The sequence below is a fragment of the Xenorhabdus sp. SGI246 genome (genome assembly GCF_040838225.1).
Lineage (GTDB): Bacteria > Pseudomonadota > Gammaproteobacteria > Enterobacterales > Enterobacteriaceae > Xenorhabdus > Xenorhabdus indica.
Genome location: NZ_JBFPEZ010000064.1, coordinates 1 through 54,633 on the forward strand (window position 1 = coordinate 1; position 54,633 = coordinate 54,633).

At 42.0% G+C, this 54,633-nt stretch carries 49 protein-coding genes; 24 read left to right on the plus strand and 25 right to left on the minus strand.

The features are described from left to right. Window positions 1-130: 130 nt before the first annotated feature. Both ABLA85_RS14735 and ABLA85_RS14740 read right to left on the minus strand, forming a co-directional pair. A complete protein-coding gene (locus tag ABLA85_RS14735) occupies window positions 131-1,345 on the minus strand; it encodes a glycosyltransferase (RefSeq protein ID WP_367965158.1) in 1,215 nt (404 codons plus the stop codon). After that, window positions 1,342-2,538, minus strand: coding sequence for an O-antigen polymerase (locus ABLA85_RS14740; protein WP_367965159.1), 1,197 nt, complete (start codon window positions 2,536-2,538; stop codon window positions 1,342-1,344). Before ABLA85_RS14740 ends, ABLA85_RS14735 begins: the two co-directional genes overlap by 4 nt. 573 nt (window positions 2,539-3,111) lie before the next feature. On the opposite strand from ABLA85_RS14740, the gene ABLA85_RS14745 reads away from it, so the two are divergent. Then, window positions 3,112-3,369, plus strand: a complete 258-nt coding sequence (locus tag ABLA85_RS14745) for a hypothetical protein (RefSeq protein ID WP_367965160.1) — start codon at window positions 3,112-3,114, stop codon at window positions 3,367-3,369. A 42-nt stretch (window positions 3,370-3,411) separates the two neighbouring features. Then, the gene (locus ABLA85_RS14750; RefSeq protein ID WP_367965161.1) at window positions 3,412-3,558 is read left to right on the plus strand and encodes a hypothetical protein; all 147 of its coding nucleotides are present in this window, start codon (window positions 3,412-3,414) and stop codon (window positions 3,556-3,558) included. Between the two features lie 307 nt (window positions 3,559-3,865). Here ABLA85_RS14750 and ABLA85_RS14755 read toward each other — a convergent pair whose 3' ends face one another. The 6 genes from ABLA85_RS14755 to cpxR form a co-directional block, all read right to left on the minus strand. After that, a complete protein-coding gene (locus ABLA85_RS14755; RefSeq protein ID WP_367965162.1) occupies window positions 3,866-4,945 on the minus strand; it encodes a DegT/DnrJ/EryC1/StrS family aminotransferase in 1,080 nt (359 codons plus the stop codon). A 21-nt stretch (window positions 4,946-4,966) separates the two neighbouring features. Beyond that, on the minus strand, window positions 4,967-5,557 hold the full coding sequence (locus tag ABLA85_RS14760) for an acyltransferase (RefSeq protein ID WP_367965163.1): 591 nt from the start codon (window positions 5,555-5,557) through the stop codon (window positions 4,967-4,969). Window positions 5,558-5,572: 15 nt separating this feature from the next. Beyond that, a complete protein-coding gene (locus ABLA85_RS14765; RefSeq protein WP_367965164.1) occupies window positions 5,573-6,622 on the minus strand; it encodes a Gfo/Idh/MocA family protein in 1,050 nt (349 codons plus the stop codon). 13 nt (window positions 6,623-6,635) lie between these two features. After that, window positions 6,636-7,946, minus strand: coding sequence for a nucleotide sugar dehydrogenase (locus ABLA85_RS14770; RefSeq protein ID WP_367965165.1), 1,311 nt, complete (start codon window positions 7,944-7,946; stop codon window positions 6,636-6,638). Window positions 7,947-8,331: 385 nt separating this feature from the next. Next, window positions 8,332-9,702, minus strand: a complete 1,371-nt coding sequence (cpxA, locus tag ABLA85_RS14775) for an envelope stress sensor histidine kinase CpxA (RefSeq protein WP_367965166.1) — start codon at window positions 9,700-9,702, stop codon at window positions 8,332-8,334. Beyond that, entirely contained in the window at window positions 9,699-10,391 is a 693-nt protein-coding gene (gene cpxR / locus ABLA85_RS14780; protein WP_367965167.1) for an envelope stress response regulator transcription factor CpxR, read from the minus strand. The genes cpxA and cpxR overlap by 4 nt, the downstream gene beginning before the upstream one ends. Window positions 10,392-10,544: 153 nt before the next feature. On the opposite strand from cpxR, the gene ABLA85_RS14785 reads away from it, so the two are divergent. From ABLA85_RS14785 to ABLA85_RS14805, 5 genes are all read left to right on the plus strand, one after another. Continuing rightward, on the plus strand, window positions 10,545-11,030 hold the full coding sequence (locus ABLA85_RS14785) for a Spy/CpxP family protein refolding chaperone (protein WP_367965168.1): 486 nt from the start codon (window positions 10,545-10,547) through the stop codon (window positions 11,028-11,030). Between the two features lie 362 nt (window positions 11,031-11,392). Then, a complete protein-coding gene (locus ABLA85_RS14790; protein WP_367965169.1) occupies window positions 11,393-12,034 on the plus strand; it encodes a lysophospholipid acyltransferase family protein in 642 nt (213 codons plus the stop codon). Then, window positions 12,031-12,975 (plus strand): phosphatidate cytidylyltransferase, encoded by a 945-nt coding sequence (locus ABLA85_RS14795; RefSeq protein WP_367965170.1) that lies wholly within the window; start codon window positions 12,031-12,033, stop codon window positions 12,973-12,975. The genes ABLA85_RS14790 and ABLA85_RS14795 overlap by 4 nt, the downstream gene beginning before the upstream one ends. Before the next feature lie 419 nt (window positions 12,976-13,394). Continuing rightward, entirely contained in the window at window positions 13,395-14,372 is a 978-nt protein-coding gene (gene pfkA, locus ABLA85_RS14800) for a 6-phosphofructokinase (protein WP_047682675.1), read from the plus strand. A 265-nt stretch (window positions 14,373-14,637) separates the two neighbouring features. Then, window positions 14,638-15,621 (plus strand): sulfate ABC transporter substrate-binding protein, encoded by a 984-nt coding sequence (locus tag ABLA85_RS14805; protein ID WP_367965199.1) that lies wholly within the window; start codon window positions 14,638-14,640, stop codon window positions 15,619-15,621. An 84-nt stretch (window positions 15,622-15,705) separates the two neighbouring features. Here the strand turns inward: ABLA85_RS14805 and tpiA are convergent, their stop codons facing one another. Together tpiA and ABLA85_RS14815 are read right to left on the minus strand one after the other, a co-directional pair. Continuing rightward, window positions 15,706-16,473: a triose-phosphate isomerase gene (gene tpiA / locus ABLA85_RS14810; RefSeq protein WP_367965171.1), complete on the minus strand. Its 768-nt coding sequence runs from the start codon at window positions 16,471-16,473 to the stop codon at window positions 15,706-15,708. A 132-nt stretch (window positions 16,474-16,605) separates the two neighbouring features. Then, a complete protein-coding gene (locus ABLA85_RS14815; RefSeq protein WP_367965172.1) occupies window positions 16,606-17,226 on the minus strand; it encodes a DUF1454 family protein in 621 nt (206 codons plus the stop codon). 79 nt (window positions 17,227-17,305) lie between these two features. Here ABLA85_RS14815 and ABLA85_RS14820 point away from each other — a divergent pair, with 79 nt between their 5' ends. Further along, a complete protein-coding gene (locus ABLA85_RS14820; RefSeq protein WP_367965173.1) occupies window positions 17,306-17,752 on the plus strand; it encodes a DUF805 domain-containing protein in 447 nt (148 codons plus the stop codon). A 123-nt stretch (window positions 17,753-17,875) separates the two neighbouring features. On the opposite strand, the gene fpr is transcribed toward ABLA85_RS14820, so the two are convergent. Next, window positions 17,876-18,622 (minus strand): ferredoxin--NADP(+) reductase, encoded by a 747-nt coding sequence (gene fpr / locus ABLA85_RS14825; RefSeq protein WP_367965174.1) that lies wholly within the window; start codon window positions 18,620-18,622, stop codon window positions 17,876-17,878. Window positions 18,623-19,015: 393 nt separating this feature from the next. On the opposite strand from fpr, the gene emrD reads away from it, so the two are divergent. Continuing rightward, window positions 19,016-20,203: a multidrug efflux MFS transporter EmrD gene (gene emrD, locus ABLA85_RS14830; protein WP_367965175.1), complete on the plus strand. Its 1,188-nt coding sequence runs from the start codon at window positions 19,016-19,018 to the stop codon at window positions 20,201-20,203. 136 nt (window positions 20,204-20,339) lie between these two features. On the opposite strand, the gene glpK is transcribed toward emrD, so the two are convergent. Both glpK and ABLA85_RS14840 read right to left on the minus strand, forming a co-directional pair. Next, entirely contained in the window at window positions 20,340-21,863 is a 1,524-nt protein-coding gene (glpK, locus tag ABLA85_RS14835) for a glycerol kinase GlpK (RefSeq protein WP_367965176.1), read from the minus strand. Between the two features lie 70 nt (window positions 21,864-21,933). Next, complete coding sequence (locus tag ABLA85_RS14840) at window positions 21,934-22,731, minus strand: MIP/aquaporin family protein (RefSeq protein ID WP_367965177.1); 798 nt, start codon at window positions 22,729-22,731, stop codon at window positions 21,934-21,936. A gap of 323 nt (window positions 22,732-23,054) precedes the next feature. Here ABLA85_RS14840 and zapB point away from each other — a divergent pair, with 323 nt between their 5' ends. Continuing rightward, complete coding sequence (zapB, locus tag ABLA85_RS14845) at window positions 23,055-23,297, plus strand: cell division protein ZapB (RefSeq protein WP_367965178.1); 243 nt, start codon at window positions 23,055-23,057, stop codon at window positions 23,295-23,297. Between the two features lie 93 nt (window positions 23,298-23,390). Here zapB and rraA read toward each other — a convergent pair whose 3' ends face one another. The 7 genes from rraA to priA all read right to left on the minus strand — a co-directional run bounded on the left by rraA (window position 23,391) and on the right by priA (window position 31,487). Further along, on the minus strand, window positions 23,391-23,900 hold the full coding sequence (gene rraA / locus ABLA85_RS14850) for a ribonuclease E activity regulator RraA (RefSeq protein ID WP_367965179.1): 510 nt from the start codon (window positions 23,898-23,900) through the stop codon (window positions 23,391-23,393). Window positions 23,901-24,008: 108 nt separating this feature from the next. Continuing rightward, window positions 24,009-24,926, minus strand: a complete 918-nt coding sequence (locus tag ABLA85_RS14855) for a 1,4-dihydroxy-2-naphthoate polyprenyltransferase (RefSeq protein ID WP_367965180.1) — start codon at window positions 24,924-24,926, stop codon at window positions 24,009-24,011. Between the two features lie 109 nt (window positions 24,927-25,035). Beyond that, a complete protein-coding gene (gene hslU, locus ABLA85_RS14860) occupies window positions 25,036-26,367 on the minus strand; it encodes an HslU--HslV peptidase ATPase subunit (RefSeq protein WP_340621437.1) in 1,332 nt (443 codons plus the stop codon). Between the two features lie 11 nt (window positions 26,368-26,378). Next, window positions 26,379-26,909 (minus strand): ATP-dependent protease subunit HslV, encoded by a 531-nt coding sequence (gene hslV, locus ABLA85_RS14865; RefSeq protein WP_047682640.1) that lies wholly within the window; start codon window positions 26,907-26,909, stop codon window positions 26,379-26,381. A gap of 125 nt (window positions 26,910-27,034) precedes the next feature. Continuing rightward, window positions 27,035-27,883 (minus strand): cell division protein FtsN, encoded by an 849-nt coding sequence (gene ftsN, locus ABLA85_RS14870; RefSeq protein WP_367965181.1) that lies wholly within the window; start codon window positions 27,881-27,883, stop codon window positions 27,035-27,037. A gap of 74 nt (window positions 27,884-27,957) precedes the next feature. Next, a complete protein-coding gene (gene cytR / locus ABLA85_RS14875; RefSeq protein ID WP_367965182.1) occupies window positions 27,958-28,983 on the minus strand; it encodes a DNA-binding transcriptional regulator CytR in 1,026 nt (341 codons plus the stop codon). A 305-nt stretch (window positions 28,984-29,288) separates the two neighbouring features. Continuing rightward, window positions 29,289-31,487 (minus strand): primosomal protein N', encoded by a 2,199-nt coding sequence (gene priA, locus ABLA85_RS14880; protein ID WP_367965183.1) that lies wholly within the window; start codon window positions 31,485-31,487, stop codon window positions 29,289-29,291. 222 nt (window positions 31,488-31,709) lie between these two features. Here priA and rpmE point away from each other — a divergent pair, with 222 nt between their 5' ends. Then, the gene (gene rpmE / locus ABLA85_RS14885) at window positions 31,710-31,925 is read left to right on the plus strand and encodes a 50S ribosomal protein L31 (RefSeq protein ID WP_367965200.1); all 216 of its coding nucleotides are present in this window, start codon (window positions 31,710-31,712) and stop codon (window positions 31,923-31,925) included. A 112-nt stretch (window positions 31,926-32,037) separates the two neighbouring features. Here rpmE and metJ read toward each other — a convergent pair whose 3' ends face one another. After that, window positions 32,038-32,355, minus strand: coding sequence for a met regulon transcriptional regulator MetJ (gene metJ / locus ABLA85_RS14890; RefSeq protein ID WP_367965184.1), 318 nt, complete (start codon window positions 32,353-32,355; stop codon window positions 32,038-32,040). 290 nt (window positions 32,356-32,645) lie between these two features. Between metJ and metB the strand changes: the two genes are divergently transcribed. The 3 genes from metB to ppc all read left to right on the plus strand — a co-directional run bounded on the left by metB (window position 32,646) and on the right by ppc (window position 39,052). Beyond that, entirely contained in the window at window positions 32,646-33,806 is a 1,161-nt protein-coding gene (metB, locus tag ABLA85_RS14895; RefSeq protein WP_367965185.1) for a cystathionine gamma-synthase, read from the plus strand. A gap of 2 nt (window positions 33,807-33,808) precedes the next feature. After that, window positions 33,809-36,244, plus strand: coding sequence for a bifunctional aspartate kinase/homoserine dehydrogenase II (locus tag ABLA85_RS14900; RefSeq protein WP_367965186.1), 2,436 nt, complete (start codon window positions 33,809-33,811; stop codon window positions 36,242-36,244). A 171-nt stretch (window positions 36,245-36,415) separates the two neighbouring features. Further along, complete coding sequence (gene ppc / locus ABLA85_RS14905) at window positions 36,416-39,052, plus strand: phosphoenolpyruvate carboxylase (RefSeq protein ID WP_367965187.1); 2,637 nt, start codon at window positions 36,416-36,418, stop codon at window positions 39,050-39,052. 143 nt (window positions 39,053-39,195) lie between these two features. On the opposite strand, the gene metF is transcribed toward ppc, so the two are convergent. After that, window positions 39,196-40,083, minus strand: coding sequence for a methylenetetrahydrofolate reductase (gene metF, locus ABLA85_RS14910; protein WP_047682619.1), 888 nt, complete (start codon window positions 40,081-40,083; stop codon window positions 39,196-39,198). Window positions 40,084-40,488: 405 nt separating this feature from the next. Between metF and ABLA85_RS14915 the strand changes: the two genes are divergently transcribed. Further along, window positions 40,489-40,788 carry a helix-turn-helix domain-containing protein gene (locus ABLA85_RS14915; RefSeq protein ID WP_038259688.1) on the plus strand — a complete coding sequence of 100 codons (300 nt, stop codon included), beginning with the start codon at window positions 40,489-40,491 and terminating at the stop codon, window positions 40,786-40,788. A 38-nt stretch (window positions 40,789-40,826) separates the two neighbouring features. Here ABLA85_RS14915 and argE read toward each other — a convergent pair whose 3' ends face one another. Continuing rightward, window positions 40,827-41,984, minus strand: coding sequence for an acetylornithine deacetylase (gene argE, locus ABLA85_RS14920; RefSeq protein WP_367965188.1), 1,158 nt, complete (start codon window positions 41,982-41,984; stop codon window positions 40,827-40,829). 146 nt (window positions 41,985-42,130) lie between these two features. On the opposite strand from argE, the gene argC reads away from it, so the two are divergent. The 5 genes from argC to oxyR all read left to right on the plus strand — a co-directional run bounded on the left by argC (window position 42,131) and on the right by oxyR (window position 47,758). Then, complete coding sequence (gene argC / locus ABLA85_RS14925) at window positions 42,131-43,135, plus strand: N-acetyl-gamma-glutamyl-phosphate reductase (RefSeq protein WP_367965189.1); 1,005 nt, start codon at window positions 42,131-42,133, stop codon at window positions 43,133-43,135. A gap of 39 nt (window positions 43,136-43,174) precedes the next feature. Further along, window positions 43,175-43,948 carry an acetylglutamate kinase gene (gene argB, locus ABLA85_RS14930; RefSeq protein WP_367965190.1) on the plus strand — a complete coding sequence of 258 codons (774 nt, stop codon included), beginning with the start codon at window positions 43,175-43,177 and terminating at the stop codon, window positions 43,946-43,948. Between the two features lie 64 nt (window positions 43,949-44,012). Further along, window positions 44,013-45,239 (plus strand): argininosuccinate synthase, encoded by a 1,227-nt coding sequence (locus ABLA85_RS14935; RefSeq protein ID WP_367965191.1) that lies wholly within the window; start codon window positions 44,013-44,015, stop codon window positions 45,237-45,239. Window positions 45,240-45,273: 34 nt separating this feature from the next. Beyond that, window positions 45,274-46,653 (plus strand): argininosuccinate lyase, encoded by a 1,380-nt coding sequence (gene argH, locus ABLA85_RS14940; protein WP_367965192.1) that lies wholly within the window; start codon window positions 45,274-45,276, stop codon window positions 46,651-46,653. A gap of 187 nt (window positions 46,654-46,840) precedes the next feature. Further along, window positions 46,841-47,758: a DNA-binding transcriptional regulator OxyR gene (oxyR, locus tag ABLA85_RS14945; RefSeq protein WP_367965193.1), complete on the plus strand. Its 918-nt coding sequence runs from the start codon at window positions 46,841-46,843 to the stop codon at window positions 47,756-47,758. Here the strand turns inward: oxyR and sthA are convergent. Then, a complete protein-coding gene (gene sthA / locus ABLA85_RS14950) occupies window positions 47,750-49,147 on the minus strand; it encodes a Si-specific NAD(P)(+) transhydrogenase (protein WP_367965194.1) in 1,398 nt (465 codons plus the stop codon). The two genes, oxyR and sthA, sit on opposite strands and share 9 nt — an antisense overlap. 209 nt (window positions 49,148-49,356) lie before the next feature. Here sthA and fabR point away from each other — a divergent pair, with 209 nt between their 5' ends. Together fabR and ABLA85_RS14960 are read left to right on the plus strand one after the other, a co-directional pair. Continuing rightward, window positions 49,357-50,082, plus strand: a complete 726-nt coding sequence (fabR, locus tag ABLA85_RS14955; protein ID WP_367965195.1) for an HTH-type transcriptional repressor FabR — start codon at window positions 49,357-49,359, stop codon at window positions 50,080-50,082. A 24-nt stretch (window positions 50,083-50,106) separates the two neighbouring features. Then, a complete protein-coding gene (locus ABLA85_RS14960; protein WP_367965196.1) occupies window positions 50,107-50,481 on the plus strand; it encodes a YijD family membrane protein in 375 nt (124 codons plus the stop codon). 97 nt (window positions 50,482-50,578) lie between these two features. Here the strand turns inward: ABLA85_RS14960 and trmA are convergent, their stop codons facing one another. Continuing rightward, complete coding sequence (trmA, locus tag ABLA85_RS14965; protein WP_367965201.1) at window positions 50,579-51,697, minus strand: tRNA (uridine(54)-C5)-methyltransferase TrmA; 1,119 nt, start codon at window positions 51,695-51,697, stop codon at window positions 50,579-50,581. 183 nt (window positions 51,698-51,880) lie between these two features. On the opposite strand from trmA, the gene btuB reads away from it, so the two are divergent. Together btuB and murI are read left to right on the plus strand one after the other, a co-directional pair. Then, the gene (gene btuB / locus ABLA85_RS14970) at window positions 51,881-53,695 is read left to right on the plus strand and encodes a TonB-dependent vitamin B12 receptor BtuB (RefSeq protein ID WP_367965197.1); all 1,815 of its coding nucleotides are present in this window, start codon (window positions 51,881-51,883) and stop codon (window positions 53,693-53,695) included. Further along, window positions 53,640-54,503 (plus strand): glutamate racemase, encoded by an 864-nt coding sequence (gene murI / locus ABLA85_RS14975; protein WP_367965198.1) that lies wholly within the window; start codon window positions 53,640-53,642, stop codon window positions 54,501-54,503. Before btuB ends, murI begins: the two co-directional genes overlap by 56 nt. Window positions 54,504-54,633: the final 130 nt, after the last annotated feature.

Sequence of the window (54,633 nt, forward strand, 5' to 3'; positions counted from 1 at the left end):
ATTAAGGGACACAGCCTAGTATTGCAAAAAGGAGGGTGACCTTAGATTTCCTTTGGCGAGAAAGATGCTTACTATAGCAATTGACCGCCTTTTTCAGAAATTGCACTTACTCATGCGAATCCAAGAAAAATTACAATCTATGCTTGTTTATAAGATTTAATATCTTTTTATTGTTTCTTTTACGATTAAATAAACAATTAATTGTTTTAATGCTGTTATCACTAATTTTCTTTCTTAAGTCTATATTCTGTATTAGTGCTATAATCCCATTAGCTAATGCTTCACTATCTGCAGGGTTAACTAAAATACCATTATAGTTATCATTGATTAGCTCATTAATTGACCCGGTGTTTGTTGATATACACGCAATTCCTCTGCTCATTGATTCCATTAATGATACAGGTATCCCTTCATGTAATCCATTTCCTAAATCCAGACTAGGTAAACAACAAAATTGATATATATTACTACCTAGTAACTTTTGCACATAGTCATGAGTTAGTTGTCCTTTAAAGTGTATTTGTTGTTCAATATCTAAACCTTTAACTAGTTTTAATAAAGATTCTTTCAACTCACCATCACCAATTATATCGATGTGAACAATATTATTTCTTTTCTTTAATAAGGATATAGCATTGAATAAATAATGATGTCCTTTCACTGGAATTAGGCTGGCTATACAAACTCCTCTTGTATATGGTTCAGTGAAGGAGGAATTAATATTATTGTTACTATCTATATCAACTCCTATATAGATAGTTTTAATCTTAAAATGGTGTTTTTTTAATATATTGGAATGAAGTAGTTGTTGTGATTTTTTTGAAATAAATCTAATAAATGCTGCATTTTCAAATTTCTGTATAAAATTGTTATTGTCAACAATATCCCATCTATGACCTGTAATTCCATATGGGACCCTTGATAAAAAACTTAACATCATAGCTAATTGAGCAGGAGCTGATATCCAGTGTGCATAAATAAAACATGGATTAGTTTCTTTTATTTTATTGTAGAGAAATATTGATTTTGGAATAAGTGCAAGGTTCCTGATGCTGTGTTTGTAATTTTTTACAAGGCATAATTTTAATAGATTCAATAAAATAACAGGATATTTTATTGAGAATAAAAGGCTAGAGAAAAGATATTTTATAGTTAATAATGGTGAATGAAGGTAATATATGTTTTCATTAATTTTTTTCTCTTGTTCGTTTTTTAAGTGACCTCGTGGATAAGTTGGAATAACGTGAACTTTATAATTATCGGATAAATCCTCTATTTCTGATGTAATGAAGCTTTCTCCATTTCCAAAAGGGTAGGAAGATGTGATAAATAAAATAGATTTCATGATAATCCTTTTTTTATATGTTTTATCACTATGGCAATAATGTAGCCTAAAAATAACCAAATAATTGATGATTTTGGTGTAGCTACAAAAAGTGAAATTGAATCTCCAGATAATAATAGAATCATTGATGATACATATATAGAGAAGATGAAACTAGTTAGGGTTGATGGTGGGTATTTTATTAAATAAGATATATTTTTCCAAAAGAATCCCCAAAGTCCGGCCCAAATAAAAATACCTATAATACCAAAGTTAACAAATCCCTCTGAAAGAAAGAAAAATTGTCTGCCTATATTAGGTGATGCATACTTATCATAAAAAGTTCGATAGTACCAATTTGATAAGCCATAATCTTTTGATGGAAAAATAAATCGAGGGATCCACTGAATGATGACACCAAGAAGAGAACTGCCATAATAATAATCACTAGGTTCTAGTTTATTCATTAAAACTGGTAGTGTTTCAAAAGGAACAACGAATTGACCTTCTGTTAAGGTGTAATACATTGATGATGAATCATGGTTAGCTTGTTTTAAGCTAATACTGAAGCTCTCATATAAATCCTGATAACTTTTATAATTAGAATTTCGGATATGCCCTAGTATGTTTAATAAGACAAATGAAATTAATATAAATGGCAGTATCTTCTTAAATGAAATAAATTTAAATTTTATAAAGTAAAATATTGCGTAAGTCATTCCTAGGATAATGATTTGAGAGCGTCTGCCTAAAATAATATTTATAGTAATTATACTCAGTAGTATTATTATTGAAGATTTTTTTCTTCCAGAAGATAATAATAGAAAACTTCCCACATATGCTATATATAGTGAAATTTCTAAGGTTGGATTACTAGCAAAAATCTTAGTAACACCATACCCTTTTAATAAAATTGAACTGATACCACCAATATTATCTGATATAATGAGAAAGATAACAAATCCCAGTATTACTAATATTTTTCCTGCTATATTTAGTGGTAGGTTTAAGGAATCTAACCTCATTCCTAATTTTATTAATTTTTTTGTTATAAAAATAGGCTTAGATATTCTGTAAAAAAAATAGAAAACCCATAAAGAGATAGTTGTCAACATTACCGAGTAAGGAAATATATCTTCTATATCATAGAACATGTATGTGACATTACCAGAAATTGGCAAATTTAAAATATATCTTATATTTAATGGACTCACATATATGAATACCATGATAAGGAAAACGTATAAAGGATCAAACCATACTCTTTTAATTGCTAATTTATCTATTATAAATATTAATATTGTTGATATGACAAAAAAGATATAGCTAGTTAGTATCACTGAGTTTTACTCCTAAATATTCTAATTGATTTATAATACAATATAAACATTAATATTAGATCACCTAATACCCAACTAAAGGATACTGATTGTAGTGATACTGACTTAAACTCAAAAAGAATGATAAGAGTAATAATTACAAAAAATGCTTTTAACATATAGCATTTCATATTATAAGAAAAAAAACCTTTTGATATTAATAATCCAGTTAATATAGTGTTTATAAATAATGGAGTGGCGGAGAAAAGAAGTATTCGTGAGCTTTGTATTATGAATAGAAGATTTTCACCTAATATTTTTTCTATTATTGTAGGTAATAAAAATATAGCTGTAAGAATACTGATTAATAGTATACAGAGAGATAATTTTAATAATTTTCTTATATTAACTATTACTATACTGATATCTTTTTGCTTTGACCATTGATTAACAAAAATAGGAGCAATCATGGAAAATGGCAGAGAAAATATTTGGTATGAGTACGCAGATAAATTAAATCCACCTATAGCTTTATTATTCATTCCATATTTATTCATTAACCAGTATGTAGTTACAGGAATTAGTCCAGACGAAATACTTTGCAACAAAACATTGTTACCATTCTTTAGAAGTGTTTTCCATGGAACAGTGTCCTTTGATTTTATATTTATTTTTTTTACTAGAATTATTATTAATATAAATGATAGTAACCCCGCTGATAAATAAGAAATGTGAAAAGAGAAAAAATTAATTTTGTATAAAATATATATGGTGGAAAATAATAAAATTGAAGGTGCTGCTGTTATTAATGAAAATAATTTATTATCGTTAATAGTAAGAAAAATTCCTCTTATAAGACTATGGCCTATGAGAAAACAAATTCCTGCGCTTAAAAATATTGATGAATGTAAATAACATAACTGGCTTGAGTTATTGAGCCATAAATATGTTGTGAGGAATACAAATGGAAAAACTAAAAAAGGATAATAAATACTGAATGTTTTAAGTTTATAAGGGTTAATCCTTAATACATTAATGCCATAAATAAAACTTTGAGGTAAGCCAAAGCAAAATATGACTACAAGTAAATCAACCCAAGATTTAATGATCGCAAATCGACCTTGTGTCTGAATTCCATATTCTCTTGTTATAAATAAAGTTGTGAGTAATAATGATATAGTTCCTAAAGACTGTATTGCTATTGATGATGATATTTTTTTAATCATACCCTTTTTATATTTTTTCCGATCATAAGAATTTCTGTAAGGGATAAATAAGGGTGCATAGGTAAACTAATAACTTCTTGTGCAATTTGATCTCCAACAGGAAGAATTACATTACTAGCAACTGCCGGTTGTTTATTCAAAGGTAGAGGGTAATGGATAGCAGTAGGGATACCCTTTCCTTTTAATTTTGCCTGCAATTCATCCCGATTTTTAATACGAATAGTATATTGAGCATAGGCTGATATATTATGTGGTTCTATGTATGGAATTGTTATAATCCCAATTTCGTTTAAAGCTTTATCATAGTTTTTAGCAACAATTTGACGCAGTTTCATTTCTTCATCAAATATTTCAAGTTTTGGTAATAGAATAGCAGCTTGTAATGTGTCCAATCGGCTATTAACACCTATTCTTATATGATGATATCTTCTGTCTTGTCCATGACGGGCAATTTGACGGATGATTTTTGCTAATTCTTCGTCATTTGTGAATATAGCTCCACCATCACCGTAACAACCTAATGGTTTACTTGGGAAGAAGCTTGTGCATGAAATAGTTGTTAAGTTACAAGAGTGTTTTCCTTTATATGTGGCACCAAAACTCTGAGCTGCATCTTCTATAACTGGGATATTATATTTTTCTGCTATTGCATTTATTTCATCAAAATCAGCACATTGACCATATAAAGAAACAGGAATAATTGCTTTGGTCTTAGGAGTTATTGTGGCTTCTAAAAGTGCAGGATCTAAATTATAACTTGTTGGTTTTACATCAACATAAACGGGAATACCACCTAATAGAGCTACTGTTTCAGCAGTTGCAATATAAGTAAACCCTGGAGTGATGACTTCATCACCGGGTTTGATACCAATAGCCATTAAGGCTATTTGTAAAGCATCGGTTCCGTTTGCACATGTGATACAATATTTCGCACCCGTATATTCAACGAGTTTTTCTTCCAGTTCTGAAACCTCCGGCCCTAGAATGTATTTTCCATGAGCTAATACTTTTTGTATATTTTCATCGATTTTATCTTTAATTTTAAGTTGCTGAGCTGCTAGATCAGTGAATTGCATTTCTATTTTTTCCGTAATAAATTATTTAATTTTTGTGACACGATCATTATCTAATTGATAGATATGTCCTGTATGAGGGCAAGTTGCGATCGCTTTCCCATGTAGTGGTAGATCTAGCCGTTCACCGTATTCACTCATCCAACCTATTTGTTTTGCAGGCACACCAACCATAAGAGCATAATCAGGAACAGTTTTGTTAACAACAGCTCCTGCACCGATAAAAGCATAGGAACCAATTGTTGTTCCACAAACTATTGTACAGTTAGCGCCTAATGTTGCTCCTTTTTTTACTAAGGTATTTTTATATTCATTTTTTCTTTCAATGAAAGAACGGGGATTATAGACATTAGTAAAAACCATACTTGGACCACAAAAAACACCATCTTCTAAATAAACATTATCATAGATGGAGACATTGTTTTGTATTTTGCAGTGGTTACCAATAATTACTTTGTTGCCGACGAATACATTTTGTCCCAAAGAGCAACCATCTCCAATTTCAGCTCCAGAACAAACATGTGTAAAATGCCAAATACGGCTGTTTTTGCCAATTTTGGCACCATCATCAACAATTGCACTTGAATGGATCATGACTTTTTCTATATTTGACATAGTAACTTGTCTTAATTAGTACACTAGAGGCAATGATACTGTTTTGTTATCTCTGGCAGAGAGATAAGCAGCGATTAATAATTCAAGAGATTTTAATCCTTCTCGTCCATCGGTCATTGGTGTTGATTCTCCTCTCATAACATCGATAACATTTTTATAGTAGAGAGGGTGTCCAAAGCCGTATACTGATGTTGTTTCATAATTAGCATTTTTTACTTGCTGGTCATAATCTTTTTCGTCAGCAAAATTCCATTCCTGGATTTCGTTAACAGCTAAACCTCCAACTCTAACACTTCCTTTTTCTCCTAATATAGTGATAGAGCCTTCTAAATTTTTAGGATAAGTACACATAGTCACAGCCATTGAGCCTAATGCACCGTTTCTCCATCTAATATTTAGTACACCCGTATCTTCGGCTTCAATATCTAAGTGTGTAGACATCATTGCTTGAATATCTTTAACTGGGCCAATCAGCCACTCCAATAAATCAACATAATGACTGGCCTGATTCATAAATGCGCCACCATCAAATTCCCATGTACCACGCCATGCCGCTTGATCATAGTAATCTTGAGGACGAGTCCAAAATACATTGAGATGTACCATGTTGATTTGACCAAAACGTTTTTCTTCTACTGCGCGTTTTAGTAATTGTAGAGTTGCATTTAAGCGATTTTGTTTGACCACGAACAAGTGCTTGCCAGCTTTATCCGCAGCTTTGACCATTTTTTCTCCGTCACAAAGACGAGTTGCCATGGGTTTTTCAGTAATTACATGGAAACCTTTTTCTAGGCAAGTAATGGCTTGTTCAGGGTGTAATCCTGAAGGTGTAGTTAAGATAATAATATCAGCTGAAATATTATCTAACATATTATGTAAATTATTAAATCCCTGAACTCCAGTTTTCTCTACAGCAGTATCAAGAGCAGAGGTGTCTGTATCACAAATAGCGACTAATTCGGCATTATCTGTATGTACATTTAAAGAGTCAAAATGATTTTTAGAAATTCTTCCACATCCAACCAGTGCAAATTTTATTTTTCTATCTTTAATAACACCAATCATATTTAATTCCAAATTAAGCTTTTATTACATTATTATGGTTAGGTGAGTATTTTCCACGGGTATCAACTATTAATTTTGCATTGTTAATTATTAATTCATAGTCAAATTTATCATGGTCTGTAGCTAAAATTATACAATCGAATTCTTTTAGATCATGGGAAGTTATTGATTGACTTGTTAGATCGAAATGATGTTCGCGCATTTTGGGAAAGAAGGGAACATGAGGATCTGAATATTCTACTAATGCACCTAATTCCCTTAGTTTTTCCATTATATGGACTGATGGGCTTTCCCTCATGTCATCAACATTTTTCTTATATGCAATTCCTAATACAAGAACACGGCTTCCTTTTATGGATTTATTGGCCTTATTCAATGCTAAGACTGTTTTGGTAACAACGTAATCTGGCATTGATGAATTAACTTCACCGGAAAGCTCAATAAAACGAGTATTAATACCGTACTCTCTGGCTTTCCATGTCAAATAGAAAGGATCGATAGGTATGCAATGACCGCCTAACCCAGGGCCTGGATAATAAGGTACAAAGCCAAATGGTTTTGTTGCAGCAGCTCTAATAACTTCATGTATATCAATGCCCATTTTATCTGCAACTAGCTTCATCTCATTGACGAGGCCTATATTAACGGCTCTATGTATATTCTCTAGTAGCTTAGTCATTTCTGCTGCTTTTGTAGAACTAACCGGAACAATTTTATCAATAGCGGGTTGATAAACAGCAATGCCTGCTTTTAGGCAGTTTTCTGTATGTCCACCAATGACTTTTGGAATTGTTCTGGTTTCGAAATCAGGATTACCTGGATCTTCGCGTTCTGGTGAATAAACAAGGAATACATCTTTACCAACTTTTAAACCATTTTCTTCCACTCTTGGTAATAATTCTTCCTCTGTTGTACCTGGATAAGTTGTACTTTCTAGAGAAAGCACCTGGCCTTGTCTCAAGAATGGTTTCACCATATCTGTCGTATTTATGACGAAACTCATATCTGGTTCTCTGTACTTATTTAATGGCGTTGGGACACAGAGTATAATGGCATCACATTCTGAAATTCTTGAAAAATCTGTTGTTGCTTCGAAGCCTGTTTCGATAGCGTTTTGAATTTTAAAAGAAGAAATATGCTCAATATAGCTTAACCCCTGATTTAGTTTATTTGTTTTGTCTTTATCTATGTCAAAACCAATAACTTTAAAACCAATATCATTGTACCGTAGCATTAAAGGTAATCCAACATACCCTAATCCAACAATAGCTATATTTGCATTTTTATTATTAAATTTGTGAATTAATTGATTCAGAAATGACATGTTATAGGCCTTCAATATACTGTACAAAAATAATCTAGAAAAATGTTCTTATATTAATAAGAAGAATTTTTTTAGATTTAGATTGTGTGAATATTAATCAACAAGACAGGGGGATAATCATGGAGGCACACTCTGAACCTTATGTTAATTGAGTATAAAGCTACCGCACTAGGTTACGGCTCCCAGAGTGCCTATCACTAATCGTGGATTGGTTATCTGTTTGATATAAAAATGTTTTTCTATAAATGTAAATAACTATATGAGTAATTTACATTAATCCGCGACGAGAGTAGACTCTCAATGCCTCAAGGTCAAGCATAATAGTCTTTTTTTTTAAATTATTACATACTGTTATTAACTAAATTTCGGTCAGGGCGCCATCTACCTACCGCCCATGCAACGGCAGCCAAATCACCAACCGTAGCCCCCCTAAAGAGCTATCTTCTGCTTTAACCCAACCTCGATGCTGTTCTACCGCAGTTTGTACTATCGCTAACCCCAACCCAGTTCCGCCTGATTCTCTATCCCTCGCTTCATCTGTCCGGTAAAATGGTCGGAAGATATGTTCACGGTCTTCAGGGCTGACTCCGGGGCCATCATCATCAACTGTAATCGTTACGCCATGATTATCAGCTTTAAATGCAACAGCGATATGGCTGCTGGAATAGCGAAGGGCGTTACGGACGATGTTTTCTAGTGCACTACCAAGTACTGCTGGGTTGCAGTAAATAGTCCATGAACCAGGGGGAGAAACGATATCCAGCGTTTTGTTCATCTGCTCGACTTCAAATTTGGCATTCTCCAATATGTCATTCCATATCTCGCTGGCTTTGACATTTTCACGCAGTAGTTCATTTTTATGCTGGTTGCGGGAAAGTATTAATAGGTCATTAATCATGCCATCCAGACGCTGAGTTTCTGTTTCAATGCGTTCCAGTTCTTTACTTTCTCCATGACGGCGGCGTAGTAATGCTGTCGCAAGTTGTAAACGGGTAAGGGGAGTGCGTAATTCGTGCGAAATATCGGATATCAGCCGTTGTTGGGCAGTTACCATTCTTTCTAATGCACTGATCATCTGGTTGAAGCTGCTGCCCGCAGCCAAAAATTCTTGTGGGCCTGATTCCAGTTCGGGATGTTGTCTTAGGTTACCTTTTGCCACTTCATCTGCCGCGTTTTTTAATTTACGGGCAGGTTTTGCTAAACTCCATGCCAGCCATAGGAGTAGTGGTGCACTTATTAACATGGTTGCCGCAGGCAGCAGGAAAGGGCGATCAAACATCAAATTAATAAAATCTGATTGTGGGCTGCCTGCCGGGCGAAGCTGGTAGAGATGATAGTAATCTCCACCATCACGTATTGAAAATGGCCCAAGTATTTCTATGCGACCATATTTTTTCTTTTTAGGATGGTCTGTATTGTCAGATTGGCCGAGGAAATTGCGAACAACCTGCATAAAATTTTTCTCATGGCCAACGACACGCCCTTCAGTAGTAGCAAGATATAAGAATTGATCTGGTGGTGTCCATTGGGCAATGGCACGATCTAGCCTGAGCCACCAGAATAGATCATTGGGTGGATAACGAGTTAATTCTTCTCCAATATGTTTGGCTATCTGGTTGCCTTGCTGATATTCACTGTCTAATAGTGGGGTTAATTGCCTTGAATCCAGTTTGGGCGCCATTAGCGCGACCATCAAAACGAGCGCCAGCGTTAGCCAGAAAATGGCAAATATGCGGGCTGTTAGGCTATTGATCATTTCGCTGAAACCATTAAATATCCGCGTCCACGTAACGTTTTAAACCAAGGTAATGCATCAGTCCGGTTGGGTAATTTACGACGAAGGTTAGAAATATGCATGTCTATGGCTCTGTCAAAAGGTGTTAGTCGTTTTCCTAATACTTCTTGACTTAAATGTTCACGGGAAACCACTTGCCCTAAATGTTGAGCCAATAAGTAGAGAAGTGTGAATTCTGTTCCAGTTAAATCCAGAATATTGCCATCAAAGCTGGCTTCCTGGCGCCCTGGGTTGAGTTGCAGTTTATCGACTTCGAGCACAGGTGTACCGTTATCAGCTTGTTGTTCGTTCCAGTTGGAACGACGTAAAATCGCACGTATACGGGCTACCAGTTCACGATCGTTAAAAGGCTTAGGTAAGTAATCATCTGCCCCCAATTCTAGCCCCAGAACGCGGTCTAAATCGCTTCCTCGAGCCGTTAACATAATAACGGGAGTTTGGTGGTATTGACGTAGCTCCTTCAATGTCTCGATGCCGTTTTTACGTGGCATCATGATATCCAGTAGTAACAAGTCAATCGAAGAATCGATAAATTGTAATGCCTGCTCACCATCATGGGCGATCACTACACTGAATCCTTCCATTTCTAGTAATTCTTTTAATAAAGATGTTAGTTCGCGGTCATCATCAACTAATAATATCTTATGCATTCATTCTTCCTCCAAGAGCAAAATACGATAACAAATTTTGCTATTCCATGACTTTACGTACTTTTACATGCTCTGACGCTAGTTTGCAGCCATAAGGCTATATTACCTGCACTGAATCGAATAGTGCTATTCGATAAAGCGAGGGATTATTAAATGCGTAAAATAGCAACATTAGCTTTAGCGTCAATGTCTGTGTTTGGAACGGCAATGGCCTTAGCTGAAATTGCTGATGCGTATAATGTCTCCGAGGCTGATTCCTCACTGTTTTGTCTGCCATACGATAAGGGTGATTCTGGTTATTACCAACGTAACTATAACTATAGTTGTGTCTTTGGGGGAATTACATTAACTGAACAACAACGACAGCAGATGTGGGATTTGGTGAAAAAACGGCATCTGCATGAGCAAGTTAGGGCGGATATACAGGCAGAACGTTGGAAGATGTATGATCTTCTGACTGCAAAGAATTTTGATGAAGCTGCGGTAAGATCTCAGCTTGAAAAAGTAGCAAAGCAGAATATTGATCTCAGTGTAGAGATAGCGCGTATTCGTCATCAAATGTATCAATTGCTGACATCGGAGCAAGAACAACAGCTCCGAAAGTGTTATAAGGCGCGAATTATTCGGGAATTGAACTGATTCTGCTATACCTATATGACGTGAAGTAACATCAATAACAATTTTCCTTGCCATAGACACCATCCCTGTCTTTCAGCCCCCTTGAGGGGCTTTTTTTTTGTCTTCACATAGGGTATATCATAAGTTGTTTTCCTACTGATAATTTATGAGAAATAGCTTGCGGATTACTGGATTTAATTGAATTTATTAGCTGTTTACACATCATGTATAGGCTATCTGAAGCCTTGTCATATCTGAATAGGCCATAGGCCTGTTGTTATCTCAAACAATCTTGATTATCTTACCTTCTTGCAAGCCATTAATTAAACAAATCTTACCACTGTTACTCTATATAAAAATAAATAGGGATAGGGATACCCTGTATGAAAAAAACTCATAAAATTAGCTTCCTGTCAAAATGCATGGGGGCGATGTTATCGGGCCTATGTCGTATCTTGACTGGTGTGCGGGTGCGATGGATAGGTTGTCAGCCTTCGACTAAAAGTCGTATTTATTATGCTAATCACACCAGCCACCTTGACGGATTAGTAATTTGGTCCGGGCTCCCTTCTGCATTGCGTCATCTGGTTCATCCCGTTGCGGCCCGTGATTATTGGGATAAAACCCGTCTACGTCGTTATCTGATGCATAAGATATTTTGTGCGGTTTTAATCGAACGTCAGGGTGAGCATACTCACAAAGAAGAAGTTCTTGCGCCGTTGACGGGGATTCTGGAGCGAAAAGAATCTTTAATTTTCTTTCCAGAAGGGACTCGCGGAGATGGTGAACAAATCAATCCATTCAAAAGTGGCCTGTATTATTTGGCTCGTAAGTATCCTGATGCTGAACTCATTCCGGTTTATCTGGAAAATTTAAATCGCGTTTTACCAAAGGGAAAGATATTGCTGGTGCCAATGATTTGTTCGGCCAGATTTGGTCAGCCATTGGATAAATTGACTGAGAATGAAAGTAAAGCCGCATTCTTGCAACGTGCCCAGGCTGCATTGGAGGAGTTAGTGTTATGATGGGAGTAGGCCATAATTTGATATTGTTGTTTGGCGGCATATTTGGTGCATTAATTATTGCTAGCGTGATTGGTGGGGTTTTGTCATTCCGTTATGCGGGAGAAAAGCGTAATGCGAGTATCGATAACCTGAATGCCCGCATTCGGGGCTGGTGGATGATGTGTATCGTCTGTGTCCTGGCTGTGGTTGTTGGGCCTGTCGGGTCAGTTATATTATTTGCTGTTATGTCTTTTTTTGCCCTGCGCGAATTTATCACTTTAACTCCGACTCGCCGTGGTGACCATGAGGCTTTATTCTGGTGCTTCTTCTGTTTTATACCTGTGCAGTATGTTTTGGTGGGCATGCAATGGTATGAGTTGTTTTCGATATTTATTCCTGTTTACGTATTTTTGTTTTTACCTGCCCGCATTGCTTTGGTTGGTGATACTACTCGTTTTCTGGAACGCACCGCAAAAATTCAGTGGGGTATGTTGGTAACTGTATTTGCCCTTAGCCATGCGCCCGCTTTGTTGATGTTGGATATTCCTGGGTATGAAGGTCAAAATATTGAGTTATTGTTGTTCCTGATGATTGTGGTGCAGATGTCTGATGTTTGGCAGTATGTGTTCGGGAAATTATTTGGTAAGCGTCCCATTGTGCCTAAATTAAGCCCCAAAAAAACAGTTGAAGGGTTTATTGGCGGCATCTTGGCTTCGGTATTGCTAGGGATGTCACTGTATTGGGTGACACCATTTTCTCCGTGGGAAGCCGGACTGATATCATTGGCTATTACACTGATGGGGTTTATCGGCGGGTTATGTATGTCTGCAATCAAGCGTGACAGCGGAGTGAAAGACTTTGGTGAAATTATTGAAGGTCACGGCGGCATGCTGGATAGAATCGATTCTCTTTGTTTCTCTGCTCCTATCTTTTTCCATCTAACACGCTATTTTTATACCTGAAATAGACCATCCTGAATAATCCTAAGGGCTGTCGCTGATAAATATAAATTTTGATTGATGGTCCAGTATTGCTGCATTGGCTGTGACAGTACTGGGTTGTGTATTGTTGATTGAAAAAATTTTTGCGTAATAAGTGTTTCAGTGCCGATATTATTTATTTACCAAGATCCTTGCCTATTGTGCCAGTGGCACGTAAAAATTGTTGGGATTGATGGGAGAATTTATTCATAATCAAAAAATCGTCAAAAAGTAAACAAAATATTAATGCAGACTGAGTATTTTTCCGTATCATGGGCACTGTTGAATCAATTCAGCTAATGAAGTGACAATCAGGTTTGGCAAAATCTGCTGTAAATCTTCCTGTCAGAGAAGGCTGTCAGCAGATTGGCAAATATTACATCTATAAGTCAGAGGTCATCATGATCAACAAGATTAAAAGAATCGGAGTCTTAACGAGTGGCGGAGATGCGCCGGGTATGAACGCCGCTATTCGTGGAGTTGTTCGTGCCGCTTTAACCGAAGGGTTAGAAGTTTATGGTATTTATGATGGCTATCTGGGGTTGTATGAAAACAGGATGAAGAAGCTCGATCGCTTTAGCGTTTCCGATATGATTAATCGTGGCGGAACATTTTTAGGGTCAGCGCGTTTTCCTGAGTTTAGAGATGATAAGGTGCGGGAAATTGCTATTGAAAACATGCGCAAAAGTGAAATTGATGCGCTGGTGGTTATCGGTGGTGATGGCTCTTATCTGGGAGCGAAAAAGCTGACTGAGGCAGGTTTCCCATGTATCGGTCTGCCCGGTACGATCGACAACGATGTGGCGGGAACCGATTATACAATCGGCTATTTTACGGCACTGGAGACGGTTGTTGAAGCGATTGACCGTCTGCGCGATACTTCAACTTCCCACAAACGTATCTCTATTGTTGAGGTAATGGGACGTTATTGTGGTGATCTAACACTATCCGCAGCGATTGCCGGTGGATGTGAGTTTATTGTCCTGCCTGAACGTGAAATTCCTTTTGATCGTGAAGAACTGTTAGCAGAAATTAAAGCTGGTATCCAGAAAGGTAAGCGTCATGCCATTGTCGCTATTACTGAACATGTTTGTGATGTAGATGAGTTGGCAAAATATATTGAAACAGAAACACGCCATGAAACTCGTGCAACGGTATTAGGCCATATTCAGCGTGGCGGTGCGCCGGTGGCTTATGACCGCATTCTGGCATCCCGCATGGGGGCTTATTCTGTCCAGTTGCTACTGGAAGGTCATGGTGGCCGCTGCGTTGGTATCCAGAATGAGAAACTTATCCATCATGACATTATTGATGCGGTGCAAAATATGCAGCGTCTCTTTAAGAAAGATTGGTTGGAAACAGCGAAAAAACTCTACTGATTCCGGCGACTCCTCTTCCCTATTAATAAGTTCATTCTCCAGATACAGCCATATGATGTTTATATGGCTGTTCTTTTTTGTTCGTCATATTCCTGTTGTGAATAAGTGGAAATTTTAAATTATTTCTGCGTCAGAACGCTTTCTGTCAGTTTTTATGGAGAAAATCATAAATAATTTAGGAGAGCATTTTACGATGGTTACGCAATGGGAGGTTACGCAATGGAAGATAATGAACGGGAGCACGACAAGGTTTTCTGCTCTGATAATGTTATTGCTGGTCATGTTGACAGGGGGAAAAGTATGGGCGAAAGATGTGCAACTCTTGAATGTTTCTTATGATCCGACGCGTGAGTTGTATCAGCAATATAATCAGGCATTCAGTCAATATTGGCAGCAGAAAACCGGAGAACGGGTAACGATCCGGCAATCGCATGGTGGTTCAGGCAAGCAGGCAACTTCAGTGATCAATGGCCTTCAAGCCGATGTCGTGACATTGGCGTTGGCATATGATGTGGATGCGATTGCAGAACGTGGCAGTATCGCTAAAAACTGGCTCCAGCGTTTACCGGATAATTCCGCGCCTTACACATCAACGATTGTTTTTTTGGTGAGAAAGGGGAACCCCAAACAGATTAAAGATTGGTCAGATTTGATCCGTCCTGATGTTTCTGTTGTCACACCAAATCCCAAAACATCCGGTGGTGCACGTTGGAACTATCTGGCTGCCTGGGGATATAGTTTGGTGCACAACAATCAGGATCAAGCTAAGGCAAAAGCATTTGTAAAGGCGCTGTATAAAAATGTTGAAGTATTGGATTCTGGTGCTCGTGGAGCAACCAATACTTTTGTTGAACGCGGGATCGGCGATGTACTGATTGCATGGGAAAATGAAGCATTGCTGGCGATTAATGCTTTAGATAAGGAAGGTGAAGGAAAATTCGAAATTATCACGCCAAGCATTTCTATTCTGGCAGAGCCAACAGTGGCTGTTGTCGATAAAGTCGTTGATAAACGAGGTATACGCGAATTGGCAACTGAATATCTGAAATACCTTTATTCCCCGATTGGGCAGGAAATTGCTGCAAAAAATTATTATCGACCCCGTGATAAAGCCATTGCAGAAAAATACCGTACTATTTTCCCTGAGTTGAAATTATTTACAATTGATGAGGTATTTGGTGGCTGGAAAAAAGCACAGAAGGAACATTTTACTACTGGTGGCATATTTGATGAGATTATTCGGCGCTAATAATGGCTAGAAGAAATAAGAATTAGAAAAATAACCGCGACCAGATAACTTGGTGGCGGTTATTTTGTCATTGTTTGAGGTGTATTATGCTTTTTTCGCTTCCGCAGCCGCTTTCACGATAACAGCAAAAGCATCAGCTTTCAGTGATGCACCACCAACCAGAGCACCGTCGATATCTGGTTGGGTAAACAATTCAGCCGCATTGCCGGCGTTAACAGAGCCGCCGTATTGGATGATAACTTGCTCAGCAATGACTGCATCTTGTTTAGCGATGTGGTCACGAATGAATTTATGGACAGCCTGGGCTTGCGCAGGTGTTGCTGATTTGCCGGTGCCGATTGCCCAAACGGGCTCGTAAGCAATGACTGCACCTTCGAAGGTCTCTGCGCCCAATGTGTTAAGAACAGCATCGATTTGGCGTGCACATACTGCTTCTGTCTGGCCCGCTTCGTTTTCCTGTTCGGTTTCACCAATACACAGAACCGGGATAAGGCCTTGTTCTTTCAGGACAGCAAATTTTTTTGCTATGAATTCATCGCTTTCTTTGTGGTAAGTGCGGCGTTCAGAGTGGCCGATGATAATATATTTTGCGCCCACATCTTTCAGCATTTCTGCGGATGTTTCGCCTGTGAATGCACCAGAAAGGTTAACGCCAACATCTTGTGCACCCAGAGCGATACGGCTGCCGGCCAGTGCACTTTTTGCCAGAGAAACATACACAGTTGGTGGTGCGATAGCGACGTCACAGCCATCAATGTTGCTCAATTCTTTACGCAGGCCTGCGATCAGGTCGTTAACCATGTGGGTACTGCCATTGAGTTTCCAGTTACCCATAACTAATGGATGTCGCATATTTTTCCCTCCAACCAGAAAATAATTAAATTGCGAACTGAATTAATATTCTTCAATGAATGGCTTCATGCCATTTAAGTGGAAGGCCGACAGTATAAAGATCATCGGCCAGAATAGCTCTGCGCTATGTCACTAATTTTCATTTGCTGGTACGTCAGATAGTGATAGCTTAATCGGTTCAATAGCGAAGGTCATTATATTTTCGCTGCTGTTTACGATGATATAGCGTATTGCCCCCATTTTTCGGCTGTAAAATGGCTGCTTTTCTGCCGTTTTGAGGAGTTTCTCCGTTTTCTCTTTAATTTGTTCTGGGGAAAGTGTTGGTTCAAATTGGCCGATCAAGGCAACGATATACTGTTTGGTCAGCAAAAGGTTCTGTTCTTTTTCCTGCCCATTTTGGGATGGCAATAAAGTAATTTGCAGGCTTTTAATTTTCTCGCTGCCTCTCTCCAGCACGGCTGAAGAGTAGATTTTTTCGTTGATCTTACTGGCGGCGCGGATAAAAGGCAGTGAGATATCTTTGCTCGCAATGACTTTATATTCATGCAGAAGAATTTCAGGGTGTTTTTTATTGTATTTTTCCCGGAATGTCGGGATGGTATCTTCAAAAGCCGGGGAATCTGGTAAGAGATACATGAGTTGCGGGTGTGTATCTGATGTGACAGAAGGCTCACCCGCAGCAGTTGAGCATGGTAAACCGATGCTAAAAGCGATTAATATTGTCACCAGAAGTTTATTTATGTCTGTTTTCATGTTGTTACTCGCCGAGTGTCAAGCGCGGAAATAAAGTGTAAATAGCAGAAAAACAGCATCCACAATTGGAAAAGAGTACATGACATTACAACAATGGGGATTCTCATTCAAAGGTCGCATTGGACGACGGGAATTTTGGGTCGGAATCGGTATCTGTTTCGCCCTGATTTTTATACTCCTGACTCTGCATGGAATGAATGTTCTCCCCATGAATTATGCCGCGGTAAGTACGGTCTTGATATTGTATCCGACAACCGCTATTTTTTCGAAACGCTTGCATGACCGTAATAAACGTGGTGGCTGGACGTTGCTGCTGGCATTGGCCTGGGTATTGCTTTCCCTTGATTGGAGCGCAATGGCACCGATATGGCAATGGGGTATTGGTCGTTTTATTCCGACACTGATTTTTGTCATGATTATGCTGGATTGCGGTGTATTTCGTGGAACAGAAGGGCCAAATCGTTTTGGCAAATCGGCAGAAAGGGTTGATCACATTTCTGCTGACAATCCGCTACAAAAACGTTGATTAACTGTATATACCGAATAGATTTATATACCCAACAGATTTCAAGATACCGCCAATAATGCGGTGTCTTGAAAGATGAAGATCTTTGAAGAGGTTATAAGAAGTAAAAGTTATAGTTGATCGTTACCAGTATTGTTCGCTGGTAACATGGCCCGGTTTACGGCGCAGGTGTTTTTCCATGCCGCGTTGTTCTTTCAGTAGTTGCCGGGTATCTCTGACCATCTGAGGATTTCCGCACAGCATCACGTGGCTGTTTTCTGCCTGCATAGGTAAACCGACGGCTGCTTCCATTTCACCATTTTCAATGAGTGCCGGGATCCGCCCCATCAATGAATTCTGGCATTTTTCCCGACTAACGATAGTTTGGATCCGCAGTTTTCCCTGGAAAGATTTCTCTAATTGCTGCATGAGTGGTAAGTAACTTAAATCCTGCTCCAGCCTGACGGCATGCACCAGAACGATATTTTCAAATCGTTCCAAATCACTCCCCTGCTGAAGAATGGAAAGATAAGGCCCGATGGCTGTCCCGGTCGAGAGCATCCACAGGTTTTGGCAGTCAGGAATTTCGTCAAGGATAAAAAAACCTGCCGCTTGTTCTGTGACTAGCAATTCATCACCTTTCTGCAAGGCAGCAAGTCGCGGACTGAGCTTTCCTTCCGGCACGGTGACTAAATAAAACTCAAGATTGTCGTTATTGGGAGAATTAACGTAAGAATAAGCCCGTTGGATGCGCTCCCCTTCAACTTCGAGAGCAAGTTTTGCAAATTGGCCAGCAGTGAATTTTTCTATTGGTGCACATAGCTTGATACTGAATAGTGAGTCTGTCCAATTGATTATATCTGTGACTTTTCCTGTAACCCAGTTTGCCATTGCATTTAGCCTCTCTACACGATACTGAGTGAGTAACAATACGGAGTGAAATAAATGGAGTAAATAGGCGCTCCTTTGACGAGATTTTACGCGATTGAGTGAAATAGCCTTATCGATTACGTGTCACCGTCTTATTGACTATATTTTTGCTATTTTTATGGGGGATATGTACATTTTTATTGACATTTATGGGGAATGTGACTGCCATTTTTTCCATGTGTGAAATTGTATACTGCTAAGAAAAAATATAAATTGACCGGGAAAATTCAATCTAATGAAGTCAGTACGTCAGGTTTGTTTATTAATAACCTGGGGCTTTGTTATTGCTGTTATTCCTTAAAATGAAACCGGGTACATGTGTATTTTGTTTAAATAACATTGTATGTGAATGCGATGAGAAAAATAGTACATTTCAATTTATTGCTGATGTTAATTGCGTTGGTCGCTGTCGGGCAAATGACCCAGACAATTTATGTTCCAGTTATTGCAGATATGGCGAATTACTTCGGGAAACCTGCGGGTGAAGTACAGCGTGTCATGGCGGCATACTTATTCTCTTATGGACTCTCACAGCTCTTTTATGGGCCATTATCGGATAAAATTGGTCGTCGTCCCGTTATTTTGACAGGAATGTCAATTTTTCTGGTGGCCACAACTTGTGCACTGTTTTCCTCCAGTTTATTGGTGCTGGTAATAGCCAGTGTATTTCAAGGCTTGGGTACGGGGGTCGGAGGAGTAATGGTGCGCACTATGCCAAGAGATTTATACACGGGGACAGAATTACGTTATGCCAATAGTCTGTTGAATATGGCGATATTGGTCAGCCCTTTATTAGCACCGATGGTAGGCGGTATCGTGGGCCATTATTTTGGTTGGCGTGCTTGCTATTTGTTTTTATTGCTGTTGGGGGCAACTGTAACTTTGTTTTTATTCCGGCATTTGCCGGAAACCCGCCCGGAGCAAACAAAACAGAGCACGATGCTAATCTCTTTTCACCAATTGTTATCCAATGGTGTTTTTGTTTCTTACCTGATGATGTTGGTTGGTAGTCTGGCGGGTGTGGCTGTTTTTGAGTCCAGCAGCGGGGTTTTGATGGGGGCTGTTTTAGGATTGGACAGTTTGACTGTCAGTATTCTGTTTATTCTGCCTATCCCTGCTGCATTTCTGGGCTCATGGTATGCAGGACGTGAGAACAAAACATTTTATCAATTGATGTGGAATTCCGTCATCTGTTGTTTGATAGCAGGCGCGTTGATGTGGTTGCCAGGATGGTTGGGGATTATCAATATCTGGACGCTGTTGTTCCCGGCTGCATTGTTCTTTTTTGGCGCTGGTATGCTGTTCCCGCTGGCAACGACGGGGGCTATGGAGCCATTTCCTTATCTGGCTGGTGCAGCGGGGGCGCTGGTGGGTGGATTACAGAATATAGGGTCTGGCGTGGCTACATGGTTATCGGCGATGTTGCCACAAAATAGCCAGTTCAGCGTTGGTATGCTGATGTTCTTTATGGCTCTGCTTATTCTATTGTGTTGGCTGCCAATTTCTCAGCGGATCCAGCATCAGGAACATACAGTCGGATAAAGACGGGCAATACAGTAGTAGGCAAAAATATCGAAGTGAGAAAGCTCTGACATTACAGTACTTCTAACATGGCAGTACTGCTCTGTCAGAGCATTATGTTTCAATGCGGGGGTTTTTCACCTTAATGGCTTGTTTTTCAAGCGCGATCTTCCCATTCTTGAGCGCGGGCAACCGCTTTTTTCCAACCGTTGTATCTGTGATTACGTTCTGTAGTTTCAATACTTGGACGGAATTCTTTTTCGATAGTTGCCTTACTCTTCACTTCGTCAAGATCTTTCCAGAAACCGACAGCTAAACCAGCAAGGAAGGCGGCACCTAATGCTGTGCTTTCGCGTATTTCAGGGCGCTCGACACGTGTTCCGAGAATGTCAGACTGGAATTGCATCAAGAAATTATTGGCAACCGCACCACCGTCTACACGCAGTGCTTGCAGGCGTGTACCAGAATCGGCTTGCATTGCATCCAGTACATCACGGGTTTGGTAAGCGATGGATTCGAGTGTGGCACGAATAATATGGTTACTGTTTGCACCACGAGTCAGGCCGAAAATGGCGCCACGGGCGTAAGGATCCCAATAAGGGGCTCCAAGACCGGTAAAGGCCGGAACAACATAAACACCATTACTGTCTTTTACTTTTTTGGCGAAGTATTCGGAGTCTGCCGCATCTGCAATAAGTTTCAGTTCATCACGCAGCCACTGAATAGACGCTCCACCTACAAATACGGCGCCTTCCAGCGCATAGTTGACTTCACCTCGTGGCCCACAGGCGATGGTGGTCAGCAGCCCATGATTGGAACGCACGGCATCAGTTCCTGTATTCATCAGCAGGAAGCAGCCTGTGCCATAAGTATTTTTTGCCATGCCAGGCTGGACACATAACTGGCCATAGAGCGCAGCCTGTTGATCCCCTGCAATTCCTGCAATAGGAATACGAGTACCGCCTTTACCACCGATGTTGGTTTGACCATAAATTTCAGAAGATGCGGCAACTTTTGGCAACATAACGCGAGGAATACCCAACTCATCAAGGATTTTCTGATCCCAGTCGAGATTATGGATATTGAATAGCATAGTACGGGAAGCGTTGGTGTAATCGGTGACATGCACGCGACCTTGTGTCATTTTCCAAACCAACCAGGTATCCACTGTGCCGAATAACAGTTCGCCATTTTCAGCACGCAGGCGGACCCCCTCGATATTATCCAAGATCCATTTTATTTTTGTACCGGAAAAATAGGGATCAATCACCAGGCCAGTGTTATGACGGATATATTCTTCCAAACCTTCTTTTTTCTTCAGTTTGGTACAAATATCTGCTGTCCGGCGACATTGCCATACAATGGCATTGTAAACAGGTTTACCTGTTTCTTTTTCCCAGATGATAGTTGTTTCTCGTTGATTAGTGATACCAATACTGGCAATTTGATCTGTGCGGATATCTGCTTTTGCCAGCACTTCGACCAATGTTGAGCTTTGGCTGGCCCAGATCTCCATTGGATCGTGCTCTACCCAGCCTGGCTTAGGATATATTTGTGGAAATTCACGTTGTGAAATACAGATAATATTAGCGTCGTGATCAAGTATTACTGCCCGTGAACTGGTTGTCCCCTGATCCAAAGCAACGATATATTTTTTATCCGTCATATTTTCTGTTGTCATAACTATAACCTGGTCTTATTCAATAATTTTTTTATTTTTTATCTGTTATCATCTGTCAAGGGCAGCAAAACTAAGCTCCATGGGGTAAATGGCGGGTAATCAGTTTGCGGTAACCAAATGCACCCAGAATTGCACCAACAATGGGGGCGACCAACGGAACAAGGAAATAAGGGATGTCCCGGCCACCAGTCAGAGCAATATTTCCCCATCCGGCTAAATAAGCAACTAACTTAGGGCCGAAATCACGGGCAGGATTCAGGGCAAATCCGGTCAGGGGGCCAAAAGATCCACCGATAACAGCAATTAAAATACCGATAATCAGTGGTGCCAAAGGACCACGTGGAATGCCATTGCCATCATCTGTTAGTGCCAGGATCAGGCAAAGCAAAACAGCCGCGATGATAACTTCAACAATAAATGCATGGAATACAGAAAGTTGTGATGCAGGGTAAGTGGAAAATACTCCAGCCGTGAAAAGACTTTCTTGTGATCCCCGAACAATGTTGTGAACTTGCTCATAATCAAGGAAAAGGTTGTAATACATCATATAGACGATAGCTGCGGCGACAAAACCGCCTAACATTTGGGCAATGATGTAAGGGAGTACTTTTTTTCTGTCAAAACTGGCAAATAGGCATAGCGCAATGGTTACTGCTGGATTCAGGTGTGCACCAGAAATTCCGGCAGTAAGGTAAACAGCCAGGGCAACACCAAAGCCCCAGATAATGCTGATTTCCCATAGACCCAGTTGTGCTCCTGCAAGACGGGCAGCAGCAACACAGCCTAAGCCGAAGAAAACAAGCAATGCAGTACCCAGAAATTCTGAAGTGCATTGACCTGATAATGTTGGAGTGGTGGTCTGACTCATTTCTATATCCTATAAAAAGTACAGAGAGGAGATTAATTATTAGTCCTTTCTTGCTGCGTTCTGATTACGCAGAGAAAGGCGATGTGAATTTATCGTTAATGAGCGGAAACGAGAAATAGCGAAATTGAAATCTGCGTGTTGCGTCAACAAAATGAGCGAACTCGCATTTAATTGTGGTTTTATTGGTCGCTAAAATGTGATCTTATATCCATTTAGGATTAGTCACTATATTTCTCGTTATGCCACACATTAGAAGTATGAAACTAGACAGTCGTTAACAGGCTAAATACAATCAAGGCATTGCTTATAAGAGGGGCTAGAGAATGTCATTTGAAGTTTTTGAAAAGCTAGAATCTAAAGTTCAGCAGGCAATTGATACCATCACTTTGCTGCAAATGGAAATTGAAGAATTAAAAGAAAAGAACACAGTGTTATCTCAGGATGTCCAAAATGTGACAGATAGCCGTGATTCTCTGGTACGTGAAAATGAACAGCTCAAACAAGAACAATCAGCATGGCAAGATCGCTTACGTACCTTGTTGGGTAAGATGGAAGATGTTCAGTAAGGTATCCGATAGTTTTGCGAAAAAAGGGCGGATGACTGCGCCCTTTTTTATGTATCTTGGAGATTGATGATAGGGTATAGGTTTATCCGGATATTACATTTCATCATTATCGCTATCGTCATCCATCACCAGCGGAACTTCTGATAGGATAATCCCTGTATTATCTGCATAAAGATAATCACCGGAAAAGAAAGTTACGCCACCAAAATTCACCCTGATATCACTTTCTCCGATGCCTTCGCTGTTGGAGCCGGCAGGAATAGCGGCCATTGCCTGAATGCCAATATCGAGTTCAGCAAGGTGATCTACCTGACGCACAGCACCGTAGACGACGATACCTTCCCATTCATTATTGACAGCAAGTTGAGCCAATTCGGCATCGACAAGAGCCTTGCGTACCGATCCACCACCATCGACGAGCAAAATGTGTCCACGTCCGTGTTCTTCCAATAAATCATAAAGCAATCCATTGTCTTCAAAGCATTTCACTGTGATGATTTGACCACCAAATGAAGTACGCCCACCAAAGTTGGAGAATAATGGCTCTACCACGTTTACATCTTCTTGATAGATATCACAAAGTTCGGAAGTATCATATTTCATGGGATTTACGTCTGGTTTATGCAAGGAACGAACAGTATATCCTTTTAAGGCCAGTGTTGGCAAAATCATCAATCTTAAAACGTGTGTATAAAATTGATATGTACTCGCCTAATTAAGTATCAATCCAATGGAAAACAGGATGTTAGCCAATAATGCAGCCTTGACCATTTGTACCAGCTTGGGGCGCATACCTTTGGCTGTTGGATCGCGCAGTACCTGTAACATATGCTGCAATAATAAGGGGAAAGCCAGCAGGAACAACCAATTATACCAGTTGTTTAGATATAAGAGGGTAAAGATGACAAAGCAGAGCATAGCACCTGTAAGCAGTGTTGCATGGTAGTAACGGGCTTTTTTTCCACCTAGTCTGACTGCCAGTGTATTTTTACCGTTTTGGCGATCTGTTTCGATATCACGCAAGTTATTAATATTCAACACCGCCACGGAGAGTAAACCACAGGCTGTTGCGGGCAGAACAGTGTCCAGAGAAAAAGTATTGGCTTGCAGATAGTAAGTACCAAGTACACTGAGCCAACCAAAGAAAATAAGGACGGAAAGGTCACCCAATCCCATATAACCATACGGTTTAGCGCCTACCGTATAAGTAATCGCAGCGATGATCGCCAGCAGCCCCAAACCCAGAAAACCGATAATATCGCTTGGGCTATGACAGGCAACGATGATGAGAGAAATTCCTGAGAGACAAGAGAGCAACACGGTAATTTTCAATGCGGTTTTCATTTGTTGCGCGGTGATCAAGCCCTTTTGCATGCCGCGCATTGGGCCGATGCGTTTTTCGGTATCACTGCCTTTGGTGACATCACCATAATCATTGGCAAGATTGGACAGAATTTGTAGCAAGGAGGCGGTTAATAAGGCCAGCAACGCCACCGACCATTTGAAATGACCCGCCCATGATGCAAGGGCAGAGCCGGTCATAATGGCTGCTACAGCAAGTGGAAGAGTTTTGAGGCGTAAGCTTTCCAGCCATGCCTGTATCTGATTACCCGTTGTTATTGAACTCATATTGCTATCAAACATTTCAGTGTAATAGATTTTGGTTTAAGAAAAAGAGAAATGGGAGGTAAGCCTCCCATTCCATTTTTTACTACTGTTGAATCAGGCTATAAACCGATTATAAGATAAAACGGCTCAGATCTTCATCAGCTACCAGTTCATCTAAGTGTGTTTTGACATAGTCAGCATTGATTTCAACAGATTGACCCTGACATTCGCTGGCTTCGAAAGAGATGTCTTCCATCATGCGTTCAAGCACAGTGTGCAAACGGCGGGCACCAATATTTTCGGTAGTCTCATTAACCTGCCATGCAGCTTCTGCAATTCTACGAATACCGTCAGCGGTGAACTCAATATTCATGCCTTCGGTGGCCATCAATGCCTTGTATTGTTCTGTCAGTGAAGCATTCGGCTCAGTCAGGATGCGCTCAAAGTCTTCAGTTGTTAGTGCCTGTAATTCAACACGGATAGGCAGACGTCCTTGTAACTCTGGGATCAAATCAGAAGGGCTGGCAACCTGGAATGCGCCTGAAGCGATAAATAGAATGTGGTCAGTTTTTACCATGCCGTGTTTGGTGGAGACAGTACAGCCTTCAACCAATGGTAATAAGTCACGTTGAACGCCTTCGCGGGAAACATCCGGGCCGGAGCTTTGACCACGTTTACAAATTTTATCGATTTCATCAATAAAGACGATACCGTGCTGTTCAACGGCATCAATCGCTTGCTGTTTCAACTCTTCAGGGTTAACCAGTTTCGCAGCTTCTTCTTCTACCAGGAGTTTGAACGCATCTTTGATCTTCAGCTTACGACTTTTTTGACGCTGGCCAGCCAGGTTTTGGAACATGGACTGTAATTGATTGGTCATCTCTTCCATTCCCGGAGGTGCCATGATTTCAACACCAACAGGAGCCGCTGCAACTTCGATCTCGATTTCTTTGTCATCTAGCTGGCCTTCACGCAGTTTCTTGCGGAATGTCTGGCGGGTTGAGGACTGCTCTGGTTGAACTTCAGGTTGCCCCCAGTTATTTTTTGCTGGTGGCAACAGAACGTCCAGAATACGCTCTTCAGCCAGTTCTTCGGCGCGGTGGCGGTTTTTTTCAATGGATTGCAGGCGAACCATTTTCACGGCAGCGTCAGTCAGATCACGAATAATGGAGTCAACTTCTTTACCGACATAACCGACTTCAGTGAATTTTGTTGCTTCAACTTTGATAAAAGGCGCATTAGCCAGTTTTGCCAAACGACGGGCGATTTCGGTTTTACCAACACCGGTTGGGCCAATCATCAGAATATTTTTCGGAGTTACTTCGTAACGCAGTGATTCATCCAACTGCATACGACGCCAGCGGTTACGCAGTGCAATGGCAACAGCACGCTTTGCTTTATCCTGACCGATGATATGATTGTCAAGTTCGCTGACAATTTCGCGAGGAGTCATTTCAGACATACTATCTATCCTTACGCTTTTGAGGGTAATTCTTCGAAGTTATGATTTTGGTTGGTGTAGATGCAGATATCGCCAGCGATAGTCAGGGCGCGTTCTGCGATTTCCCGGGCGCTGAGTTCGGTGGTTTCCAGCATTGCGCGGGCTGCTGCTTGTGCATATGAGCCACCGGAGCCAATAGCGATAAGATCATTTTCTGGCTGAATCACATCACCATTACCTGTAATAATCAGAGATGTATTTTCATCTGCAACGGCAAGCAGGGCTTCCAGTTTGCGGAGCATTCTGTCTGTCCGCCAATCTTTAGCGAGTTCAACTGCTGCTTTAGTCAAATGCCCTTGATGCATTTCGAGCTTACGTTCAAACAGCTCAAATAGGGTGAAGGCATCTGCAGTACCGCCGGCAAAACCCGCTATGACTTTGTCATTGTAAAGGCGGCGTACTTTACGGACATTGCCTTTCATAACGGTATGACCCATTGTTGCTTGTCCATCACCACCGATGACAACTTGGCCATTACGGCGAACACTTACGATTGTAGTCACGAGTTAGCCCCTGGTTAAAAAATAGAAGATGGCACACGGTACTTTGGCTGACAATGCCACGATTATTTATCAAAAGTACCGTATGTTCGTTATTAGAGATCAAGATGGGGGAATTTTTTGATTTTTCAACCCCCAGCAGGGCGGAGAATACAGTTGGAAATCCCCGTATTGGCAATACGATTGCGCATTTTTTCCGCACTATCTTTGTTCTTATACGGTCCTACTACAACCCGATTCCAACTGTCTTTTGTTGTAATCTTACTCTCAATACCGACCAACGCGAGGCTGGCACGGACAGACTCTGCCTGCTCTATAGTACGGAATGAGCCACATTGTAGCATTAATCTGGCTTCATTTAGCGCCGTCTTTGGCTTGCTGGACTCATTGGGTGTTTGAGACCGAGGTATTTGCGCCTGAGGTGATTGAAATTGCACCGATGACTTATTCTCCTGTTGAATCACAGGATTTTGCTGTGGAATATATTCTGGAGATGGTTTTTGTACTGGTGGATTCACAAGAACGCGTGAGCGAGGAACTGGCTCACTGTTATAGGGTACTTCAGCCAATTGTGTTGGAGGCTGGCGCATATCTGCCTGCATTTGTTCAAGTAACTGGCGCTGTTCTGGCGTCAGTTCCGTTGGGCTGTTGTTCTGTTGATTAGGGGTTGAAGAGGGTTCCTGCATTGATGGCAGACCAACAGGTCGATTTTCCAGCTCCTTGATATAACTCCAGCGTTCTTCTGGTTTTGGTGGCAGACCATGGCCTTTAGGCTGGTGAGTGATTGGTGGTGTATTTTGTACACTTTCATTTTTAGTATGTACGATGAAATAAAGTCCACCAATGAATGTGACCACCAAAGCGACGGCGATAGCTAATGTCATTTTAGGTAGTCCCTGGGCCTGATTTTTTTTCTTACCAGTACCTTTCCGACGGGGATTGGAATGCCCGCGACTCACATAATCTCGTTGTGCCACTGTGTTTAATTCGCTGAGTTATTTAAAAAATTAAGGAGTAGATACCTAATGTTACTGAACATGTAGTTATTTGCCTAGCTTTTAGGCGAACAAGTACTCTCACGAATAAGCAATTCTGCATCTAATAATCGTGAGCCTTTCGAAACCATACGGCCCTGGAGCTGTTCTAGCAACAAAAGCATTGAGTTATGCCCAATTTCATAACATGGCTGTGCCACAGTTGTCAGAGGCGGTTCGCTGTATTGCGCCATGTTGATATTATCAAAACCAACAATGGACAGGTCTTCTGGTAATTTTAATCCCATTTTTTTAGCTTGCCACATTGCACCAATTGCCATGACATCACTATGGCAGAAAATAGCGCTAGGAGGTTCCGGCAGGCTAAGCAGAATTTCTGCTGATTCAGCGCCACTTTCATGGGTGAAATCACCTCTGACTATATATTCATCACGGATAGGAACGCCGGTACGACGTAATGCCTGAATATAACCCTGAAGCCGATATTGGCACAGTGGCATTGTATCTGGTCCGGTTATACAGGCGATGCGTTTATGCCCGATTTTTTGTAAGTGATGGGTGGCATTGAAAGCGGAGGTCAGATTATCGATATGGACAGTAGGAAGCCCTAGTTCAGGTGCAAATTCATTAGCCATCACCATGGGAGGCATATTTTTCTGTTCTTCTTTAGAGACATCGAAAGGAACATTTGAGCCCAGTAAGATCATGCCATCAATGCGTTTGGTAATGAGCAGATTGATAAAAGCATGTTCTTGCTGTTGTTGGTGTTTGCAATCACCAATCAGAACCAGATAGCCATGTTTTGCCGCAGTCTCTTCAATGCCGCGGATACTTTCATTGAAGAAAGGATCGCTGATATTGGGAACGATAACCAGGATGGCTCTGGACTCATTTCTCCTCAAATTCTTGGCGAGATTATGTGGATAGTAACCCACTTCCAGTACAGCATTTTCGACTTTCTGGCGGGTGTGCGCAGAAACTTTATCAGGATTCATAAGTGTTCTTGATACTGTTGCGGTAGAAACCCCCGCTACTTTGGCGACATCTTTCATTGTCGCTAATGCGCAATTCTTTTTTTCCATAGTTCACTCCTCATGTTCTACAGGTAGCGAAACGACTGTTATCCGAAATGAAAGTAAAAAAATCGAAAGTAAAAAAACGCCAGTTATTCCTGTGGGGAAGCACTGGCGGCTCGTTTTCTACAGACTTATTAATAAATTCATTTTAAACCGATTAACAGTTCAACCCGTTACTTTGTTTACATAAAAAATGTGATATACATCATTTCTTAGAGCTACTTCGCAAATTAAGGAAATAATTGCCACTGTTTTTTCATAGGCTTCTGTTCAATTTGGAGTTTTTACTGCAATAATCAATTGTTTTTTTATCAACCTTCTGTGGGATCAACATCAATATTCCATTTTACTTTACGTGCTTGTGGCAACGCTGTGATATGTGGGTAGAGCTCTGCCATCATTTTTTGTAGAAAAATGCGCGAAGGGTGTTGCACCAGTAATTGCCAACGATATCGGCCACCCCGTTTGGCCTGTAATGCGGGAACTGGTCCCATAATCCATACATGTTCATCATATTGTGGATGATGTTCAAACAGTTGGCGCATTTGTTGCAAAAAAGCAGGAGCCTGCTGATTATCGTGATCTTCCGACCGTAGCATGATATGGCTGACAAAAGGGGGCAGAAGTACTTGTCGGCGCTCTTCCATTGCCTGCTGAGCAAATGCGTCATAGCCTTTCTCCAGCAACACCTGTAAAAGTGGATGTTCTGGATGGTGAGTCTGAAGTACAACTTCTCCACGTTTGCCTGCTCGTCCTGCTCGACCAGAGACTTGAGTATACAATTGCGCAAACCGTTCAGCCGCGCGGAAATCCGCAGAAAACAGGGCTCCATCGACATCCAATAAAGCGACTAGTGTGACATCAGGAAAATGGTGACCTTTTGCCAACATTTGAGTGCCGATCAAAATACGAGCACCACCCTGATGAATATCCGCGAGTTGTTGTTCCAGAGCGCCTTTGCGGCTGGTGGTGTCCCTGTCGATACGGGTAACCGGAACGTTGGGAAACAGTTGAGTGATACCCTCTTCAAGTTGCTCAGTACCTAGCCCTACAGGGATTAGATGTGTCGTTCCACATTGGGGGCATTGACGAGGAATGGGTCGCTGGCTATCACAATGATGACAGCGCAGATAGCGATGATTCTGATGCAGGGTATAGTAGTGATCACAACGCTGGCATTCTGCTATCCAGCCACATTCATGGCACAGCAGGGCAGGGGAATAACCACGGCGGTTCAGAAATAGGATGACCTGATTATCTGCTTGCAAATGTTCACTAATGCGGTTAACGAGAGGTTGAGATAAACCGACGGTCAGCGGCAATCCTTTCATATCCAGCAGGTGTTGGGTTGCTGGCAGGGCATGACCGGCTCGTTTCGTCAAAGTAAGTTGTTTGTATTTTCCATGTCTTACATTAAATAGTGTTTCTAGCGCGGGTGTTGCTGTTCCCAGAATGATAGGAATTTTCTCTTTTTTGGCGCGGAAGACCGCCAGATCACGAGCGTGATAGCGCCAGCCATCTTGTTGTTTATAAGAATTATCATGCTCTTCATCAATGATGATGACACCTAAGTGAGCGAAGGGAGTGAACAGTGCTGAACGAGTACCGATGACAATGGCGTTTTCCCCTCGTTTTGCTCTTAACCATACCGATAACCGTTCACTGTCATTTAAGGCTGAATGCAGAACATCAACGGGCGCGTTGAATCGCTCTCTGAACCTGCGGATAGTTTGGGGAGTTAAACCAATTTCGGGAACTAAGATCAGTGCTTGTTTTCCCTGTGTCAAAATGTTTTCCAGAACACTCAGGTATACTTCGGTTTTACCTGAGCCAGTGATGCCGGCAAGTAACCAGGGAGAAAAAGTATGATCTTCTGCGCGAACGGCTCCAATTGCGGTGGCTTGCTCTGTATTGAGTTTTAGCCGTTCCCCGATGATGCGAAAATGTTCATGCCAATTTTCAGTTTCCGGTTGTACCGGATGTAAATCAATTAATCCCTTTTTTTTCAGTGATTGCAGTGCATTTTCACTCAATTCTAATTCAGAGACTTGATGACGATAAATGGATGTTTGGCGCAATTTAGCTAAAGCTTGTTGCTGTTTGGTGAAGCGTTTAAGTTGTTCAAGAGGCAAATCATGGCCTGCTTCTGTCACTTGCCATTGCCAGAGAGGGGAGAATTCTGCGGGTTTACCTTGTCGCAGTAAAACAGGCATGGCATGAAAAAGGACTTCGCCAAGCGGATAGTGATAATAGCAGGCAGACCACAGGAGCAACTGCCAAAGATCCTCAGAAAAAAGCGGGGATTCATCAAGCAGATCGGTAATTGGTTTGAGTTGCTCAAGGGGAAAATCGCTGTTGTCTGTAATCCCTGTAACTACACCTATTGCATTGCGTTTGCCAAATGGCACACGTACCCGGACCCCATGGGCGGGGATCGGCAATCTTTCAGGTAACAGATAATCAAAAGAGCGAGCTAAAGGGACAGGTAAAGCAACCTGAACAACGGTCATAAGGCGATTTCCGAATGATTATTAATGGCAAGACTAAAGCAACATATAATGACAAAGAGTATCATAGCAAATCAGTGGATTTCATTGCGCAATAAAACGATATTCTGTATGATCCGCCGCCTTTGGTATGAAAATTACCGAACTTATTTTAATCAACACGACGTGTGGTGTCTGGCGGCGATAGGGCTGGATAGCGACGCGGCCTTAACAGAGGTTTTCCCCATGAAACAAGGTATTCATCCTAAATACGAAGAAATTACTGCATCTTGCTCTTGCGGTAATGTTATCAAAATCAAATCTACCGTAGGTCACGACCTGAACCTGGACGTTTGTGGTTCATGCCATCCGTTCTACACCGGTAAACAGCGTGATGTTGCGACTGGTGGTCGTGTTGATCGCTTTAACAAACGTTTCAGCGTTCCAGGTATCAAGAAGTAATTCTTGCTTCCAACAAAAATGCCCGATAGAAAATATCGGGCATTTTTGTTATATCTGATTGATTTCAAGTCGCAGTACAGCATACAAACAACGACTTGAGATAAAGGAGATATCAATATTCCCAAGTTTCGGGATCGATCCCATGTTCACGCATTATGGCTTTTGCAGTTTCAGGGATTTCATCATGACGTTCTTTACGTAAATCATTATCGTCAGGTAACGGTTGCCCAGTGAACGCATGGAGAAATGCTTCACACAGCAATTCGCTATTTGTTGCATGACGCAGATTATTTACCTGACGACGAGTACGCTCATCCGTCAGTATTTTCAATACCTTTAATGGAATTGAAACCGTAATTTTTTTGACCTGTTCACTTTTTTTGCCATGTTCAGCATAAGGGCTGACATACTCACCATTCCACTCAGCCATGAGATACCTTAAATAGTTTTAAATCAAGCAACTGAAATCAGAAACAAAAGGAATTATTTCTGAGCTATGTTCATGTCGATAATTCGGCATTTTAGCATATTTCCCCTATCGACTATATCGCTATGGTTAATCAATTCACAAAATATGCCCTAATCTGGCATAAAAAATGGGGGTAATGATTGGGTTGTGTTATTAAACCGTAAATTATTTTGGATGTCTAGATGTATTGACGTCTATCTTTCTGGGGGGTATTCTTTTGTGACTCCGAAAACAAGAAATGGGTAAAGATTATGGGGTGTAAACAAGCTACGGTCGCAGTACAAAGCGGTACAAATATTGATGAACAATATGGTTGTGTTGTCCCGCCTATCTATCTTTCCAGCACATACAATTTCACAGGGTTTAATGAACCGAGAGCACATGATTACTCACGGCGTGGTAATCCTGGTCGTGATGTTGTCCAGCAAGTTTTGGCTGAACTGGAGGGCGGAGCAGGTGCTGTGATGACCAGCAGTGGTATGTCAGCCATCCATCTGTTGTGCACCGTTTTCTTGCAACCGGGAGATTTATTGGTAGCACCCCATGATTGTTATGGCGGAAGTTACCGCCTGTTTGATAGCTTAAGCCGCCGTGGCGCTTATGATGTTATTTTCGTTGATCAGGCGGATGATTCGGCACTGAAACAGGCAATTGCGCAAAAGCCTAAATTGGTCTTGATTGAAACACCAAGTAATCCATTGCTGCGTATTGTGGATATTGGGTACATCTGTGGTCTGGCTCGTGAAGCAGGTGCATTGACGGTAGTTGATAACACGTTTTTAAGCCCTGTGCTGCAAAAGCCATTGGATTTAGGTGCAGATTTAGTTGTTCACTCCTGCACAAAATACCTGAATGGGCATTCTGATTTGATTGCTGGTGCAATTATTGCCAAAGATCCCACCCTGGCTGAGGATTTGGCATGGTGGGCGAACAATATCGGTGTGACCGGGGGGGCTTTCGACAGTTACTTGTTGTTGCGGGGAATTCGTACGTTGTCTGCGCGGGTACTTCTACAGCAAAGCAACACGGCTGCCATTGTGGAATATTTACAGCAACAACCACAAGTGAAAAAACTCTACTATCCAGCACTGAAAGATCATCCAGGGCATGAAATAGCTCTTCAACAACAAACAGGTTTTGGTGCGATGTTGAGTTTTGAACTTGATGGTGATGAACAAACAATGCGTCGCTTTTTATCTGCATTAAAATTATTTACTCTGGCGGAATCGTTGGGTGGTGTGGAGTCGTTGATTTCTCATACAGCTACGATGACACATGCTGGTATGTCGGCAGAAGCAAGGAAACAGGCAGGGATTACGGATTCACTTCTTCGTGTCTCTGTAGGAATAGAAGATAGTCAGGATTTAATTGCTGATTTGGATAATGCATTTCAGGCAGCGGCAACGAGGTAATCATGATTGAACTGGCAACAGCAGGGGCGGAATCTGGCCGCCAGTTACATAAATTTGGCGGTAGCAGCCTTGCGGATGTGAAATGTTATAAGCGGGTTGCGGATATTATGGCGAATTATAGCCAGCCGGGTGACTTGATGGTGGTATCAGCAGCAGGCAGTACGACTAATCAACTGATTGATTGGCTGAAATTGAGTCAGAGTGACCGTATTTCAGCTCATCAAGTTCAGCAATCCTTACGGCGCTACCAGCAAGAGTTGATCCGCGGATTATTGCCAGAAACCGTTGCTGAAACTCTTATCGCACATTTTATTGCTGATTTAGAAAGGTTGAGTGCGCTGTTGGATAAACCAATTAGTGACATTACCTATGCTGAAGTTGTTGGTCATGGCGAAATATGGTCCGCTCGCTTGATGGCCGCTTTGCTTGAATCACAAGGTATTCCTAGCACCTGGCTGGATGCGCGCCAATTCCTGCGCGCAGAGCGGGCAGCACAGCCACAAGTTGATGTCAATCTTTCTCAGCCTTTGCTAAGTCAGTTATTAGTCCAGAATTCCAATAAGCGCTTAGTAGTGACAGGTTTTATTTCCAGTAATCAAAAGGGTGAAACCGTACTATTGGGGCGCAATGGCAGTGATTATTCTGCAACACAGGTTGGTGCATTAGCTGGCGCTAAAAAAGTGACAATCTGGAGTGATGTAGCCGGGGTTTACAGTGCAGATCCGCGCAAAGTTAAGGATGCGTGTCTTCTGCCACTATTGCGTCTGGATGAGGCCAGCGAACTGGCTCGCCTGGCGGCTCCTGTACTTCATACCCGTACATTACAGCCAGTTTCCGTCAGTGATATCGATTTGCAATTACGTTGTAGTTATCAGCCTGAGCAAGGCTCTACTCGTATTGAACGAGTTTTGGCGACAGGAACAGGAGCTAAAATTGTCACCAGCCACGATGATGTTTGCCTGATTGAGTTGCATTTTTCTTCTGCCCATAACTTTAAACAAACTTATAAAGATATCGATTCGTTGTTAAAGCGTGCTCAAATCCGTCCCTTAGCGACGGGGTTGCATGCTGACTGTAATCTGATCCAGCTTTGTTATACCTCTGAAGTTGTTAATAGTGCCCTTGATGTTTTGCAGGATGCATCTTTGCCAGGAAAACTTTCCTTGCGTGAAGGATTATCATTGGTGGCTTTGGTGGGAGCAGGTGTATGCAAAAATCCGCTACATAGCCACCGTTTTTATCAACAATTGAAAGACCAACCTGTTGAATTTATCTGGCATGCAGAAGATGGCATTAGTCTGGTTGCTGTATTGCGTTTGAACCAGACATCACACTTGATTCAGGGGTTGCATCAGAGCTTGTTCCGGGCAGAAAAACGTATTGGGTTGGTTCTGTTTGGTAAAGGAAATATCGGGTCACGTTGGCTGGAATTGTTTACACGTGAACAGAAAAATATCTCTGCTCGCAGTGATTTTGAATTCATTTTAGCGGGAATTGTCGATAGCCGCCGGAGCCTGCTGAACTATCAGGGCATTGACGCAAGTCGGGCATTGGCATTCTTTAATGATGAAGCCACCATACATGAAGGTGACGAACTGTTTTTATGGATGCGTGCACATCCTTATGATGATTTAGTGGTGTTGGATATAACGGCAAGTGAAGAATTGGCGAATAACTACATAGATTTTGCCAGCTATGGTTTTCATGTGATTAGTGCCAATAAAGCCGCTGGCTCATCTAACAGTAACACTTACCGCATGATCCGGGATGCTTTTGCAAAAACAGGCCGTCATTGGTTATACAATGCCACCGTTGGTGCCGGGTTGCCAATTAACTATTCCGTCAGGGACTTGCGAGAAAGTGGGGATACTATCCTGTCTATCAGCGGCATTTTCTCCGGTACTTTATCGTGGTTATTCCTGCAATTTGATGGCACAGTGCCTTTCAGTGATCTGGTAGAACAGGCATGGCAACAAGGGTTGACGGAGCCTGATCCTCGTATTGACCTTTCCGGTCAGGATGTGATGCGCAAATTGGTTATCCTGGCTCGTGAGGCAGGTTATGAGATAGACGCGGATCAGGTACGGGTAGAGTCACTTGTGCCGGCAGAAGCCAATATTGGTTCTATTGAAGAGTTTTTCGAAAACAGTTCTGCTATTAATGAGCAGATGCTGAAACGGTTAGGAGCTGCGCGTGAAATGGGAATGGTACTGCGTTATGTTGCGCGTTTTGATGCTAAAGGTAAGGCGAAAGTTGGGGTGGAAGCTGTGCGCTTAGAACATCCTTTAGCTTCGTTATTACCGGGGGATAATGTCTTCGCCATAGAAAGCCGTTGGTATCGTGACAATCCATTAGTTATCCGTGGTCCGGGAGCCGGGCGAGATGTGACTGCCGGGGCAATCCAATCAGATCTGAACCGTTTATCACAACTCTTATAAAATACAACGTATTCGGTCGGGATATTACGTTTTCTGTCCCGACTAATCCTCCCAATTTGTTTGTTTTCTAATATGACCAAATTGTTCGTTTTCTGGTATGAATAGTGTGATTGAAATAATGTGTTAGAAACAAACAAAACACGCATACAGCAACACAAGGTCAGGAATCACATGAATCAGCAATATTCCGCAATGCGCAGTAATGTCAGTATGCTTGGTAAGATACTGGGAGACACGATCAAAGAGGTTCAGGGAAAAGATATTCTTGATAAAGTTGAAACAATAAGGAAGTTATCTAAATCATCTCGTGCAGGAAACGAAGCTAATCGCCAGCAACTTTTATCAACACTACAGAATTTATCTAATGATGAATTGCTGCCCGTTGCCAGAGCGTTTAACCAGTTCCTTAATCTGGCCAACGTTGCTGAACAATATCACAGTATTTCGCCGCATGGGGAAGCTGCCAGCAATCCTGTGGCATTAGCTGCACTATTTGATCGATTGAAAAGTAAAAATTTTCATAATGATGATTTGGTTAAGGCTGTTAATGAGCTTTCCATTGAGTTGGTGCTGACAGCACATCCAACAGAGATTGCTCGCCGTACTCTGATCCATAAACTGGTTGAAGTGAATGCATGTCTGGCGCAGCTCGATCATGATGATTTAGCAGATTATGAGCGTAATAATATTACGCGTCGTTTACGTCAGCTTATTGCTCAGTCATGGCATACCGATGAAATCCGCAAAATTCGGCCTACACCGATTGATGAAGCTAAATGGGGTTTTGCGGTGGTGGAAAATAGCTTGTGGGAAGGTGTTCCTGCATTTTTGCGTGAATTTAATGAGCAAGTAGAAGAATCTATTGGTTACCGTCTGCCAGCAGAAGCTGCTCCTGTCCGTTTTACTTCCTGGATGGGGGGAGATCGGGATGGAAATCCTAATGTTACAGCAGAAATCACCCGCCATGTGTTGTTGCTCAGTCGCTGGAAAGCGGCGGATCTGTTCCTGAAAGATATTCAGATTTTGGTATCAGAACTTTCCATGTCGGAATGTACGCCAGAACTGCGTCAGATAGCAGGAGGCGGTGATGTTATAGAGCCTTACCGTGAAATTGCTAAGCAGTTGCGGGCACAATTAAATAGTACTCTGGCATATCTGGAAAAACGCTTGAAAGGTGAGCAAGTTATTCCCCCTGCGGATTTATTGCTGCATAACGAACAATTGTGGCAACCACTCTATGCTTGTTATCAATCGTTGAAAGCCTGTGGTATGGAAATTATCGCTAATGGTCCATTACTGGATTCTTTGCGCCGTGTTCGTTGTTTTGGCCTGTCATTGGTGCGTATTGATATCCGGCAGGAAAGTACTCGTCATACTGATGCCATTGCAGAACTGACCCAATATCTGGAAATGGGGGATTATGCGAGCTGGTCAGAAACAGAAAAACAGGCATTTTTACTGCGTGAATTGAACTCCAAACGTCCGTTGATCCCCCATGATTGGCAACCAAGTGCTGAGACGCAAGAAGTTCTAGAAACCTGTAAAGTGATTGCAGAAACACCACAAGATGCGATTGCGGCATATGTCATTTCCATGGCAAAAATGCCTTCAGACGTACTGGCAGTGAAGTTATTGCTGAAAGCAGCAGGCTGCCCGTTATCATTACCTGTTGCGCCATTGTTCGAAACCCTTGATGACTTGAATAATGCAGAACGAGTGATCCAGCAATTGCTCCGTATCGAGTGGTATCGTGAACTGATTCAGGATAAGCAAATGGTCATGATTGGCTATTCTGACTCGGCAAAAGATGCGGGTGTAATGGCTGCATCTTGGGCTCAATACCGGGCTCAGGATGCGCTTATCAGATTGTGTGAAAAAGAGGGTGTGAAGTTAACACTGTTTCACGGACGGGGAGGCACAATTGGTCGTGGTGGTGCTCCGGCGCATTCGGCATTACTTTCTCAACCGCCGGGAAGCCTGAAAGGGGGATTGCGTGTAACAGAACAGGGCGAAATGATCCGCTTTAAGTTTGGCTTACCGCAGGTGACAATCAGCAGCCTGGCTATGTACGCCAGTGCCATTCTCGAAGCTAACTTACTACCGCCACCGGAACCCAAAGCTGAATGGAAACAAGTCATGGATACACTCTCTGATGTTTCCTGCAACATGTACCGTGATTACGTTCGTGAGCAGCCGGAGTTTGTGCCTTATTTCCGTTCGGCGACACCTGAGCCGGAATTGGCGAAATTACCGTTGGGTTCGCGCCCTGCTAAACGTCGTCCTACAGGCGGTGTTGAAAGCTTGCGGGCAATCCCGTGGATCTTCGCGTGGACACAAAACCGCCTGATGCTTCCGGCATGGCTGGGAGCGGGTGCAGCACTGCAACATGTAATAGATACGGGAAAACAGGATATTTTGTCAGAAATGTCTCGTGACTGGCCTTTCTTCACGACTCGTATTGCCATGTTGGAGATGGTTTTTGCCAAAGCGGACTTATGGCTGGCAGAATATTATGATCAACGTTTGGTTGATAAGAAACTGTGGTCATTGGGGATTAAACTTCGCAATCAACTTGTCGCGGACATAGAAACGGTTCTGACTATCTCACAGGATGAGCAGTTGATGGCGGATTTGCCGTGGATAGCCGAATCTATCGCATTACGTAATGTGTATACCGATCCCTTGAACGTCCTACAGGCAGAATTATTACAACGCTCCCGTCAGCAGGAACAACCTGACCCTCGTGTGGAACAGGCGTTGATGGTAACAATAGCAGGTGTTGCGGCAGGAATGCGTAACACCGGTTAGCTTTTCGTTTGCTTGATAATGAAAGGCCGAATGGGAAACTGTTCGGCTTTTATTATCGGTGGGTATGGTAATGAATTATCAAACTGGGTGGTATATAACCACGCCGAACTACTATCTAGTCCGGCTTTTTTTAAGGGTAAAAATCAACAAGGACGAACACCTAACGTATGGCAAATAGCGTAACTCAATTCCGCGCGATTCAGTGTATAAAAATGAAAATCCTTCACTCCTTCACGACTCAGAATTTTCACCATATCCATTGCAATAGACGCGCCAACTAAATTGCGGCTTTCAGGGTCATCATCCAAGCCCTCGAACATTCTGGTCATCCAGCTTGGGATGCGAACATTCGTGATGGCGGCAAATCGCTGTAACTGACGGAAATTCGAAACAGGCAAAATCCCCGGCACAATTTCCACATCAATCCCGGTCGATACACAGCGATCACGAAAACGCAAATAACTTTCCACATCAAAAAAGAATTGGGTAATAGCGCGATTTGCTCCCGCATCAATTTTTCTTTTCAGGTTAATGAGGTCAGACTGTGCGCTTTTTGCCTCTGGATGCACTTCCGGATAAGCCGCGACGGAAATATCAAAATCTGCCTCTTTCTTTAAGAGCTCTACTAAATCAGTGCCATACATTTCTGGTTTGCAGCTACCATTGGGTAAATCGCCACGCAAAGCCACAATATGACGAATACCGTTTTTCCAGTAATCGCGAGCGATATCACGTAATTCTTCACGGCTGGCATCAATGCAAGTTAAATGCGGAGCTGCATCAAGACCCGTTTTGTCCTTGATTCCTTTGATAATGCTATGAGTACGGTTACGTTCGCCGGAATTGGCGCCGTAAGTCACGGAAACAAAATTGGGTTTCAGTTTGCTCAGTCGGTCAATAGATTTCCATAGAGTTTGTTCCATTTCAGTGGTTCTGGGGGGAAAGAATTCAAAGGAAACACGGATCTGGCCTTCAAGTTCAGCCAGATTCTGATTTAGTGCCTCTTGATGATTTGCATGAAAAAAACTCATATCCTGCGCCCTCCTGAACAAACGGAACCTATATCCGTCCACGTTTAGATGTTTAAGTGTTTATATGTCTATCCATTTAGATGTCCAAATAGAATGAGCGAAGCAGGATTTTTAGTCAATTAGGAAATGGCTTATTTCCGATGAGGAATATTCAAAGTGATCAGGAAAGAAATTCATGTTGGAAAAACATGTTTATGAAAAATGCGTTACCCTTACTAACGGGCATGGATTATTTTTTGTACAAAATGGTTGGGTTTTATAGACTATAGTCTATGATGTTTTTGTAGGCTACAGTCTATGGTTAATCTTGGAAATTATAACTGTATCAACGATTGTTCTATAAAGAGATGATTGAGATTGTTGATGAACAATTCAGAATTCATCTAGAGGATCTGGAGAGATGATATGGCTACGTTAAAAGAACTGATGGAAAAGCGCAGTCCCGAAAGCCAAGAGAGAATTAAAGAAAAAGCAGCAGAATTGCTGCTTGAAACACAACTTTATCAAATTCGTGAAGCGTTAGAGCTTTCGCAAACTCAGGTCGCAAAAAATTTAGGTATTGCACAGTCATCGGTTGCTGCGATCGAGCAACGGGGAAATGAATTAAAAATTTCCACACTCAAAAAGTACATTGAGTCTATGGGGGGAGAAATGACTCTTGGTGTTAAATTACCCAATGGTAATTCAATGAATTTTTCTATTTAAAATTAAGTGGGACCGTGGTCCCACTCAGAGAATAGGTTTTAAACCTCACTCAAACAAAAATGCGCCACAATCTGAGAAATCAATTTTTTCGTCGGTTCAATCATCGACACGTCTAAATACTCATCAGGTTGATGAGCCTGTTCAATTGAACCCGGTCCCAAAACCAACGTTGGGCATAACGCCTGAATAAAAGGAGCTTCGGTGCAGTAATTGACAGTTTCTGCTTTTGTTCCCAGCAGTTTTTCGATGACACCCACCAGCTTGTGATTAGTCGGACACTCATAACCCGGAATGGGAGGATGAAGCGCCGTAACATTCAGACGTCCCGGCCAGCGCTGTTTGACAGGCTCCAGTACCTCATTTAGTGCTTCATTCAAATCCTGCAAAGTGAGTCCGGGGAGCGGGCGGATATCCATATGCAGTTCGCAACAGGCACAGATACGGTTTACTGCATCTCCACCGTGGATATGACCAAAATTCATCGTGGGATAGGGGATAGCGAAAGCCGGATTGTGGTAACGCTCTTGCAAAGTATTACGTAGTTTCATCAACTGAGTAATGGATTCGTGCATCAAGTCAATGGCATTGACACCTCGGGCAGGATCGCTGGAGTGCCCGGATTTACCTTCAATGCGGATAGCATGGGCAACATGCCCTTTGTGGGCGCGGATAGGTTGCAATGACGTAGGCTCGCCAATGATGGCAAAATCAGGCCGGAGAGTTGAATTGGCAGCAAAATAGCGAGCTCCCGCCATTGATGTTTCTTCATCTGCGGTAGCCAGAATATAAAGAGGATGAGACAGTTTGCTGGTATCGATATTTCGCAATGCATCAATAACAAAGGCAAAGAAGCCTTTCATATCAGCAGTGCCTAGCCCATATAATTTGTCGTCGCGTTCGATCAGCGTGAATGGATCTTGAGTCCAGCGCCCGTCGTCAAATGGTACAGTATCTGTGTGACCACATAATAGTAAACCTCCGGAACCGCTTCCCAATGTTGCCAGCATATTGAATTTGCGACGGGTTTCTGGAACAGGCTGGATCTCAATTTCAAAACCAATCTCTTTCAGCCAACCTGCCAGTAGATTGATAACCATTTCATTGCTTTGATCCAATTCTTCATCGACTGCACTGATAGAAGGTGCAGCAATAAGCTGGTGATATAACTCAATAAATGTTGGTAATTTAATATTCACTGTTGACAGCCCTTATTCAAGATAGTATCAATATTAATGCAATATTATTGAATATAAATTCAATTGTATATTTGGGTTACTACATTGGATTAAGACATACATCGGGTTAATACATACATTGGGTTAATACAAGGTGAATAAATCCCATGCTTAATACGCTGATAGTTGGTGCCAGTGGTTATACCGGAGCAGAGTTAGCAGCATATCTGCAACGTCATCCTTATGTCCATCTTTCCGGTCTGATGGTTTCTTCTCAAAGTACTGATGCAGGGAAATGTTTTTCAGAGCTTTATCCACAATATAAAGGGTTCCTGGATTTACCCTTACAGCCACTGATGGATGTTGCCGAAGCTGCGGATGGTATTGATGTCGTTTTTCTTGCTACGGCTCATGAAGTCAGCCATGACATTGCACCGATATTTTTGCAAGCAGGTTGTATCGTATTTGATTTATCTGGTGCTTATCGCGTACAAAATACGCAATTTTATTCAAAATACTATGGATTTCAGCATAAAAATACAAACTGGCTTGAGCAGGCGGTATATGGATTGGTGGAATGGCAGGCGGAAGAAATTAAGACTGCCCGGCTTATTGCGGTTCCGGGCTGTTATCCCACGGTTTCACAGCTTTCGCTGAAACCTTTGTTGGAAGAAGATTTGCTGGATACAGAACAGTGGCCTGTGATTAATGCTGTCAGCGGTGTAAGTGGTGCCGGGCGTAAGGCTTCATTGAATAACAGTTTCTGTGAAGTCAGTTTACAGCCTTATGGGGTTTTTAGTCACCGTCATCAACCTGAAATTACGGCACATTTAGGTACAGAAGTCATCTTCACACCCCATTTAGGCAATTTTGCGCGGGGGATCCTTGCCACAATTACCTGTAAGCTGAAATCAGGTGTGACAGAGGAACAAATCTGGCAGGCATATCGGCAGGCTTATCACAATAAGCCACTGATCCGGTTATATGAAAAAGGTGTCCCTGCGTTGAAAGCCGTTGTGGGGTTACCATTTTGTGATATTGGTTTTGCTGTACAAGGGCAGCACCTGATCATTGTCGGGGCTGAGGACAATTTGCTGAAAGGTGCAGCAGCACAGGCTGTTCAGTGTATGAATATCCGGTTCGGATTCGAAGAAACTCAGGCATTGCTTTAATTCAACAATCTCATTTTATACCGACAGAGGATAAATTTGATGGAGCCGTTAGTTATCAAGTTGGGTGGTGTGTTATTAGATAGTCACGAAGCGCTGGTGCGGTTATTTTCTACATTACAGTCATATCGAAAAACGCATAAGCGCCCACTGGTAATTGTACACGGAGGGGGTTGTTTGGTTGATGACCTGATGCAGAAATTACAGTTACCGATTATGAAGAAACAAGGTCTGCGTGTAACGCCAGCAGATCAGATCGACATTATTACCGGGACACTGGCAGGTACAGCCAATAAAACTTTGCTTGCCTGGGCGACGAAGTACCGTTTGCCTGCCGTTGGCCTGTGTTTAGGGGATGGCGGTGTTGTGAAAGTTTCTCAGCTTGATGAGGAGCTTGGTCATACTGGCAAAGCTTATCCCGGTAATCCGGATTTACTGAAACTTTTACTGGATCTCGGTTACATCCCTATTATCAGTTCTATTGGTATTACTGAAAAGGGCGAGTTAATGAATGTCAATGCAGATCAGGCTGCCACAGCTATTGCGCAGGTGTTGCATGCGGATCTGGTTTTGTTGTCGGATGTCAGTGGTATTCTGGATGGAAAGGGGCAAAGAATTGCTGAAGTGACGGAAGGAAAAATAAAGCAGCTTATTGAGCAAGGAGTTATTACCGACGGCATGATTGTGAAAGTTCATGCAGCATTGGAAGCCGCAAAAACATTAGGGCATCCGGTAGATATTGCTAGTTGGCGTTATGCTGATCAACTGATTGCGCTATTTAATGGTATACCCGTTGGCACTCGCATTCTGGCATAACAAGATAGAACAGATTTGATTTAGCGTTCAACTGAGATGAATAAAAAAGTAAAAGGCTATCTCTATGACAATTACCTCAACGAAAAGCAGTATTAAAAAAATTGTTCTGGCATATTCTGGCGGTTTGGATACCTCTGCCATCATTCCGTGGTTAAAAGAAAACTATGGCAATTGTGAAGTTATCGCATTTGTTGCGGATGTTGGCCAAAGTCGTGAAGACTTGGAGGGTATAGAACAAAAAGCATTACTTTCTGGCGCTTCAGAATGTCATGTTGTCGATCTACGTGAAGAATTTATCAAGCAGTATGTTTATCCGGTGCTGAAAACAGGGGCATTGTACGAAGGCAGTTATTTGCTCGGCACTTCAATGGCACGCCCTATCATTGCTAAAGCACAGGTTGAATTAGCACTGAAAGTGGGAGCTGATGCTCTTGCTCATGGTGCAACAGGTAAAGGGAATGATCAGGTTCGTTTTGAGAGTACTTATACCGCGTTGGCTCCACATCTGAAAGTAGTTGCCCCATGGCGGGAATGGGATTTGCGTTCCCGTGAAGCTTTACTGGATTATCTGAAAGTTCGTGATATTCCCACAACCGCTACGCTGGAAAAAATCTACAGTCGTGATGAAAACGCATGGCACATTTCGACCGAAGGTGGCGTATTGGAAAACACGTGGAATGCGGCCAATAAAGATTGTTGGGTATGGACTGCAGATCCAGAAGATTCACCTGATGAACCGGAATATGTTTCTGTCACTGTTGAAAAAGGGGAAGTAGTTGGAGTGAATGGTAAGGCATTGTCACCATATCAATGCCTTAGCGAGTTGAATACACTGGGGGCTAAATACGGTATCGGCCGGATCGATATTGTGGAAAACCGTTTGGTGGGAATGAAATCCCGTGGTTGCTATGAAACTCCGGGAGGAACCATCATGATGGCTGCACTGCGTGGTATTGAACAGCTAGTGCTGGATCGCGATAGTTTCAAATGGCGCCAGCAATTGGGGCTTGAGATGTCCTATGTTGTCTATGATGGTCGTTGGTTTGTACCATTGCGCCAGTCTATTCAGGCTGCGGCGGAAACACTTGCTGAGAATGTCAGTGGTGAAGTGATCTTGAAACTGTATAAAGGGCAGGTAACAGCAATACAGAAACAATCGCCTCATAGCCTCTATTCTGAAGAATTCGCCACTTTCGGAGAAGATGAAGTTTATGATCATAGGCATGCGGAAGGGTTTATTCGCCTCCATTCGCTTTCTTCCCGTATCCGTGCGTTGAACAGTAAAAAATAATTTCCGGGCAATCAGAGAAAAAAGGTACGTAATTATGGCACTTTGGGGTGGACGTTTCAGTCAGGAAGCCGATCAGCGGTTCAGGCAATTTAATGATTCTCTGCGTTTTGACTATCGCTTGGCGGAGCAGGATATTATCGGCTCTGTTGCGTGGTCAAAGGCATTGGTTACAGCCGGTGTTTTGACGCCAGAAGAACAACAAAAGCTGGATTTGGCGCTGAATGAGTTACTGGATGAAGTACGGGCTAACCCCAAGGCTATTTTGCAAAGTGATGCGGAGGATATTCATAGCTGGGTGGAAGGGCAACTAATTGCAAAAGTGGGGGATCTGGGCAAAAAACTGCATACAGGACGCAGCCGTAACGATCAGGTTGCTACAGATCTGAAACTATGGTGCAAGGATCAGATAGCGGATATTCAGCAAGCGCTTCTAGAGTTACAACAAGCACTGGTGATTACCGCTGAAAATAATCAGGATGCAGTAATGCCGGGCTATACCCATTTGCAACGGGCGCAACCAGTTACTTTCGCACATTGGTGTCTTGCTTATGCAGAAATGCTTAGTCGTGATGAGACTCGTTTGCAAGATACTCTGAAACGGTTGGATGTCAGCCCATTGGGGTGCGGTGCGCTGGCGGGAACGGCGTACAATATTGATCGAGAACAATTAGCTTCATGGCTTGGTTTTGCTTCTGCAACCCGTAATAGTTTGGATAGTGTTTCAGACCGTGACCATGTTCTGGAATTGTTATCCGATGCCAGTATCAGCATGATCCATCTTTCACGTTTTGCTGAAGACCTGATTTTCTTCAACAGTGGAGAAGCTGGCTTTATAGAGTTGTCGGATCGGGTAACTTCTGGCTCATCCCTGATGCCCCAAAAGAAAAATCCTGATGCTTTGGAATTGATCCGTGGTAAATGTGGTCGGGTACAAGGTGCATTAACAAGTATGATGATGACGCTAAAAGGCCTTCCCCTTGCTTATAATAAAGACATGCAGGAAGACAAAGAGGGCCTGTTTGATGCATTGGATACATGGCGGGATTGCCTGCATATGGCTGTGTTGGTATTGGATGGTATCCAGATAAAGCGTGATCGTTGTAAGGAAGCTGCACAACAGGGCTATGCCAATGCTACTGAACTGGCAGATTATCTGGTGGCAAAAGGCGTTCCGTTTCGTGAAGCGCATCACATTGTTGGTGAGGCCGTGGTTGTTGCGATAAAGAAAGGTAAAGCGTTGGACGAACTGTCATTATCTGAACTGCAACAATTTAGTGAAACTATTTCGCTAGATGTATATGACATTTTATCGTTACAGTCTTGTCTGGATAAGCGTTTGGCAAAAGGTGGTGTAGCACAGAAACAGGTGGAATTGGCTATTGCTGAGGCGAAGCAGAGGTTACATATCAATTAATTTTCTCTGACTGGACAGCCTGTTTATTATGACAGGCTGGTTTGTCACTCTGTTGTAATAACTTTTGTTTTTTTAATTTTTCAATAAAAAACACCAGAGTTCACAAGCATTTGATAGTTCTATGACCTCGTGCATATAATGTCTTACTAAACAATTCTATCATTGATATAAGACAATGAGGTTGGGAATGAATATCCGCGATCTGGAATATCTTGTGGCTCTTGCTGAGTATCGGCATTTCCGGCGAGCCGCTGATTCTTGCCATGTTAGTCAACCAACACTCAGTGGACAGATACGTAAACTTGAAGATGAATTGGGTGTGATGCTGCTGGAACGCACAAGCCGTAAAGTCCTGTTTACACAACAAGGTATGTTGCTGGTGGAGCAAGCTAAGACGGTATTACGGGAAGTAAAAGTCTTACAAGAAATGGCTGCTCTGCAAGGTGAAAGCATGTCCGGGCCACTGCATATCGGTCTTATTCCTACAATCGGCCCTTATCTTCTGCCATTGATTATTCCTGAGTTACATAAATTGTTTCCCAAACTGGAAATGTATCTGCATGAAGCTCAAACTCAGAATTTGTTGGCACAACTTGATAGTGGAAAACTTGACTGCGCTATTTTGGCTTCGTTGAGAGAAACAGAAGCATTCATCGAATTGCCCCTCTTTGAAGAATCAATGAAACTTGCAGTCTATGAAGAACACAAATGGGCGAACCGGACTGAGGTCAAAATGGGAGATCTTGCCGGTGAAAAATTATTGATGTTGGAAGATGGTCATTGCCTGCGTGACCAAGCAATGGGGTTTTGCTTTCAGGCAGGCGCTAAAGAAGATACTCATTTCAGAGCAACCAGTTTGGAAACCTTGCGTAATATGGTTGCGGCGGGAAGTGGCATCACTTTATTGCCAGCTCTGTCTGTTCCTAAAGAGAGAAAACGGGATGGTATTTGTTATCTGGAGTGCCATAATCCCGTGCCAGAGCGTTCTATCATTTTGGTTTATCGTCCCGGCTCACCTCTGCGTGGTCGCTATGAGCAATTGGCAGAGGCGATTCGTGTCAGAATGGGAAATTATTTTGAAGTCAACGGAACAGCATCAAAATAATCGATTTAGACCGTTGAGAGCTGCAACACGGTATGCTTCAGCCATCGTGGGATAGTTGAAGGTAGTATTAACGAAATATTCGATATTATTACCTTCACCTTTTTGCTCCATAATCGCTTGACCAATATGAATAATCTCTGCGGCTCGTTCGCCAAAACAGTGAATACCCAGTATCTGTTTTGTCTCGCGGTGGAATAGTATCTTGATACTCCCTACATTCATTCCTGCAATCTGCGCTCTGGCCAGGTGTTTGAATTGGGCTCGTCCGACTTCATAGGGGATTTTCATCGCCGTCAATTGTTGCTCAGTTTTACCCACTGAACTAATTTCCGGTATGGTGTAGATGCCTGTTGGGATATCTTCCACCAGGTGTATTTCAGCATCTCCAGTCATGATGGCTTTTGCTGCAATGCGTCCTTGATCGTAGGCAGCGGAAGCAAGACTTGGGTAACCAATCACGTCACCAACTGCATAAATATTTTCATTGCTGGTTTGGTAGACTCGGTTCACTTTCAATAAACCACGGTTATCTGTTTTCAGCCCGACATTTTCCAATCCGAGTTTGTCTGTATTACCAGTTCGGCCATTAGCGTGCAGTAAACAGTCTGCTTTAACTTTTTTGCCTGATTTCAGATGGATAATCACGCCATCATCAAAGCCTTCGATCTTTTCATATTCTTCATTATGACGGATGACAATACCGCTATTCCAGAAATGGTAAGACAAAGCATCAGACATCTCTTGATCGAGAAATGACAACAGATAATCACGAGTGTTGATCAAATCTACTTTAACGCCTAATCCACGGAAAATAGAAGCATATTCACAGCCAATCACTCCTGCACCATAAATAATAACGTGGCGTGGTTCATGTTCCAGTTGCAGAATAGTATCGCTGTTATAAATACGAGAGTGAGTAAAATCGACATCGGGTGGGCAGTAAGGTCGGGAACCTGTGGCAATAATTATTTTGTCTGCGCTTAATATGTCAACACTATCATCGGCATAACGTACACTGACATGGTGTTCATCAATGAAAGTTGCTTCACCAGCAAACATCCGGCACCGGTTGCGTTCATAAAACCCCTGCCGCATTTTAGTCTGTTGATTAATGACAACTTCTGCATGGCGTAAAATTTCTGAAAATGAGGAGCGGAGAATGCGGGAATTATCACTGTAGAGGGGGTTTTGATTAAATTCGATAATACGACTGACAGCATGACGTAAGGCTTTTGATGGGATAGTGCCCCAATGGGTACAGCCACCGCCGATATTATTGTAACGTTCTATAACTGCAACGTTTTTTCTTTGTTTTGCCAACCCCATTGCTGCCCCTTCTCCACCGGGTCCGGAGCCAATTACAATGGCATCAAAATGAGTATATTGCATAGAGGAAAGACCTATTTTTACACAAAATAACAACTCTATATTAACATTGCTTGGCATAATAACCTAATGAGCATATGGCTTTTGTTTTCTGAATAAGGAATAAGACAGGGAAATATGGGTTAATATCTTTAAGAGAACAATCACAGCAAATACAGCAGAATCTGATATATTTGCTCCATAATATAGTCGAGTGATATATCAGGATTGTTGTGAATAATGTAACTGGTGTCAGAGCGAAACAGAAAGAGAAAACCCGTCGTTCCCTGATTGAGGCTGCATTTAGCCAACTAAGTGCTGAGCGTAGTTTCACCAGTCTGAGTTTGCGGGAAGTGGCGCGAGAAGCAGGGATTGCACCGACTTCATTTTACCGTCATTTTCGTGACGTAGATGAATTAGGGCTTACCATGGTAGATGAAAGCGGATTAATGCTGCGTCAGCTAATGCGTCAGGCTCGTCAGCGTATCGAAAAGGGTGGTAGTGTCATCCGCACCTCTGTTTCAACATTTATGGAGTTCATTGGTAATAATCCTAACGCATTCCGGTTATTACTGCGTGAACGCTCCGGAACATCAGCTGAGTTTCGTGCTGCTGTCGCACGGGAAATCCAACATTTTATTGCAGAGCTGGCAGACTATCTTGAGCAGGCCAGTCATATGCCGCGTCATTTTACCGAAATACAAGCAGAAGCGATGGTAACAATTGTTTTCAGTGCTGGTGCAGAAGCGCTGGATATTGATGAAAAGAAAAGACGTCGTCTCGAAGAACGTTTGGTATTACAACTCCGCATGATTTCCAAAGGCGCTTTTTATTGGTATCGGCGAGAACAAGAAAAAGCGGCTAATTCAAAAAACACGGCCCTAAAAACTGCTGTTTCTAAAACAACTGTCTCTAAAGCAACTATCTCTAAAACAACAGCAGCCCCTAAAACCTCTTAAATAATCTGAAAGGAGAAGAATACGATGGAACAATACCGCCAAGATAAAAGCACAATGTTGCTAGCGCTTATCGTTGGGCTGGCAACACACGGAACTTTCTCGGCATTTTTTAATTCACTGGTGCCTTTTTCAATCTTCCCGATTATCTCATTGGCCTTATCTCTGTATTGTCTCCATCAACGTTATTTGAACTACCCAATGGCAGAGGGATTGCCAAAACTGGCTATCGGCTGTTTCTTCCTGGGGATTTTTGCTTATAACGCAATCATTCGGGTTAAGCACCCGGAAATTGGCTCTAATTTCTTATCTGTTGTGATTGGAACTGCATTGGTATTTTGGATTTACAGAAAGGTGAAAGGGCGCAGACAGCAGGCTATGCTTTCAGAAAAGCAAAACTAATGACTTTTTAATAATGATTTTATGAATACGCCATAAGGATTGATTATGGCGTATTCTGCTTTCTGGTCTGGAAAGATTCAGTAACGTGAAAGGAGTGCTATAAACGAACTGATGAATCGCGTCTTTCCAGTAATACACCACATTCCATATGGTGGGTATATGGGAACTGATCAAAAAGCGCCAGCTTGCTGATTTGATGAGTTTTTGTCAACGTTTCTAAATTCTGGCAGAGCGTTTCTGGTTTACAGGAAATATACAGAATACGTGGATATCCCTGTACCATTTTGACAGTTTCTTCATCTAAGCCGCTGCGAGGCGGATCTACAAAAATAGTTTCACATTGGTAACTTTTCAGGTTAATTCCCTGAAGACGGTTGAATTCCCGTTCTCCATTCATTGCCTGAGTAAATTCTTCCGCTGACATACGGATAATCTGCACATTATCAATTTGATTCGCTTTGATATTAAATTGCGCAGCAGCAACGGAAGGTTTGGCAATTTCTGTTGCTAGTACGCGCTCAAAATTTTGAGCTAATGCCAAAGAAAAGTTGCCGTTACCACAATAGAGTTCAAGCAGATCGCCTTTGGCATCTTTGGTAATATTTATCGCCCATTCCAGCATATGAATATTGATACTGGCATTTGGTTGAGTGAAACTATTTTCAACCTGACGATAAATCATTGTCCTACCCGCAACGGGTAACTCTTCATCTATATAATCATGATCGAGTGTAATCTTGGTTTTTGATGCTCTACCAATAAGCTGGACATCAAAGCCTTCTGCCTTTAACTGATCACGCAAAAAGATTGCATGTTCGCGCCATTCATCCCCCAGTTTTTTGTGGTAAAGCAGGGAAACAATGATTTTGTTGCTACGGGTAGAAAGATAGTCCACCTGAAACAATTTATGACGCAATATCGGGTTGTTTTTTACGCCGGCAATAATTGCTTGCATCATGCTATTAATCAGTTGGTTGACAACTGGAAATTGATCAACTCGGATACGCTGTTTCGTCTGTTGATCAAACATAATGTGATAGAGGTCGTCTTCCTCATGCCAGATACGGAATTCTGCTCGCATCCTGTAGTGAGATGCGGGGGAACGGAAAACTTCAGGCTCAGGTGCACTAAAGGGGGCCATCATTCCTTTCAGGCAATGGGCCTTCTCCATCAATTGATTTTCATAATCTTCCGTTGGCAAGACATTCTGCATTATCTGGTTCTCGTATGATCACGTTAAGAAAAATTTCCGAGCGGCATTGTAGGGAAAGTACAAAGGATGTCCAGTTTTCTGGTTCATCAATTCTCTTTTTTGATGGAGAGGCATTCTGGACACGTTATTACCTTCATCGTAGCATGACTCTTAATAGTTAGACCCACGACAAGATTCCATTCTCTCATGACAAATAAGAATCGTATTTTTTTACCAACTGCTTCGGTAGTAGTGCTTTCTTGTTGGAGCCATTTCTCCGTTGCTAATAATCAAGATCCGTTGGTGGTAACAGCAAACCGTTTTAAACAACCTATTTCTTCTGTTTTAGCACCGATGACCGTAGTTACACGTGAAGAAATTGAACAATGGCAATCTAATAGCTTGGTTGATGTACTACGCCGTTTGCCGAGTATTGATATTGCACAAAATGGTGGACTCGGACAGAATACTTCTTTGTTTGTTCGTGGTACAGAATCTCGCCATACTTTAGTATTGGTAGATGGTATCCGATTAAATCAAGCAGGTATCACGGGAGCTGCGGATTTCAGTCAAATCCCAATTTCAATGGTGCAAAGAATCGAATATATCCGTGGTGCGCGTTCTGCGGTATATGGTTCCGATGCGATCGGTGGTGTTATCAATATTATCACCAGTCGGGAGCAACAGGGGACGACATTGAATGCAGGGATCGGTTCATATGGATACCAAAATTACAATGGTGCAACACAACAAAAAATTGGTAGAAATACTTCCCTGAATGCCGCAGCAGGATATACCTATACCAGAGGATTTGATGTTGTAGCGGGTAATGGAACTAATGAGCCGGATCGCGATGGGTTCATGAGCAAAATGCTGTGGTTAGCACTTGATCATAAGTTCAATGATCAGCTCAACGGGTTTATACGTACATACGGCTACAATAATAGAACAAAATATGATGGAGCCTTTACTGATACCCGAAAATTATTCAGCCGAAGTTATGAAGCCGGAGTTCAGTTCAATCAGGGAATTTACTCGTCTCAATTCATAGCCAGTTATAGTCACGTTAAAGATTACAATTTTAAACATAAGATTTATCAGGGAAACACTACGTTAAGTGATTCAGAACAATACAATGTCCAATGGGGAAATGTATGGCAGATTGGTCATGGCGCAATGAGTGGTGGTGTGGACTGGAAAAGAGAATCTGTCGCGGCAGGCTCTAACAATATCCCGGTACAAAAAGACGTTAATAATACCGGGGCCTATTTAACTGCTCAGCAAAAAATTCATGACTTCATTTTGGAAGGAGCTGTACGCTCAGATCGCCATTCTGAATATAATTGGAACACAACTTGGCAAACCGGAGCGGGTTGGGAGTTCATTGATGGTTATCGTTTTACCGCTTCCTATGGAACCGCGTTTAAGGCACCGACGCTTGGGCAATTATATGGTTGGGGTGCAAACCCAAATTTGAATCCAGAGAAAAGTAAACAACGAGAAGTGGGTATTGAGGGAATAACAGGAGCGCTTAATTGGCGTTTATCTATTTATAAAAATAACATTGAACAATTGATAGATTTCTCCAACAACCGTTACTTGAACATAGGACAGGCAAAAATCAAAGGTGTCGAGTGGACAGGAGCTATGGATACCGGCATTTTCCAGCACCAACTGACATTACAATATGTTAATCCACGTGATGGCAATAATCAGCAATTAACCCGCAGGGCTAAACAGCAGTTGAAATATCAATTAGATTGGGAAGTCTTCGATATCAATTGGGGAATAACTTATCAATATATTGGGTCGCGTTATGATCAAGACTTTAATATGTTTCCTCCGAAGAGATTGAAATTAGGTGGTGTTAGTTTATGGGACATCAACATGTCTTATCCAATCACTAACCGCCTAACAATACGTGCTAGAATAGCTAATCTGTTTGATAAAAATTATGAGACAGCTTATGGCTATCGCACTCCAGGACGAGAATACTCCCTCACTGGCAGCTACAACTTCTAATTTGCATACAACTGGCCGCCCAACCATTCTGATTTTTGATTCCGGTGTGGGTGGGTTATCTGTATATCAAGAGATTCGACAATTGTTGCCAGATCTCCACTATATATATGCTTTCGATAATGAAGCTTTTCCTTATGGGGAGAAAACTGTGGAAGTGATCATTGAGCGAGTTGTCAAAGTTGTCGATGAAATTCAGAAAAGGCATCCTTTAACAGTTGTAGTGATCGCCTGCAATACAGCCAGTACAGTCAGTCTGCCGATACTGCGTGAACGTTTTTCCTTTCCCGTTGTAGGCGTTGTACCTGCTATCAAGCCTGCGGCGAAACTAACTTGTAACCACGTAGTGGGATTATTGGCAACTCGGGCTACTGTTAATCGTGCTTATACAAAAGAACTTATTGCACAATTTGCTACGGATTGTCAGGTTCATGCCATAGGCTCCGCTGAACTGGTGGAGTTGGCTGAAAAAAAGTTACACAATGAAATTGTTTCGCTGGAAGAAGTGAAAAAAGTATTAAAACCGTGGCTGAGAATGAAAGAACCACCAGATACCGTTATCTTGGGATGCACTCATTTCCCTTTACTTGCAGAAGAGCTGTCACAAGTTCTACCCGAGGGAACACGATTGATTGATTCAGGTGCGGCTATTGCACGTAGGACAGTGTGGTTGATTAAAAATCGAGAAAATTTATCTTCAACAATAGAAAGTAACTTAGCTTATTGCACCAAAATAGATCCTAATAGCGAATCTTTGCGGCCAGTTTTACATGGTTATGGCTTCGTAACGCTGGAAAAACTACCAACTTAAGTTAAATTTGGTGCAATAATCAGCAGTCGGTAAAATTTTTCAAAAAAAACTGTTGTCAGCGCCGGAAAACCCCCTATAATGCGCCACCACTGACCGACGCTGCGCTGACACAAGCCGCTGAGGCCAGTGA

Coding starts and splice junctions, on each gene's coding strand:
- ABLA85_RS14755 (WP_367965162.1), bottom strand. CDS start 4,945: ATGCAATTCACTGATCTAGCAGCTCAGCAACTTAAAATTAAAGATAAA.
- ABLA85_RS14815 (WP_367965172.1), bottom strand. CDS start 17,226: ATGAAAACAGACATAAATAAACTTCTGGTGACAATATTAATCGCTTTT.
- cpxA (WP_367965166.1), bottom strand. CDS start 9,702: ATGATCAATAGCCTAACAGCCCGCATATTTGCCATTTTCTGGCTAACG.
- ABLA85_RS14785 (WP_367965168.1), top strand. CDS start 10,545: ATGCGTAAAATAGCAACATTAGCTTTAGCGTCAATGTCTGTGTTTGGA.
- ABLA85_RS14805 (WP_367965199.1), top strand. CDS start 14,638: ATGTTATTGCTGGTCATGTTGACAGGGGGAAAAGTATGGGCGAAAGAT.
- oxyR (WP_367965193.1), top strand. CDS start 46,841: ATGAATATCCGCGATCTGGAATATCTTGTGGCTCTTGCTGAGTATCGG.
- emrD (WP_367965175.1), top strand. CDS start 19,016: ATGAGAAAAATAGTACATTTCAATTTATTGCTGATGTTAATTGCGTTG.
- ABLA85_RS14795 (WP_367965170.1), top strand. CDS start 12,031: ATGATGGGAGTAGGCCATAATTTGATATTGTTGTTTGGCGGCATATTT.
- rraA (WP_367965179.1), bottom strand. CDS start 23,900: ATGAAATATGATACTTCCGAACTTTGTGATATCTATCAAGAAGATGTA.
- ABLA85_RS14840 (WP_367965177.1), bottom strand. CDS start 22,731: ATGAGTCAGACCACCACTCCAACATTATCAGGTCAATGCACTTCAGAA.
- murI (WP_367965198.1), top strand. CDS start 53,640: ATGGCTATCGCACTCCAGGACGAGAATACTCCCTCACTGGCAGCTACA.
- rpmE (WP_367965200.1), top strand. CDS start 31,710: ATGAAACAAGGTATTCATCCTAAATACGAAGAAATTACTGCATCTTGC.
- btuB (WP_367965197.1), top strand. CDS start 51,881: ATGACAAATAAGAATCGTATTTTTTTACCAACTGCTTCGGTAGTAGTG.
- glpK (WP_367965176.1), bottom strand. CDS start 21,863: ATGACAACAGAAAATATGACGGATAAAAAATATATCGTTGCTTTGGAT.
- priA (WP_367965183.1), bottom strand. CDS start 31,487: ATGACCGTTGTTCAGGTTGCTTTACCTGTCCCTTTAGCTCGCTCTTTT.
- ABLA85_RS14935 (WP_367965191.1), top strand. CDS start 44,013: ATGACAATTACCTCAACGAAAAGCAGTATTAAAAAAATTGTTCTGGCA.
- ABLA85_RS14820 (WP_367965173.1), top strand. CDS start 17,306: ATGACATTACAACAATGGGGATTCTCATTCAAAGGTCGCATTGGACGA.
- metB (WP_367965185.1), top strand. CDS start 32,646: ATGGGGTGTAAACAAGCTACGGTCGCAGTACAAAGCGGTACAAATATT.
- ppc (WP_367965187.1), top strand. CDS start 36,416: ATGAATCAGCAATATTCCGCAATGCGCAGTAATGTCAGTATGCTTGGT.
- ABLA85_RS14765 (WP_367965164.1), bottom strand. CDS start 6,622: ATGATTGGTGTTATTAAAGATAGAAAAATAAAATTTGCACTGGTTGGA.
- ABLA85_RS14915 (WP_038259688.1), top strand. CDS start 40,489: ATGGCTACGTTAAAAGAACTGATGGAAAAGCGCAGTCCCGAAAGCCAA.
- ABLA85_RS14750 (WP_367965161.1), top strand. CDS start 3,412: ATGGTGGAAAATAATAAAATTGAAGGTGCTGCTGTTATTAATGAAAAT.
- argC (WP_367965189.1), top strand. CDS start 42,131: ATGCTTAATACGCTGATAGTTGGTGCCAGTGGTTATACCGGAGCAGAG.
- cytR (WP_367965182.1), bottom strand. CDS start 28,983: ATGGAAAAAAAGAATTGCGCATTAGCGACAATGAAAGATGTCGCCAAA.
- argH (WP_367965192.1), top strand. CDS start 45,274: ATGGCACTTTGGGGTGGACGTTTCAGTCAGGAAGCCGATCAGCGGTTC.
- hslU (WP_340621437.1), bottom strand. CDS start 26,367: ATGTCTGAAATGACTCCTCGCGAAATTGTCAGCGAACTTGACAATCAT.
- metF (WP_047682619.1), bottom strand. CDS start 40,083: ATGAGTTTTTTTCATGCAAATCATCAAGAGGCACTAAATCAGAATCTG.
- fpr (WP_367965174.1), bottom strand. CDS start 18,622: ATGGCAAACTGGGTTACAGGAAAAGTCACAGATATAATCAATTGGACA.
- metJ (WP_367965184.1), bottom strand. CDS start 32,355: ATGGCTGAGTGGAATGGTGAGTATGTCAGCCCTTATGCTGAACATGGC.
- ABLA85_RS14900 (WP_367965186.1), top strand. CDS start 33,809: ATGATTGAACTGGCAACAGCAGGGGCGGAATCTGGCCGCCAGTTACAT.
- ABLA85_RS14855 (WP_367965180.1), bottom strand. CDS start 24,926: ATGAGTTCAATAACAACGGGTAATCAGATACAGGCATGGCTGGAAAGC.
- sthA (WP_367965194.1), bottom strand. CDS start 49,147: ATGCAATATACTCATTTTGATGCCATTGTAATTGGCTCCGGACCCGGT.
- ABLA85_RS14735 (WP_367965158.1), bottom strand. CDS start 1,345: ATGAAATCTATTTTATTTATCACATCTTCCTACCCTTTTGGAAATGGA.
- ABLA85_RS14960 (WP_367965196.1), top strand. CDS start 50,107: ATGGAACAATACCGCCAAGATAAAAGCACAATGTTGCTAGCGCTTATC.
- tpiA (WP_367965171.1), bottom strand. CDS start 16,473: ATGCGACATCCATTAGTTATGGGTAACTGGAAACTCAATGGCAGTACC.
- ABLA85_RS14760 (WP_367965163.1), bottom strand. CDS start 5,557: ATGTCAAATATAGAAAAAGTCATGATCCATTCAAGTGCAATTGTTGAT.
- cpxR (WP_367965167.1), bottom strand. CDS start 10,391: ATGCATAAGATATTATTAGTTGATGATGACCGCGAACTAACATCTTTA.
- ABLA85_RS14770 (WP_367965165.1), bottom strand. CDS start 7,946: ATGTCATTTCTGAATCAATTAATTCACAAATTTAATAATAAAAATGCA.
- zapB (WP_367965178.1), top strand. CDS start 23,055: ATGTCATTTGAAGTTTTTGAAAAGCTAGAATCTAAAGTTCAGCAGGCA.
- ABLA85_RS14745 (WP_367965160.1), top strand. CDS start 3,112: ATGGAAAATGGCAGAGAAAATATTTGGTATGAGTACGCAGATAAATTA.
- ABLA85_RS14790 (WP_367965169.1), top strand. CDS start 11,393: ATGAAAAAAACTCATAAAATTAGCTTCCTGTCAAAATGCATGGGGGCG.
- pfkA (WP_047682675.1), top strand. CDS start 13,395: ATGATCAACAAGATTAAAAGAATCGGAGTCTTAACGAGTGGCGGAGAT.
- argB (WP_367965190.1), top strand. CDS start 43,175: ATGGAGCCGTTAGTTATCAAGTTGGGTGGTGTGTTATTAGATAGTCAC.